The 54,577-nt window shown below is 66.9% G+C and carries 57 protein-coding genes (2 of these 57 running past the window's edge); 21 read left to right on the forward strand and 36 right to left on the reverse strand.

Annotated features, from left to right (window positions below):
• Positions 1-185 carry the 3' end of an arylamine N-acetyltransferase family protein gene (locus AC5P6E_RS02765; protein WP_019338949.1) on the forward strand. 655 nt of this gene lie to the left of the window's left edge, so the window shows 185 of its 840 coding nt (coding positions 656-840); its start codon lies off the left edge, out of view; its stop codon occupies positions 183-185.
• A 65-nt stretch (positions 186-250) separates the two neighbouring features.
• Here AC5P6E_RS02765 and AC5P6E_RS02770 read toward each other — a convergent pair whose 3' ends face one another.
• Genes AC5P6E_RS02770 through AC5P6E_RS02780 form a run of 3 tightly spaced genes read right to left on the reverse strand, consistent with a single transcriptional unit; the run spans position 251 to position 2,380 of the window.
• Positions 251-622 carry a VOC family protein gene (locus AC5P6E_RS02770; RefSeq protein WP_019338950.1) on the reverse strand — a complete coding sequence of 124 codons (372 nt, stop codon included), beginning with the start codon at positions 620-622 and terminating at the stop codon, positions 251-253.
• A gap of 22 nt (positions 623-644) precedes the next feature.
• A complete protein-coding gene (locus AC5P6E_RS02775; protein ID WP_029550907.1) occupies positions 645-1,283 on the reverse strand; it encodes a response regulator transcription factor in 639 nt (212 codons plus the stop codon).
• Entirely contained in the window at positions 1,280-2,380 is a 1,101-nt protein-coding gene (locus AC5P6E_RS02780; RefSeq protein WP_019338952.1) for a sensor histidine kinase, read from the reverse strand. Before AC5P6E_RS02780 ends, AC5P6E_RS02775 begins: the two co-directional genes overlap by 4 nt.
• Positions 2,381-2,536: 156 nt before the next feature.
• Here AC5P6E_RS02780 and AC5P6E_RS02785 point away from each other — a divergent pair, with 156 nt between their 5' ends.
• The 3 genes from AC5P6E_RS02785 (at position 2,537) to AC5P6E_RS02795 (ending at position 5,287) form a co-directional block, all read left to right on the forward strand.
• Positions 2,537-2,959 carry a DUF2141 domain-containing protein gene (locus AC5P6E_RS02785; protein ID WP_019338953.1) on the forward strand — a complete coding sequence of 141 codons (423 nt, stop codon included), beginning with the start codon at positions 2,537-2,539 and terminating at the stop codon, positions 2,957-2,959.
• A gap of 25 nt (positions 2,960-2,984) precedes the next feature.
• Entirely contained in the window at positions 2,985-4,508 is a 1,524-nt protein-coding gene (locus AC5P6E_RS02790) for a carotenoid oxygenase family protein (RefSeq protein WP_019338954.1), read from the forward strand.
• A gap of 62 nt (positions 4,509-4,570) precedes the next feature.
• A complete protein-coding gene (locus AC5P6E_RS02795; RefSeq protein WP_019338955.1) occupies positions 4,571-5,287 on the forward strand; it encodes an ABC transporter substrate-binding protein in 717 nt (238 codons plus the stop codon).
• A gap of 91 nt (positions 5,288-5,378) precedes the next feature.
• Here the strand turns inward: AC5P6E_RS02795 and AC5P6E_RS02800 are convergent, their stop codons facing one another.
• Positions 5,379-6,278 carry a LysR substrate-binding domain-containing protein gene (locus tag AC5P6E_RS02800; RefSeq protein ID WP_010481100.1) on the reverse strand — a complete coding sequence of 300 codons (900 nt, stop codon included), beginning with the start codon at positions 6,276-6,278 and terminating at the stop codon, positions 5,379-5,381.
• 98 nt (positions 6,279-6,376) lie between these two features.
• On the opposite strand from AC5P6E_RS02800, the gene AC5P6E_RS02805 reads away from it, so the two are divergent.
• Positions 6,377-6,520, forward strand: coding sequence for a hypothetical protein (locus tag AC5P6E_RS02805; RefSeq protein ID WP_010481098.1), 144 nt, complete (start codon positions 6,377-6,379; stop codon positions 6,518-6,520).
• Between the two features lie 7 nt (positions 6,521-6,527).
• On the opposite strand, the gene AC5P6E_RS02810 is transcribed toward AC5P6E_RS02805, so the two are convergent.
• On the reverse strand, positions 6,528-7,094 hold the full coding sequence (locus AC5P6E_RS02810) for a GIY-YIG nuclease family protein (RefSeq protein ID WP_019338956.1): 567 nt from the start codon (positions 7,092-7,094) through the stop codon (positions 6,528-6,530).
• 42 nt (positions 7,095-7,136) lie between these two features.
• On the reverse strand, positions 7,137-8,690 hold the full coding sequence (locus AC5P6E_RS02815; RefSeq protein WP_495230680.1) for an alkaline phosphatase: 1,554 nt from the start codon (positions 8,688-8,690) through the stop codon (positions 7,137-7,139).
• Positions 8,691-8,811: 121 nt separating this feature from the next.
• Here AC5P6E_RS02815 and AC5P6E_RS02820 point away from each other — a divergent pair, with 121 nt between their 5' ends.
• On the forward strand, positions 8,812-9,606 hold the full coding sequence (locus AC5P6E_RS02820) for a serine hydrolase (RefSeq protein WP_197579665.1): 795 nt from the start codon (positions 8,812-8,814) through the stop codon (positions 9,604-9,606).
• Positions 9,607-9,619: 13 nt separating this feature from the next.
• Here AC5P6E_RS02820 and AC5P6E_RS02825 read toward each other — a convergent pair whose 3' ends face one another.
• The gene (locus tag AC5P6E_RS02825) at positions 9,620-10,213 is read right to left on the reverse strand and encodes a TetR/AcrR family transcriptional regulator (protein WP_029379726.1); all 594 of its coding nucleotides are present in this window, start codon (positions 10,211-10,213) and stop codon (positions 9,620-9,622) included.
• 16 nt (positions 10,214-10,229) lie between these two features.
• Positions 10,230-10,823: an NAD(P)H-dependent oxidoreductase gene (locus tag AC5P6E_RS02830; protein WP_495230681.1), complete on the reverse strand. Its 594-nt coding sequence runs from the start codon at positions 10,821-10,823 to the stop codon at positions 10,230-10,232.
• Positions 10,824-10,950: 127 nt separating this feature from the next.
• Between AC5P6E_RS02830 and AC5P6E_RS02835 the strand changes: the two genes are divergently transcribed.
• Positions 10,951-11,484 (forward strand): hypothetical protein, encoded by a 534-nt coding sequence (locus AC5P6E_RS02835; RefSeq protein WP_049480688.1) that lies wholly within the window; start codon positions 10,951-10,953, stop codon positions 11,482-11,484.
• 69 nt (positions 11,485-11,553) lie between these two features.
• Here AC5P6E_RS02835 and AC5P6E_RS02840 read toward each other — a convergent pair whose 3' ends face one another.
• The gene (locus tag AC5P6E_RS02840; RefSeq protein WP_495230682.1) at positions 11,554-12,381 is read right to left on the reverse strand and encodes an isocitrate lyase/PEP mutase family protein; all 828 of its coding nucleotides are present in this window, start codon (positions 12,379-12,381) and stop codon (positions 11,554-11,556) included.
• 168 nt (positions 12,382-12,549) lie between these two features.
• Between AC5P6E_RS02840 and AC5P6E_RS02845 the strand changes: the two genes are divergently transcribed.
• From AC5P6E_RS02845 to accC, 5 genes are all read left to right on the forward strand, one after another.
• A complete protein-coding gene (locus AC5P6E_RS02845; protein WP_019338961.1) occupies positions 12,550-13,278 on the forward strand; it encodes a DOPA 4,5-dioxygenase family protein in 729 nt (242 codons plus the stop codon).
• Between the two features lie 358 nt (positions 13,279-13,636).
• The gene (gene aroQ / locus AC5P6E_RS02850) at positions 13,637-14,086 is read left to right on the forward strand and encodes a type II 3-dehydroquinate dehydratase (protein WP_019338962.1); all 450 of its coding nucleotides are present in this window, start codon (positions 13,637-13,639) and stop codon (positions 14,084-14,086) included.
• On the forward strand, positions 14,083-14,508 hold the full coding sequence (locus AC5P6E_RS02855) for a lysozyme inhibitor LprI family protein (protein WP_010481081.1): 426 nt from the start codon (positions 14,083-14,085) through the stop codon (positions 14,506-14,508). Before aroQ ends, AC5P6E_RS02855 begins: the two co-directional genes overlap by 4 nt.
• A 53-nt stretch (positions 14,509-14,561) precedes the next feature.
• Positions 14,562-15,041 (forward strand): acetyl-CoA carboxylase biotin carboxyl carrier protein, encoded by a 480-nt coding sequence (accB, locus tag AC5P6E_RS02860; RefSeq protein ID WP_010481080.1) that lies wholly within the window; start codon positions 14,562-14,564, stop codon positions 15,039-15,041.
• A gap of 10 nt (positions 15,042-15,051) precedes the next feature.
• On the forward strand, positions 15,052-16,419 hold the full coding sequence (gene accC / locus AC5P6E_RS02865) for an acetyl-CoA carboxylase biotin carboxylase subunit (protein ID WP_010481079.1): 1,368 nt from the start codon (positions 15,052-15,054) through the stop codon (positions 16,417-16,419).
• A 141-nt stretch (positions 16,420-16,560) separates the two neighbouring features.
• Here the strand turns inward: accC and AC5P6E_RS02870 are convergent, their stop codons facing one another.
• The gene (locus tag AC5P6E_RS02870) at positions 16,561-16,935 is read right to left on the reverse strand and encodes a hypothetical protein (RefSeq protein ID WP_010481078.1); all 375 of its coding nucleotides are present in this window, start codon (positions 16,933-16,935) and stop codon (positions 16,561-16,563) included.
• Positions 16,932-17,897 carry a hypothetical protein gene (locus AC5P6E_RS02875; RefSeq protein ID WP_010481077.1) on the reverse strand — a complete coding sequence of 322 codons (966 nt, stop codon included), beginning with the start codon at positions 17,895-17,897 and terminating at the stop codon, positions 16,932-16,934. Before AC5P6E_RS02875 ends, AC5P6E_RS02870 begins: the two co-directional genes overlap by 4 nt.
• 163 nt (positions 17,898-18,060) lie before the next feature.
• Between AC5P6E_RS02875 and prmA the strand changes: the two genes are divergently transcribed.
• The 3 genes from prmA to fis all read left to right on the forward strand — a co-directional run bounded on the left by prmA (position 18,061) and on the right by fis (position 20,183).
• Complete coding sequence (gene prmA, locus AC5P6E_RS02880) at positions 18,061-18,981, forward strand: 50S ribosomal protein L11 methyltransferase (protein ID WP_019338963.1); 921 nt, start codon at positions 18,061-18,063, stop codon at positions 18,979-18,981.
• 42 nt (positions 18,982-19,023) lie between these two features.
• Positions 19,024-19,794, forward strand: a complete 771-nt coding sequence (locus AC5P6E_RS02885) for a DUF3426 domain-containing protein (RefSeq protein ID WP_019338964.1) — start codon at positions 19,024-19,026, stop codon at positions 19,792-19,794.
• A gap of 113 nt (positions 19,795-19,907) precedes the next feature.
• The gene (gene fis / locus AC5P6E_RS02890) at positions 19,908-20,183 is read left to right on the forward strand and encodes a DNA-binding transcriptional regulator Fis (protein ID WP_005419706.1); all 276 of its coding nucleotides are present in this window, start codon (positions 19,908-19,910) and stop codon (positions 20,181-20,183) included.
• Between the two features lie 93 nt (positions 20,184-20,276).
• Here the strand turns inward: fis and AC5P6E_RS02895 are convergent, their stop codons facing one another.
• From AC5P6E_RS02895 to AC5P6E_RS02920, 6 genes are read right to left on the reverse strand one after another with little or no spacing between them, the layout of a single operon-like run.
• Complete coding sequence (locus AC5P6E_RS02895; protein ID WP_010481069.1) at positions 20,277-21,272, reverse strand: phosphatidate cytidylyltransferase; 996 nt, start codon at positions 21,270-21,272, stop codon at positions 20,277-20,279.
• Entirely contained in the window at positions 21,269-21,898 is a 630-nt protein-coding gene (locus AC5P6E_RS02900) for a lysophospholipid acyltransferase family protein (RefSeq protein ID WP_010481067.1), read from the reverse strand. Before AC5P6E_RS02900 ends, AC5P6E_RS02895 begins: the two co-directional genes overlap by 4 nt.
• A 13-nt stretch (positions 21,899-21,911) precedes the next feature.
• Positions 21,912-22,349, reverse strand: a complete 438-nt coding sequence (locus tag AC5P6E_RS02905; protein WP_010481064.1) for a hypothetical protein — start codon at positions 22,347-22,349, stop codon at positions 21,912-21,914.
• Positions 22,346-23,674 carry a phosphatase PAP2/dual specificity phosphatase family protein gene (locus AC5P6E_RS02910; protein ID WP_019338965.1) on the reverse strand — a complete coding sequence of 443 codons (1,329 nt, stop codon included), beginning with the start codon at positions 23,672-23,674 and terminating at the stop codon, positions 22,346-22,348. The genes AC5P6E_RS02905 and AC5P6E_RS02910 overlap by 4 nt, the downstream gene beginning before the upstream one ends.
• Positions 23,674-25,425 carry a bifunctional alpha/beta hydrolase/class I SAM-dependent methyltransferase gene (locus tag AC5P6E_RS02915; RefSeq protein WP_019338966.1) on the reverse strand — a complete coding sequence of 584 codons (1,752 nt, stop codon included), beginning with the start codon at positions 25,423-25,425 and terminating at the stop codon, positions 23,674-23,676. Before AC5P6E_RS02915 ends, AC5P6E_RS02910 begins: the two co-directional genes overlap by 1 nt.
• 34 nt (positions 25,426-25,459) lie before the next feature.
• Positions 25,460-26,077 (reverse strand): CDP-alcohol phosphatidyltransferase family protein, encoded by a 618-nt coding sequence (locus AC5P6E_RS02920; protein WP_019338967.1) that lies wholly within the window; start codon positions 26,075-26,077, stop codon positions 25,460-25,462.
• Between the two features lie 223 nt (positions 26,078-26,300).
• Here AC5P6E_RS02920 and purH point away from each other — a divergent pair, with 223 nt between their 5' ends.
• Genes purH through purD form a run of 3 tightly spaced genes read left to right on the forward strand, consistent with a single transcriptional unit; the run spans position 26,301 to position 30,121 of the window.
• Positions 26,301-27,884 (forward strand): bifunctional phosphoribosylaminoimidazolecarboxamide formyltransferase/IMP cyclohydrolase, encoded by a 1,584-nt coding sequence (gene purH, locus AC5P6E_RS02925; protein ID WP_049452987.1) that lies wholly within the window; start codon positions 26,301-26,303, stop codon positions 27,882-27,884.
• 16 nt (positions 27,885-27,900) lie between these two features.
• Positions 27,901-28,779 carry a hypothetical protein gene (locus AC5P6E_RS02930; protein ID WP_423158856.1) on the forward strand — a complete coding sequence of 293 codons (879 nt, stop codon included), beginning with the start codon at positions 27,901-27,903 and terminating at the stop codon, positions 28,777-28,779.
• Between the two features lie 58 nt (positions 28,780-28,837).
• Entirely contained in the window at positions 28,838-30,121 is a 1,284-nt protein-coding gene (gene purD / locus AC5P6E_RS02935) for a phosphoribosylamine--glycine ligase (RefSeq protein WP_019660833.1), read from the forward strand.
• Between the two features lie 149 nt (positions 30,122-30,270).
• Here purD and AC5P6E_RS02940 read toward each other — a convergent pair whose 3' ends face one another.
• The 8 genes from AC5P6E_RS02940 to rhlB form a co-directional block, all read right to left on the reverse strand.
• A complete protein-coding gene (locus AC5P6E_RS02940; protein WP_019660834.1) occupies positions 30,271-30,753 on the reverse strand; it encodes a DUF2247 family protein in 483 nt (160 codons plus the stop codon).
• Between the two features lie 8 nt (positions 30,754-30,761).
• Positions 30,762-31,733 carry an RHS repeat domain-containing protein gene (locus AC5P6E_RS02945; RefSeq protein ID WP_239519187.1) on the reverse strand — a complete coding sequence of 324 codons (972 nt, stop codon included), beginning with the start codon at positions 31,731-31,733 and terminating at the stop codon, positions 30,762-30,764.
• Positions 31,734-32,081: 348 nt separating this feature from the next.
• Positions 32,082-32,957, reverse strand: a complete 876-nt coding sequence (gene rpoH / locus AC5P6E_RS02950; protein ID WP_006473441.1) for an RNA polymerase sigma factor RpoH — start codon at positions 32,955-32,957, stop codon at positions 32,082-32,084.
• A gap of 278 nt (positions 32,958-33,235) precedes the next feature.
• Positions 33,236-33,949 carry a uracil-DNA glycosylase gene (gene ung, locus AC5P6E_RS02955; protein ID WP_241883685.1) on the reverse strand — a complete coding sequence of 238 codons (714 nt, stop codon included), beginning with the start codon at positions 33,947-33,949 and terminating at the stop codon, positions 33,236-33,238.
• Positions 33,946-34,788: a response regulator gene (locus tag AC5P6E_RS02960; RefSeq protein WP_019338974.1), complete on the reverse strand. Its 843-nt coding sequence runs from the start codon at positions 34,786-34,788 to the stop codon at positions 33,946-33,948. The genes ung and AC5P6E_RS02960 overlap by 4 nt, the downstream gene beginning before the upstream one ends.
• 7 nt (positions 34,789-34,795) lie before the next feature.
• Positions 34,796-35,743 carry a permease-like cell division protein FtsX gene (ftsX, locus tag AC5P6E_RS02965; protein WP_495230683.1) on the reverse strand — a complete coding sequence of 316 codons (948 nt, stop codon included), beginning with the start codon at positions 35,741-35,743 and terminating at the stop codon, positions 34,796-34,798.
• A gap of 3 nt (positions 35,744-35,746) precedes the next feature.
• Complete coding sequence (gene ftsE, locus AC5P6E_RS02970) at positions 35,747-36,433, reverse strand: cell division ATP-binding protein FtsE (RefSeq protein ID WP_111112972.1); 687 nt, start codon at positions 36,431-36,433, stop codon at positions 35,747-35,749.
• A gap of 169 nt (positions 36,434-36,602) precedes the next feature.
• Positions 36,603-38,324 (reverse strand): ATP-dependent RNA helicase RhlB, encoded by a 1,722-nt coding sequence (gene rhlB / locus AC5P6E_RS02975; protein WP_010481045.1) that lies wholly within the window; start codon positions 38,322-38,324, stop codon positions 36,603-36,605.
• 510 nt (positions 38,325-38,834) lie between these two features.
• Here rhlB and trxA point away from each other — a divergent pair.
• The 3 genes from trxA (at position 38,835) to AC5P6E_RS02990 (ending at position 42,918) form a co-directional block, all read left to right on the forward strand.
• Positions 38,835-39,164 (forward strand): thioredoxin, encoded by a 330-nt coding sequence (gene trxA / locus AC5P6E_RS02980; protein ID WP_019336721.1) that lies wholly within the window; start codon positions 38,835-38,837, stop codon positions 39,162-39,164.
• A gap of 229 nt (positions 39,165-39,393) precedes the next feature.
• A complete protein-coding gene (rho, locus tag AC5P6E_RS02985; RefSeq protein WP_029379723.1) occupies positions 39,394-41,136 on the forward strand; it encodes a transcription termination factor Rho in 1,743 nt (580 codons plus the stop codon).
• A 207-nt stretch (positions 41,137-41,343) separates the two neighbouring features.
• Positions 41,344-42,918: a sensor domain-containing diguanylate cyclase gene (locus tag AC5P6E_RS02990; protein ID WP_227199674.1), complete on the forward strand. Its 1,575-nt coding sequence runs from the start codon at positions 41,344-41,346 to the stop codon at positions 42,916-42,918.
• 34 nt (positions 42,919-42,952) lie between these two features.
• On the opposite strand, the gene AC5P6E_RS02995 is transcribed toward AC5P6E_RS02990, so the two are convergent.
• The 11 genes from AC5P6E_RS02995 to AC5P6E_RS03045 all read right to left on the reverse strand — a co-directional run.
• Positions 42,953-43,843 (reverse strand): energy transducer TonB, encoded by an 891-nt coding sequence (locus AC5P6E_RS02995; RefSeq protein ID WP_495230684.1) that lies wholly within the window; start codon positions 43,841-43,843, stop codon positions 42,953-42,955.
• Between the two features lie 61 nt (positions 43,844-43,904).
• Positions 43,905-45,635, reverse strand: coding sequence for a bifunctional isocitrate dehydrogenase kinase/phosphatase (gene aceK, locus AC5P6E_RS03000; protein WP_395136223.1), 1,731 nt, complete (start codon positions 45,633-45,635; stop codon positions 43,905-43,907).
• A 165-nt stretch (positions 45,636-45,800) separates the two neighbouring features.
• Positions 45,801-46,160 carry a hypothetical protein gene (locus AC5P6E_RS03005; protein WP_043397376.1) on the reverse strand — a complete coding sequence of 120 codons (360 nt, stop codon included), beginning with the start codon at positions 46,158-46,160 and terminating at the stop codon, positions 45,801-45,803.
• 53 nt (positions 46,161-46,213) lie between these two features.
• Positions 46,214-46,630 (reverse strand): roadblock/LC7 domain-containing protein, encoded by a 417-nt coding sequence (locus AC5P6E_RS03010; RefSeq protein WP_057502417.1) that lies wholly within the window; start codon positions 46,628-46,630, stop codon positions 46,214-46,216.
• Positions 46,623-47,171, reverse strand: coding sequence for a GTP-binding protein (locus tag AC5P6E_RS03015; RefSeq protein ID WP_010481027.1), 549 nt, complete (start codon positions 47,169-47,171; stop codon positions 46,623-46,625). The genes AC5P6E_RS03010 and AC5P6E_RS03015 overlap by 8 nt, the downstream gene beginning before the upstream one ends.
• Positions 47,164-48,129 (reverse strand): hypothetical protein, encoded by a 966-nt coding sequence (locus tag AC5P6E_RS03020; protein ID WP_159360643.1) that lies wholly within the window; start codon positions 48,127-48,129, stop codon positions 47,164-47,166. The genes AC5P6E_RS03015 and AC5P6E_RS03020 overlap by 8 nt, the downstream gene beginning before the upstream one ends.
• A 278-nt stretch (positions 48,130-48,407) precedes the next feature.
• The gene (locus AC5P6E_RS03025; protein WP_241873587.1) at positions 48,408-50,630 is read right to left on the reverse strand and encodes an NADP-dependent isocitrate dehydrogenase; all 2,223 of its coding nucleotides are present in this window, start codon (positions 50,628-50,630) and stop codon (positions 48,408-48,410) included.
• 894 nt (positions 50,631-51,524) lie between these two features.
• On the reverse strand, positions 51,525-52,037 hold the full coding sequence (locus AC5P6E_RS03030) for a hypothetical protein (RefSeq protein WP_019336714.1): 513 nt from the start codon (positions 52,035-52,037) through the stop codon (positions 51,525-51,527).
• Between the two features lie 42 nt (positions 52,038-52,079).
• Positions 52,080-52,373 (reverse strand): LysM peptidoglycan-binding domain-containing protein, encoded by a 294-nt coding sequence (locus tag AC5P6E_RS03035; protein ID WP_005419771.1) that lies wholly within the window; start codon positions 52,371-52,373, stop codon positions 52,080-52,082.
• Positions 52,374-52,585: 212 nt separating this feature from the next.
• A complete protein-coding gene (queF, locus tag AC5P6E_RS03040) occupies positions 52,586-53,404 on the reverse strand; it encodes an NADPH-dependent 7-cyano-7-deazaguanine reductase QueF (RefSeq protein ID WP_010481022.1) in 819 nt (272 codons plus the stop codon).
• Positions 53,405-53,919: 515 nt separating this feature from the next.
• Positions 53,920-54,577, reverse strand: partial view of a M20 family metallopeptidase gene (locus AC5P6E_RS03045; protein WP_495230685.1) — the 3' end only. Its footprint extends 662 nt past the window's final position; 658 of the gene's 1,320 nt are visible here — the last part of the coding sequence; its start codon lies off the right edge, out of view; its stop codon occupies positions 53,920-53,922.

Raw genomic sequence — 54,577 nt, forward strand, 5'->3', positions numbered from 1 at the left:
CCATCGGCAGCGGCAACTACACCGAGTACCGCCCCGGGCAGGCGCCGGACAAGCGCCCGCTGCATGATGTGGGTGATGTGCGTGACGTGCTGCAGCAGCGCTTCGGCATGCAGCTGCCGGACGACCCGCGACTGGACCCGGCCATCAATGACTGGCTGCAGCGCTCGCGCGCCGCGACCTTGTAGGGCCGAGCCCATGCTCGGCTGAGCTGGAGCGGCTGGGCCAACAGCAGCCGAGCGTGGGCTCGGCTCTACAGAGCTGCGCGCGCCTGCAGCGCAATGCGGTTGCCTTCGCTGTCGCGGATCTCGGCCACACGCCAGTCACCCGCGTCGGCCGGGCCGAAGCGCAGCTCAGCTCCCGATTGCAGTGCACGGTCGAGGCTCGCATCCAGGTCATCGACGCCGATGTAGATGCGGGCGCCCTGCTCGGAGGGCCGGTAGTCCGCGCCGTGCACCAGCGCAATGCTGGCACCGGCGGCGTCATCGGAGAACGGCAGGTAGGCCATCCGGCAGTCGTGCAGCACGATAGGTTCGTCCACCGCGACCTGCAGCCACCGCTGGTAGAACGTGATGGCCCGGTCCAGGTCACTGGCCGGGATTTCCACATGCAGGATCGGGTTCACTGGCACGCCTTGCTCGGTCCACTCAGATGATGCGCAGGGTAATCGCCTTCAGCACTGCACGGGTGCGATCGCGGGTGCCCAGCTTGTCGAGTATGGCCGACACGTAGTTCTTCACCGTGCCTTCGGCCAGGAACAGGCTGCGCGCGATTTCCTTGTTGCTGTATCCACCAGCCAGCAGGCGCAGGATCGCCACTTCGCGTTCCCCGAAGGTATCGGTGGGCGGTGCTTCGTCGTGGAAGCGGTAACGGGCGCGTACCGGCTCGGTGCTGACCGGCAACAGCAGGGTTTCACCCGCGGCGACGCGCTCGATCGCTTCGCGCAGGTCTGCGGGCACGGCGTCCTTGAGCAGGAAGCCCTGTGCGCCGGCCTCGCTGGCACGCAGCAGCAGATCACTTTCATCGAAGGTGGTCAGCAGCAGGCACGGCGTGGCATCACCGCGCGCGCGCAGCTGGCGCAGTGCCTCGATGCCGTCCATCCCGGGCATGCGGATGTCACTGAGCACCACATCCACGCGCTGGGCAGCCAACGCGTCCAGCAGCGCCTGGCCCTCTTCGGCCTCCAGCACCACGTCTACCCCCAGGCCCTGCAGCAGCGCACGCAGACCCGCACGCACCAGCGCCTGGTCATCGGCCAGGGCAACGCGGATCGCGGCGCCACTCATGCCGGCAACCATGCGGTCAGGTGCATGCCGCCCTGTGCGGTTCGCGCCAGCTCCAAACGCCCCTGTACGGCCGCCAGGCGCTCGCGCATGCCGGCGATGCCATTGCCCTCGCGGATGCGTTCGGCGCGCTGGCCGTCATCGCGGATATCGATACGCAACCGGGAATCCTCTTCACTGATCGTCAGCCAGACGGTGTCTGCATTGCCGTGGCGGGCGGCGTTGGTCAGGGCTTCCTGCACCAGCCGCAGCACGGTCTCGGCCATCAACGGGTCAGCCACGCGCACCCCGTCGCCGATCTGCAGCTGCAGCTTTGGTCGTGGGAAGGGTGCGGCCAGCGCATGCAGTGCGGTGGCCAGATCGAGGCCGCGATCATCGCGCATCGATTGCACCACCTGGCGGATGTCGGCCAGCAACTCGCCGGACAACCGTTCCACCAGCACCAGTCCCTCGCGGCCGGCCAGTGCTGGGTCAGCGGCCAGGGCGCGCAGGTTGAGCCGCATCGCGGTGAGCTTGTGCCCAGCCACATCGTGCAGTTCACGCGCCAGGCGCAGGCGCTCGGCATCGCGTGCGCTGTCGGCCAGCAGCGCGCGGGTAGCCAGCAGGTCGGCGTTGACCCGGGCCAGGTCATCGCGGGCCAGCGCCGTGCTGCGGGCATAGTGGGCGGTCAGTGCGGCGAAGGCCTGGAAGCCGCCATAGAGCAGCACGACCAGCAGCGGCTGGCTGAAGCCGCTGTGGCGCAGCGCGGCATACACCGCCAGGTTGGCCAGCAGCGCAACGCCCAGCACGAAGCCCGGCGGCCAGTGCTCGGCCAGCTGTGCGACCAGCACCACCAGCAGCACCGGAGCAGTTCCGGTACGTGGCTGCAGCGCAACCAGCGCAACCGCCAGCAGCGCCTGCAACACCGCAGCGACGGCGCGCACGCGGGATGGCATCGACGCCCAGCCGTGCACCACGAACAGCAACAGGAACACGGCAAGCAGCAGCAGGCTCAGCCCGGCACCGTTGCGCTGTACAGCGAACGACAGGCCCACCGCCAGCACGGTAACCAGGCCGGCAAGGCTGAGAGGACGCAAGAGATGGCGGAACAGGCTGGGCATGGCCAGATGCTGACCGCCGCACACGCCGGCGGCAATGGGTCCGGCGCAGAAAGTGACTTCTGGCACGTCGAATCGATGACCACTGGCCCTGAACCCCGTGCACCGCGCCACGCAGACTGGCGCCACACCGCCACACACACTTCCGGAGCCACTGCCATGATCCGCACCGCCCTGCTCAGCACCGCCCTGACTGCACTGGCCCTGGCCGCCAGTGCCCACGCCGCCGACCTGGCCGTGACCGTGCACGACGTCCACGCGCAGAGCGGCACCCTGCGTGTTGCGCTGGTCGACAGCGCTGCCGCCTGGGACGGCAAGACCAAGCCCGTGCAGGCCCAGCAGGCGGCGCCCAGCGGCGACAGCGCTCACTTCACGTTCAAGGGTATACCGGCCGGCAGCTATGCCGTGCTGCTCACCCACGACGAGAACGACAACGGCAAGCTCGACACCAACCTGGTCGGCATGCCGGTGGAAGGCTACGGCTTCAGCAACAACCCGCAGGTGATGCGCAAGCCGACCTTCGACGAAGCACGCGTCAACGTGCCAGCCGCTGGCGCCGCCATCGACATCACCCTGCGCTGATTCCGCATCCAGACCCGAGGCCACCATGGACCGTCGCCGCTTCCTTCGTACCTTGCTCAGCAGCAGTGCCTGCCTGGCCCTGGGCGCCACCGCGCTGCGCAGCGCTCCCGCCTTCGCCGGCGACCCGGCGCGGTTCGCGCAGGGTATGCAGGAACACCCCTGGCTGCTCGGCTGGCGCAGCGTCGGCAGCGAAAGCCTCGGCCCGGCCACCGTGCCGCTGCAGGGAAAGCTGCCGTCAGGCCTGGCCGGTACGCTGTACCGCAACGGCCCGGCGTGGACCGAGCGCGATGGCTTCCGCTACGACCACTGGTTCGACGGCGACGGCATGGTGCATGGCTGGCGTTTCAATGGTGATGGCAGCCTGACCCATCACGGGCGCATGGTCGCCACGCCGAAATTCACCCGTGAACAGAAGGCCGGCCGCTTCCAGTATCCGGCTGCCGGCACCAGCGTTCCCGGTGCGCTGGCGGTACGCAACAACGATGATGCCAACGTGGCCAACACCTCGGTGACGATGATCAATGGCCGCCTGTTCGCGCTGTGCGAATCCGGTTCTGCGTTCGAAGTGGCCCCCGATTCGCTGCAGACGCTCGGCCCGGTCACCTGGCGCCCGGACCTGGCCGCGCTGCCGTTCTCGGCGCACCCGCTGACCGATCGCGACGGCAGCCTCTGGAACTTCGGCTCGATCAGCCTGATGGGGGGCCATGGCCTGCTGGTCTGGCACATCGGTGCGGACGGCCAGCTGCGCAGCGCCAATGTGATCGAAACACCCGAGCATGGCTACCTGCATGCCTTCGCGATGACCGACCAGCACCTGGTGTTCGTGATGATGCCGTTCGATTTCACCGGCGCAGGTGGCAGCTTCTTCGAGCGCATGCAGTTCGCACCGCAGCGTCCTGTGCGTATCGCGGTGGTCGCCAAGGATGCGCCGGACAAGGCGCAATGGTTCGAGGCCCCGTTCGCGGCGATCTATCACTTCGGCGACGCGTTCACCCGCGATGGCGGCATCGTGCTGCGCGCAGTACGCCATGACGACATCAACGAGGCGCGCTCGCCGATGAAGGAAGCGATGGCCGGTGACGGTGCACATGCGGCCAACAGTGGCGCCAGCCTGGTCGAGCTGCATCTGGACCTGCGTCGTGGACAGGCCCGCTGGGAGACGTTGGGCATCAGCGCGGTGGAGTTCCCGTTGTTCGACCCGCGCTCGACGAACACACGTGGCGCACGGCTGTATGCGCCGACCATCGACGGCCCGACCACCGCACCGTACTTCAACGCCGTGGCTGCGTTCGACATCGATCGCGGGCGCCGCCAGCGGTGGAACTACGGGCCGGACATCATGGCCGAAGAGCATGTGTTCGTACCGCGCCCGGGCAGCCGCGAAGCTGACGATGGCTGGCTGATCGGCACCCTGCTTGACCCGGTCAACAAGCGCAGTGGCCTGGCGGTGCTGGATGCGCGCCATGTGGATGACGGCCCGCTGGCACAGGCCTGGCTGCCGTATGCGGTGCCACTGGGCTTCCACGGCACTTTCGCCGCGCACGGCTGAGTCCACGCTACGCGGACACCGTTGTTGGCATGCTGGGTCTCCCCTGCCCCGTGGAGTCCTGCATGTCCTTGGCCGACCATCGAAGTACGCTGGCACCGCACGGTTTCCTGCGCGTGGCGATCAACCTGGGCAACCCGGTGCTGGCACAGGGCGATGCGCGCTCACCGCGCGGCCCCTCGCTGGAACTGGCTACCGCATTGGCGCAACGGATGGGGGTGCAGGCACGCTTCACCTGCCACGATGCCGCAGCCTCGGTGGTTGCCGCAGCGGGCGAAGACGGCTGGGACCTGGCTTTCCTGGCCATCGATCCGGCACGCACCGACCGCATCGCCTTCAGTGCCCCGTACGTGGAGATCGAAGGCACCTATCTGGTTCGCGAGGACAGCCCTGCGCAGCAGGTGGCCGACCTCGACCGCGAAGGGCTGCGCATCGCGGTGGGGCGTGGCGCGGCCTATGACCTGTTCCTGAGCCGTGAACTGCGCAACGCCACGATCGAGCGGGCGGAGACCTCGGCGGCGGCCATCACCCTGTTCGATCAGCAGCGTCTGGATGCCGCCGCCGGCGTGCGCCAGCCGCTGGTGGCCTGGGCACAGGCGCATCCCGGCCATCGCGTGCTGGCCGACCGTTTCACCGCGATCCAGCAGGCCGTGGCGGCGCCAGCGTCGCGCCCAGCCGAGGCACTGCAGACGCTGTTCGACGAGGTGGAAGCGATCAAGACCGGTCCCTTGCTGGGCGAAGCGTTCGCGCGTGCCGGGCAGGCAGTCACGCTGGTGCGGTGACTGTAGAGTCGGGCCATGCTCGACTGCTTCTTCGAAAGACCAGTCGAGCATGGTTCGACTCTACAGATGCAAGATCGAGCACCGCGCCACGCTACAGATGCGCGTCTGCCATGTGCCGCACGTGCTCGGCGGCCTGCGCGTGCAGCCAGTCGCGGAACGCGAGGAAGCCACGATGGCTGGCCGAGCGCTGCGGGTACACCAGCCAATGTGGCCAGTCGGTCTTCAGGCGCTGGCTGGACAGCGCGACCAACTGGCCCGAATCCAGCAGCAGCCGCGCCCGCGTCACCCGCCCGAGGGCCACGCCCACGCCATCCAGAGCGGCGCGATGGTGCGCCTCCGAATCATCCAGCACCGCCACGAAGCGCGACGGCGGGCTCTGCCCGCTCAACGCGAACCAGGCGCCCCATGCCCCGTCCGGATCACCCAGCAGCGGCCACTGGGTCAACGGCACACGGTCGACGCCTCCCATGCGTTCGATCAGCGCCGGGCTCGCCATTGGCAGCAGCCATTCGTCGAACAGCGGCTCCACCACCAGACCTGGCCATTGCCCGCTGCCCAGCCGCAGCGCGGCGTCGAACTGGCGCTGCCGCTCGAAATCAATCAGGCGTTCACTCGACTGCAGGTTGATCTCGATCTGTGGGTGCTCTGCCACGAAGTGACCCAGGCGCGGCACCAGCCAGGCCGACGCCATCGACGGTACTGCGCTGATCGTCAGCACGTGCTCGGCACGTGCGGCATAGGGCTGGAAGGCTTCGTTGATCGCATCCAGATGCGGACCCACCTGGTCGAGCAGGCGCTGGCCCTCCAGGGTGAGGGTGACACCACGCGGCTGGCGGATCAGCAGCGGCTGCCCGAGCCGTTCTTCCAGCTGCCGCATCTGATGGCTGAGCGCGCTGACGGTCAGGTTCATCGACGCCGCCGCGCGCGACAGGTTGCCGAGCCGGGCGGCGGCCACGAAACCCTGCAGGGCATGGAGCGGTGGGCGGGACATCAGGCTTGAATTCCTCTCAAGGCACGCTTGCGGAAATGTCGCTTTTTGCCCGCCCATGCTGCCCGTATCGTGCAATCCACTCAAGTGGAGGCACGCTCATGAACATCTTCGGCGGCTTGTTGTTCCTGCAGGGCCACGTGGCCAGCACCGAGCTGGCACGCCAGCTGGCCAGCCCTTCCACACCTGCCCCGCAGTGCGCGCAGCAACCGGCTGCGCCTGTTCAGCCGCCGAGAACCCGTTGAACGCTCCTCACCCTGCGTACCAGCGTTGGACGTGTTCAGGCAGCCACGGGATCGGATCGATATCCAATGCCCCACAACCGTCGAGGGTGTCACGCAGCGCGCGCTCGCCGGGGCCACTGGGCAGCCGCAGGCCTTCCTCCTCCGGAAGTTGCACCGCAGCCCAGTCGTGCAGCTGGTCCATGCGCAGGCACAGGGCGGCCCGCAGCCACGCCTTCAGTGGATAGCAGCGATAGCCTTGTTTGCCCAACGCGATAATTGCACGCGACAAGGCCTGGTTGGCACCACGTACCCATTCGGTGCGACCTCCAGCCTTGTCCTGGACCGTCATCGGCGCCGGCGCGCGGTGCGCCTTGAACGGCGAACGCAGCTGCAGCTCCAGATCTCGCGCATCGCGCTCGCTTTCCGCTTCCACCAGTGCACCGGCGTCGAGGTCGAAGAACTCGAACCAACGCCGGTGCAATGCGCTGATGCGTCCGAGCGGATCACGTGAGAAACCGATCTTCGCGTAGTCTTCCCACGCACAGGGGAAGACGTAGGCGAAGACACGACCGTCGATGCGGATATCCGACTGCATGTGCGCAGGCTGCCTCGACAACAGCCCGGGTGCAACCGGGCGTTACCGTGGACGCTGCAGCGCCTCCTGCACCGCCGCAGCCACGTCGGTGTTGTCGATGTAACTGCCGTCGTTCCAGCGCACGTGCTGACGGTAGCCGGCATCAACGCCGCGCACGCGCTTGCCCAGCAGTTCCGACCCCGCGCCCTTGGCCCACAATGGCACCAGTGCATTGGAATGGTTGCCGGTGGGACGGAAACTGATCCCGGGCATGCGGCCGCGGCCGTTGTTGCGTACCGGAGAGAAGGCAACGTTCTGTGCATCCGGGCCCATCGGCATGCTGTTGTCGTGGTCGGTGGTAACGATCAGCAGGTTGCGCTCCCAGCCACCGTTACGCTCGATCCAGTCGACCACCGCCGTCACCGCGTTATTGAACTCCATGGTCTCTTCGATCAACCGGCCATACTGCGGCTGATCGCTGCACTGGCCGTAATGCCATTCGGTGCCGCAGGCACTGGTGTGTGCGGCCCAGTCGGTGGCGCCACCTTCCACCATCAGGTACAGCCCCTTGGACGAGCGCTGCTGCAGGAACTGCAGCGCGCCGCGGGTCATGGTCGCCAGATCGGGCACGCTGTCGATCTTCCTCACTCCCGAAGGCGTGGCTGCATCCTTGCCCAGCACCTGCAGGCGGCGCGCCTGCTGCAGGGTGTTGGCCACGCGCGGTACACCGATCAGCGGCCTGTCGGCCGGCAACCGTCCCTGCGCCAGTGCGGCGAACGCTTCCTTGCTGCGGATCAGGCGCCACGGTCCCGCCGGATTGCCGGCGATGGTGCTGCCCGCTTCCAGCTGCTGCCAATCCTGCTGCGACACCCACTCCCATGGATTCGCGCAGCCCTCTGCGTTTGCGGCGTCCGTGCCTTTGTTGCAGGCGCGGCCGTCGACGCTGTAGCCCGGGCCTCCGGTGCCCATCACCAGGTCCATGTGGCCCTGCGCCAGCATCTGGTGCGCAATGGCGTGATAGCTGCTACGCGATTCGTTCTGCGCTGCGAATGCGGCCGGTGTGGCGTGCGCGAACGGTACCGAAGTCACTACACCGGTCGCCATGCCCAGGCGCTTGGCGCGCAGCGTATTGAACTCGACCGGCTGGCCATCGTTGTTGTAGTTGATGGCGTTGTTGTAGGTCTTGATGCCCGAGGACAACGCGGTGCCCGCCGCCGCACTGTCGGTAGCCACCGCGGCCAGGTACTGGTAGCCGGCAAACGGCAGGTCCTGCGCAGGAACCGGCGTGTCATCCCAGGCCTTGCCCGGGTCGTAGCCAAGCGTCTGTGCGTTGTCGCGGGTCGGCTGGCTGCTGGCGTTCAACGGGAAGGTGGTTACCGCCAGGCGCAGCGGGAAATCCGCATAGGGTGCGCCTTTGCGGCTGCCGTACTGCCAGTAGGCCGCCGCGTCCCAGGTACCCCAGCCGGCACCGTCGTTGATCATCACGATCACATTGAGCGGACCGGCTTCGGCGGAGGAAACAGCCTCGGTGCGCAGATTGGACTGGCAGCCGCCAAGTGCGGCCAGCGCGAGCAGCAACGAAGAATGAAGCCAGCGGCGTGGAATGCGTGCAGTCATCGGATGTCCCGTCGGGCCATCGGCGGCCCACACTGACGATACGTTATATCGTTGCAATATTTCAGCTTCGTGCAGCCGCCGCACACTATCCTCCAGAGTCCCCACTGCCATCGTCGTTTCCATGCCGTCTCCTGCTCCTGCGCGTGCACCGCTGTCGTCCATCACCCTCGATGCGGCAACCTTCGCAGTGATTCACCAGCACAACGCGGACATCGCCAGGCAACCGGCCTCGCTGACCAAGCTGATGACCGCCTACGCGGCTTACGAATGTGTCGAGGAGCGCGGGCGCTCGTGGGGCGACGAAGTCACCATCGCCGCCGACGACGTGCATGCGGTCGCCGACGATGAAACGCGCATGGGCCTGGTACCCGGCGAAACGGTCACCCTCGCGCGCCTGCTGGAAGGCTTGATGATCGTCTCCGGCAATGACGCGGCGCTGGCGGTCGCGCGCCACCTGGACGGATCGCAGCCTGCGTTCCTGGAGCGCATGAACCGGCACGCACGCCAGCTCGGCCTGCGCAGCACCTGGTTCGCCAGCGTCTCCGGCATCACCACGCCGCACCATGCGTCCAGCGCGCGCGACATGGCGGTGCTGGCCGCGTGCCTGTTGAACGATCATCCGCAGATCCTGGCGGTCACCGCGCAGCGCGCGTTCGCGCACGGCAGCTTCAGCCGCAACAACCAGAACGCCCTGCTTGGCGATGACGGCGTGGATGGCTTGAAGACCGGCTACACCCAGGCCGCAGGCTTCTGCCTGGCCGCCACCGCATGCCGGGTGGTACACGGGCGGGACGAGCCGATACGCCTGATCACCGTGGTATTGGGTTCTGAGAACCGCGACGCGCGCGACGCATGGGTGCGCGATCAGCTGGCGGCAGGATTCGCCACGCTGGCCGGCAGTACCGCCGGGGCCTGACCTTCGAAGCGGCTCAGCGACGCTTGACCGTCGCCACGATCAGCCGCTGCAGCTCGGCCTCGGCGTCGGTCTTGTCCAGCGCGCCCGCGGCCACACCCTCGGACAGGGTTTCAGCCGCACCCAGGATCGCCCAGCGTCCCGCCAGCGGCACCGAGCCGTCGCTGGCGAACGGGCCCAGCCAGGCGTCGCAGTTGTCGATGAAGTCCTGCTGGTAACGCCGCCGCACCTCGTGCAGTTCCGGCGCACCCACCAGCGCGGCGAGGATGCCCTGCACTTCACTGCCCTGGCTGAGGATGCAGTCGATGTAGCCGGAGGCGATGGCTGCCGCACGGTCGGCCAGCTGCGCCCGGGCGCGGCCGATACGCTCGTGGAAGACCACCGTCTGCCGCCCGTCATAGTCATCGTAGAGCGCGGCCAGCAGGCCGTTGCGGGTCACGAAGTGATCGTAGGCCACCGGCTTGGTCACGCCCGCCGCCTCGGCCAGCCGTCCCAGCGTCAACGCGTCGGTGCCTTCTTCGCCAACCAGCGCCCAGGCCACATCCAGCAACTGGCGGGCGCGTTGCTCGCGGGTCAATCGGCGGCGCGTGGGAGCGGCGTTGGCAGGCATCGGCGGAACAGGGTGATCAACTCATCGGAGTACCGATTTTACGGCCGATTTCCACGGCGGTCTGCAGATGCGCCTGCGCGGCACCGCTGTCGGCGTCGAGCAGCAGTTCGGACGACAGCACGCGCGCGCCACAGTAGTCGAAGATGCCCATGTCGATCTGGGTCTTCATCGCCGTGCCATAGCCGCGCCGTTCAATCATTTCCGCGCCCGCACCGCCAACGCCGACCAGATGCACGCGCAGGTGCTGCAGCTTCTTCTGCACCTTGCCATCGGCGCCGTCCTGGTACGCCCAGCCCTGGGTGAACACGCGATCGATCCATCCCTTCAGCAAGGCAGGGAACGACCACCAGTACAGCGGGTAGACCAGCACCAGCGTATCGATGGCATCCAGCCGCGCATGCTCGGCCGCCACATCGGACGGAACCGGGCCGGTCCCGCGGAACAGGGCCTGGTCCTCGCGGTTGAAGCGCGGATCGAAGCCTTCGGCGACGAGGTCTGCGTGGGTTACGGTGTTGCCGGCGGTGGCCCTGATGGCGTCGCCGATGCGCTGGGCGATGGCATGGGTGAGCGATCCGGTTTCCGGGTGGGTGGTGACGATGAGACTGTGCATGGGTGAATCTCCAGGAATCATTAACTACCAATGGTAAGTAATGATTCCCGGATCACCAGCGCCACCGATGGGACGCTGTTTTTGCGTTCACCGTATAGTGCGCCGCATCCCGTGGAGGTCCCCGACGATGCACCGACGCCTGCTTGCTCCCCTGCTGTTCCTGCTGCTGGCCACGATGGCGCCGACGGCCGTGGCCGGCGAGCTCACCCCATCCGAATCGGCCGCCCTGCGCCAGGACGTGCAGGGGATGCTGGCCGCGTTCGCCCGCGGCGATGCCGAGCTGATCATCGCCCGCACGCATCCCAGCCTGAAACGCCTGGCCGGCGGTGATGAGGTCTACGCCCGATCAACCCGCGACACGGTCAAGGCGCTGCACGAGGCCGGCGTCACCATCATCAGCGACGAAGCTGGGGTACCGACCCGTACCTATGCCGCCGGCGACGAGGAGGTCTGCTTCGTCCCGCGCTACTCGTTGCTGCGCGTACGTGAATCCCCGATCCGCAGCACCTCGTTCATGGTCGCCGTGCGCCGCGTCGGCGCCGCGCAATGGAGCTATCTGGATGGCGCCGGGTTGCTCGACAACCCTGAGCTGCTCTGGCAACTGCTGCCAGCGCTGGAGCCTGGCGTGACGCTGCCCAAGGGTGGAGTGGAAACGCTGTAGCGCGATTGCTGGGCGTCGGTACGCTCCGGCGCATCCATCTACGCATGGCATGGATCTACCGGGTGTCCGTTAGCGGAACAACGCGTTCAACGCGGTCCCGGAAGCCGCCTGCTGCAGCCCATCGAAACGCCCCTCCTGCACGATCGGCTGTGTCGCCTGTATCAGCCCACCCCATGCCGCACGCGCAAGCGCACCGCCCAGGCTGACCCGGCGAACACCAAGTGCTGCGATGTCCTGCAGGTTCAGCGGTGTCGGTCCACCAACCAGCAGGTTCACCGGTTTTGACCCTGCAGCGGCAACCACCGCGCTGATCTGCTCGCGCGTGCTGATGCCAGGCGCATACAGCACATCGGCGCCGGCCTCGGCATAGGCCCGCAGGCGCTGCAGGGTGTCCTGCAGATCCGGCACGCCGACGAAGAAGTTCTCCGCACGCCCGACCAGCAGCACGTCACCGCCTGCGCGGTCGATGGCTGCACGGGCAGCGCGCAGGCGCTCGACCGCCTGGTCGATCGAACGCAGCGGTGCATCGGCGACGCCGCTGGCATCCTCGATCGACAACGCCGCGATGCCGGTGTCGATCGCTGCAGCCACCGCCTCCTCCACCGCCTGCGGCGTGGCGCCGAAACCATCACCAAAGTCGGCATTCAACGGCAACGGGGTCGCCGCCGCCATCAGGCGCAGATGCGCCAGCGTGGCCGGCAACGAAACCGCGCCATCCGGCCGCCCTTCGCTCCAGGCGCAGCCGGCACTGGTGGTGGCCAACGCCAGGAAGCCTTGCCGCTGCAGGTAGCGCGCACTGCCCACGTCCCACGGGTTGGGCAGCACGAAGCACCCCTGCACGTGCAGTTGGCGGAAAGACGCGCGCTTGTGCTGTGTGTCGGCATCGGGCGAGGTCATGGCAGGGCTCCGGGGCGGCAGACCTGCACCCTAGCCCGCCGTGCGGTCGCGCTCAATGGCATCGAAGCCGGCCATGCATGAAGTGATGCCCCCTGCTTATTGGACGCCACCGGCAGCCCTGCCCGAGCGTAGGTGGTTGTCCACACCAGTGCCGCCACGGAGCCCTTCATGCAGCCTGACCCGCAGCCCCTCATCGACGCCGGCGATGATGACGCCCACTGGGCCGACCTGCTCTCGCCGGCACGGCGCCGCCTGATCGCTTCGGCGGGTCTGGCCGCCGGTGGCCTGGCCAGTGCGTCGACCGGCACCGCAGCACCGCGCGGCAACGACGCGGTGAATACCACCGAACCTGGCCGCCCCGGCTTCCGTGTCATCGTGCCGCCAGCGCCGGAAGGGCGCAGCCCCTGGGGCCAGGACACAGCCAGCGAACCGACCCTGCGCCCGGCCAGCGTGCGTCCCGGCGAAGCCACCCTGCCCGCGACCCCACGCGCCTACACCGACATCAAGAGCTATCACGCGCATATCTACTTCGACGAGGACAGCTTCGAGAAGGCTGCGCTGCTGCGGCGCTGGGCGGCCGAGCGCTTCCCGGTGGAGCTGGGCAACTGGAACCTGGAACCACGGGGACCACACGTCACCCCGTCGTTCTATTTCGGCTTCACCAACGACCTGCTGCCGGTGCTGGTGCCCTGGCTGCAGCTCAACAGCCTGGGCCTGACCATCCTGATCCACCCCAATACCGGTGATGGCCGTGCCGACCACCTGTATTACGCGTTGTGGGTGAACCGCGCGCAGCCGGTGAACGCCTACAACTGGCCGGCACCGAAGCCGGGGGAACGGGAGCCGCTGGAGGAGGTGTTCCCGAACGTGGTGCCGACGGTGCCGCTGGAGACCTGACCCGCCTTTCCGGTGGGTGCGTAGCTTGCTGCGCACCTTGGGACGCCCTTCGGTGGGTGCGTAGCTTGCTGCGCACCTTGAGCCCCCTCCGGTGGGTGCGTAGCTTGCTGCGCACCGAACTTCCTTCTTCCACGCGTGGCGCGGCTCCCCCGGCAAGGCTCTTGCCGCCATCGTCGCCCTACGTGCACGCATCCCCCGCCCGCACGGCGTTCAGCGCGCCTTGATCCGCCGCCCCGCGTAGGGCCGCAAGCGCTTCGGCAGATTTCAAACAAACGATTGAAACGCAGCAAACTTCGCCGAACTGGACAGCATCCGCCGGTTCCGCCAGACTGCCGCCCTTTCCCGTCTTCCGGATCCCATGGCGAAGCTGCTGGTCCTGCACGGCCCCAACCTCAACCTGCTCGGCACCCGCGAGCCGGAGGTCTACGGCCACACCACGCTGGCCGACATCGACCAGGCGCTGGCGGCCCAGGCCTCGGCCGCCGGGCACGCGATCGAGAGCCTGCAGTCCAATGCCGAGCACGTACTGGTGGACCGCGTGCAGGCCGCGCGCGACGACGGAACCGCTTTCATCCTGATCAACCCCGCCGCCTTCACCCATACCTCGGTGGCCCTGCGCGATGCGCTGGCGGCGGTGGCGGCGCCGTTCATCGAGATCCACCTGTCCAATCCGCATACCCGCGAACCGTTCCGCCAGCACAGCTACTTCAGTGACAAGGCCGTGGGCGTGGTCTGCGGCTTCGGCGCCGACAGCTACCGCTACGCGATGGACGCGGCGCTGCTGCGCGTGCAGGCGGCCCGCGCGTGAACGTGCTGCCGCGCGTGCTTGCCGGCGTTCTGGCGTGGGCCGGTCTCTGCGGCGCGGCCACGGCGTTCGACCGCAAGGACGAAGGCATCGACTGCGCACGTCCGACCTCCACGATGGAGAGCGACCTGTGCGCCTCGGACGTGGCCGCAGCCGCTGATGTCGAACTCAATGCGGTGTATGCACAAGCCCGGCGCCAGTTGCGCACACCCGCCAACGGTGGCGGCTGCAGCTATTGCGGCGATGCCGAGCAGCAGCTGGTCCTGGCCCAGCGTGCCTGGATGCAGCTGCGCGACCACGACTGCAACGCCGTCTATGCCCTCAATTCCGATGGCACGGCGCGCAACGGCGCACAGATGCGCTGCCTGATCACCCTCGCGCGCGACCGCACACGGCAGCTGCGCGAGTTCTACGAACTGCTTTGACCCGAGCGCGATGCGCTTCCCACCACACTGACATCAAGAGCAAAGAGGCCACCATGGATCTCCGCAAAATCAAGAAGCTGATCGACCTGCTGGAAGAGTCGAACCTGGCTGAAATCGAAATCAAGGAAGGCGAAGAGTCGGTGCGCCTGTCGCGCGCCCCGGTGGCCGGCTATGCCGCCCCGGTCGCCGCCCCGGTGTATGCCGCTCCGGCTGCTCCGGCGCCGCAGGCGATGCCGATGCAGTCGCCGACCGAAGCTTCCACCGGCGGCACCGCCAAGCCGGGCCCGGCACTGCCGGAAGGCCACGTGCTGCGCTCGCCGATGGTCGGCACCTTCTACGCCTCGTCCGCTCCGGACAAGCCGGCCTTTGTCACCGTGGGCCAGCAGGTCAAGGAAGGCGAGACCCTGGCCATCATCGAAGCGATGAAGATGTTCAACCCGATCGAAGCCGACAAGTCCGGCACCATCGTCGCCATCCTCGGCGAGAACGGCCAGCCGGTGGAATTCGACCAGCCGCTGTTCGTGATCGGCTGAGGGGCACGCCATGCTCGACAAAGTCGTCATCGCCAACCGAGGGGAAATCGCGCTGCGCATCCTGCGCGCGTGCCACACCCTCGGCATCCGCACGGTGGCCGTGCACTCCACGGTCGACCGCAACCTCAAGCACGTGGCCATGGCCGACGAGTCGGTCTGCATCGGCCCGGCGCCGTCGCCGCAGAGCTACCTCAACATCCCGGCACTGATCGCCGCAGCGGAAGTCACCGACGCCCAGGCCATCCACCCGGGCTACGGCTTCCTGTCGGAGAACGCCGACTTCGCCGAGCGGGTGGAAGAGTCCGGCTTCATCTTCATCGGCCCCAAGGCCGACACCATCCGCATGATGGGTGACAAGGTCGAAGCCATCCGCGCGATGAAGTCCGCCGGCGTGCCGTGCGTGCCCGGCTCGGGCGGCCCGCTGGGCGAGGACATCGTCGCCAACACCAAGATCGCCCGTGAGATCGGCTACCCGGTCATCATCAAGGCAGCCGGTGGCGGCGGTGGCCGCGGCATGCGCGTGGTGCACGCCGAAGCCTCGCTGAAGACCTCGATCGAAACCACCAAGAGCGAGGCCAAGGCCGCGTTCGGCAATGGCGAGGTCTACATGGAGAAGTTCCTGGAGAATCCGCGCCACGTGGAGATCCAGGTGCTGGCCGACGGCCAGGGCAACGCCATCCACCTGGGTGAGCGCGACTGCTCGATGCAGCGCCGCCACCAGAAGGTGGTGGAAGAAGCGCCGGCCCCGGGCATCACCGCCGAGCAGCGCGAGCAGATCGGCAAGGTGTGCGTGGAAGCCTGCATCCGCATTGGTTATCGCGGCGCCGGCACTTTCGAGTTCCTGTACGAGGACGGCCGCTTCTACTTCATCGAAATGAACACCCGCATCCAGGTGGAACATCCGGTCACCGAAATGGTCACCGGCATCGACCTGGTGGCCGAGCAGCTGAAGATCGCCGCCGGCCAGAAGCTGTCGATCAAGCAGAGTGACGTGGTGCTGACCGGCCATGCCATCGAATGCCGCATCAACGCCGAAGATGCAGAAACGTTCGTGCCGAGCCCGGGCACCATCACCGGCTTCCATCCGCCGGGAGGCCCCGGCGTGCGCGTGGACACCCACATCTACAGTGGCTACCGCGTGCCGTCGAACTACGACTCGATGATCGGCAAGCTGATCGTGCACGGCCCGGACCGCGAAACCGCCATTGCCCGCATGCGCGTGGCACTGAGCGAAATGGTGGTCGATGGCATCAAGACCAACGTCGCCCTGCAGCAGCGGATCATGCGCGACAAGGGCTTCCAGGCCGGTGGCCAGAACATCCACTACCTGGAAAAGCGTTTGGCCGAACGCAAGAACAAGCCGATCGCGCTGACCTGATCGGTGCCCGGTGCTGGACATGAAAAGGGCGGGGATATTCCCGCCCTTTTCGCGTTCTTGCGGTAGCGCCGGGCCATGCCCGGCGGCTTTCCATTGCGACCGTCCACCCGCCGGGCATGGCCCGGCGCTACCGGTGTGGCATCAGCGCTTGTCGGCCGCTTCGGCCGGAATCTGCGAGTTCGCCAGCGGACGCACGCCATTGGGCGAGGTCGGGTCGACGATCACCATGGTCTCGGTCGAACCATCCGGCCACACCACCTGGAAGGTGCTGCCCGCCGGCAGCGACGCGAACGGCATGCCGCTCTGCGCGCGATAGACCGCGGCCACCTGGCTGGCACCGGCACGGCGCACGTCTTCCTGCGCCTTCACCGTGGTCAGTTCCACCTTCGACAGATGCCGGTAGCGATCTTCATAGGTATCGATCATCAACAGGCCAACCGCGCCGGCCGAGTAGGCCACGAACAGGGCCACCCAGAACCAGAACTTGGCCCCGTGCAGGAATCGGCGGTAGTTCATTGCTCGTTCCTCTTTCCAACCAATCGCTTGATCCATTCCTTCATCTTCCCAGCGCCCTGCCGCGATACCGCAGCGTCATACACGAAATCCCGGAAATCCTGCGTACCATCCTGCGAACAGATCCCTCCGTTCGCACAAAAACTGTTGACCAGCACACTGTCTGCCCCACACGGCAGACCGAGTTCGCAGGCCGCAAGCCGCCAAGCGAGTTCACTGAGCTGCTCGCCCGCCACCAGGCCGTTGAGCGCACGGTCACCCGAGGCGCGCACGCCCATGCCCGGTGCGATCGCCATGAAGGCCTCCGGGTCGCGCGAGGTGCGCACCCGTTCAACCAGGTCACGGCGGTACTCGGGGCTGTCCTGCAGCGGCTCTCCCTCGGCGAACAACGCAGCCTCTGCAGCCAGATTGCCTTGTGCTGCCGCCTTGCGACGTTCGGACAGCACCAGGGCCGTGCCCAGCTTGTCGCCCGGCACGAAACCACCACAACGCTGCGCGACGCGTTCGCGCGCCTGCACCATCGCCGGCGCGGCGGTCAGGCCCAGCCCGGCCAGCACGTTGTTGTCCAGGCGGTAGCCACCCGGATCGACCGCGTACTGCGCGCAATAGTCATAGACACGGCTGAGCATCCAGCGCGCCTCGTGGTTGCCTTCGTCCGCCTGCACACGCAACCGCTGTGCATAGGCATACAGGTCGGTGGCGTCTTCGATATCGGCGCGGAGATCCAGGGGCAGCCCGGACGGCAATGCATTGCCACGCTCGAAGGGTGCCAGGCGGCGCGCGAGCGCCTCCGGCATCACCGGCAGCGGCGCCGCACTGTCAGTGGCTGCCACCCCACCTGCCAGATCCGCCGACGCCAGCGAAGAGGTCGCGGCATGGCCGCTGGCCCGATAACCGGCCACGCCCAGCACGGCCACGGCCGGCAGTACGAGCAACCAGGTTTTCAGGGTCGGAGCGAAGGCCATCGGCGGCGGTGAGCGATGCGGCGGACAGGAAAGCACGAAGTTTAGCAAGGCCCGACGGGCCTGTCTGAACGGGCTTCGTTCATCTCGGAGCGGCATCTCAGGCGATACGGAGACGCCCCGATGGTCTAGCATGGCCCCCTTTCCCGCGATTGCCCCCACCGCCATGCCGTTTCTGGAACTGACCCTGCGTTGCACCGAAGCTACCCAGCCCCGCTATGAGAATGCGCTGGAGGACGTCGGCGCACTGGCCGTCACGCTGCTTGATGCCGAGGCCGATACCAGCAACGAACAGGCCATCCTCGAGCCGGGCGTGGGCGAGACCCCGCTGTGGGACACGCTGGTGCTGAGCGCGCTGTTCCCCGCCGACAGCAACGCGCTGTTGCTGCTGGCCGCACTGGAATCCTTCGATCCGGAACTGGACTGGAGCAGCGGCAGCTTCCGCGCGGTCGAGGATGAAGACTGGGAACGCGCCTGGATCGACCAGTTCCAGCCGATGGACTTCGGCAGCCGTACCTGGATCGTGCCGTGGAACCATGAACTGCCCGATGCCGCACAGGCCGTCGATGCCGCCGTGGTGCGGCTGGACCCGGGCCTGGCGTTCGGTTCGGGCACCCACCCGACCACCGCACTGTGCCTGCGCTGGCTGGACCAGTTGGCAGGCGATGGCCTGCTGCAGGGCCAGCGCGTGCTCGACTTCGGTTGCGGCTCGGGCATCCTCGCACTGGCCGCGCTGAAGCTGGGCGCCGCTGAAGCCATCGGCGTGGACAACGATCCGCAGGCTCTGGTCGCCACCGCCGACAATGCCGAACGCAACGGCGAACAGGCCCGCATGCACGTGTACCTGCCGCAGGACGAACCGGTCGCGACCTATCCGATCGTGGTCGCCAACATCCTCGCCTCGGCGCTGGATGCGCTGGCCGAACTGCTGGCCGCGCGCGTCGCTGCCGGTGGCCGCATCGCCCTGTCCGGCATCCTGCATGGCCAGGAAGGTGAACTGCTGCAGCGCTATGCGGCCTGGTTCGACGATCTGCAGGCCACCCAGGATGGCGACTGGATGCGCATCACCGGCGTGCGCCGCGCCTGATCGTGGTTGAATGACCGCTGGATCCGAGCCCGCGCCCTGAGCATGTCCGAGCCGAACCCACCGCGCCGTCCCCTGGCCACCTTCCTGCGCACCGCGCCGGAAGGTGAGCCCGCGCCTGCGACCGATGCGCGCATGCAGGACGAAGCCGGGCACACAGCGCCTGTGGAGCAGATTCCCGTCGAGCCCATCGACCTGGCAGGCCCACCGGCGACAGAAAGGCGACACGACGATGACGTTGTCATCGTTGATGAAGCAGCGGCCATCGAACCGGCGCCGCTCGCGGTGCAGGCAGCAGCGGCCGCCAGTGATGCCCCCAGCTTCCTGGGCAGCACGCGCGCACGCACGCTGCCAGCACCCCGCTGGCACTGGCTGCTGGTCGCCGGGCTGGCATTGCTGCTGGTACTGCAGAGCGTGCTGGCCGACCGCGCGCGGTTGGCCGCCGACGCCGGCAACCGCGCGTGGCTGGGCACGCTGTGCGGCGTCCTGCACTGCAGCCTGCCGGCCTGGCACGAACCCACGGCGTTCACCATGACCAGCCGCGAGATCCGGCCGCTGCCCGGGCAGGCCGGTGTGCTGCAGGTGCAGGCCAGCATCCGCAACGACGCACGTTGGGCACAAGCGTGGCCAGACCTGCGCCTGTCACTGTCCGATGCCGATGGCCGGGTGATCGGCAGCGGCGTGTTCACGCCCGCGCAGTACCTGGGTGAGAACCCCGGCGCAGCCCTGCTGGAACCGGGCCAGAGCGCACGCGTCGCGTTCCGGGTACAGGAGCCCGCCGCATCCACCGTCGCATTCACCTTCGACTTCCTCTGACCGGGAGAGGCGACCAGCCGTGGCAGGCCGGGCACGCTCGCGCTAGACTGGCCGCCACCACCTCGTCCGGCCGCGCGCTCCGCGCGCACGGGCCAACCGAATCGGGAACCCCCTTGAACGCTGTCCTTTCTCGTCCTGACAACAGTCGTGGCGCTCCCCGGCCACCGCTGCGTGAACACGTCGCCCAGTCCGTGCGCCGCTACCTGCGTGACCTTGATGGCTGCGATGCGGACGATGTCTACGAGATCGTGCTGCGCGAGATGGAGATCCCGCTGTTCGTGGAAGTGCTCAACCACTGCGAAGGCAACCAGAGCCGCGCCGCGGCGATGCTGGGCATCCACCGTGCCACCCTGCGCAAGAAGCTGAAGGAATACGGCATCAGCGCGTAAGCGCAGCCCGCCGGGCATGGCCCGGCGCTACCGATGCCCGAACCACCCGGCTCCAGTAGATCCACGCCATGCGTGGGTGGACGCCCGGCGGAATCAGCCACCCCCGCCCGCCTTCCAGTAATACCGCACCACGTGGAAGAACACCGGCGCGGCGAAGCACACCGAATCCAGCCGGTCGAGCATGCCACCATGGCCCTCGATCATGTGGCCCCAGTCCTTGATGCCACGATCACGCTTGATCGCCGACATCACCAGGCCGCCCCAGAACCCCATCAGGTTGATCAGCAGCGACAGGCCGAACGCCTGCAGCGGCGTGAACGGGGTGATCCACCACAGCGCCGCACCCAGCGCGCTGGCACTCAGCACGCCGCCCACGAAGCCCTCCACCGTCTTCGACGGCGACAGCTTCGGCGCGATCAGGTGCTTGCCCAGCAGCTTGCCCCAGATGTACTGCAGCACGTCCGAGGACTGCACCACGATCACCAGGAAGGCGAACAGCAACACGTTGCGCGACGGATCATGGCCGGGCACGTGCAGGTTCAGCAGCAGCGGCACATGCGAGATGCAGAACACGCAGATCATCAGCCCCCACTGGACCTTCGCGGTCCGCTCCAGGTAATGCGTGGTATCGCCACCGATGGTCGACAGGATCGGCAGGAACAGGAACGCATAGACCGGAATCAGCAGCGTGTACATGCCGTACCAGTCGATCCACACCAGGTAGTACTGCCACGGCAGGACGATGTAGAACGCGGCCAGCAGCGCGTAGTAGTCGCCCGAGCGGGTCGGCGCCAGGGTGATGAACTCGCGCAACGCGAACAGGGAGATGATCGCGAACAGCACGATCACCCCGGCACGTCCAAAGAACAGCGCCAGCCCGACCACGATCGCCATCACCCACCAGGCGCGGATGCGTGACACCAGGTTGGCGATGACTGCACTGGGCTGGCCGCGCTGGCGCCAGCGCAGGGTCTCGGCCACCAGCGTGGCCAGTACCAGCACCGCGCCGACACCAGCAAACAGCAGGCCGGTCTGCTGGCCGACACTCTGCGTTGCCAGATCGCCAGATACATCCAACACGAAACTCATGCACGACCTCCATTCGGCGCCAGGTCCAGCAGCGCCTGCCGGCTGCGGGCCAAGAAGGCGGCCTTGTCCTCGTCGGCCTGCAGTCGCAACGGCGTACCGAAGGTAGCCGTGCACAACAAGGGCAGCGGCAGGAAGCGGCCCTTGGGCATCACCCGCTTCAGGTTGTCGATCCACACCGGCACGAACTCCAGTTCCGGCCGCTGCCGCGCCAGATGGTAGATGCCGCTCTTGAACGGCAGCAGCGGCTCGTCGCCGACATTGCGCGTGCCTTCCGGGAACAGGATCAGCGAACAGCCTTCATCGACCGCTTCGCGCAGCACCTGCAACGGGTCCTGCTGGCGATGCCCGGCCTCGCGCTCGACCAGCACGCCGTTGAACACCGCGTCGATCAGGTAGCGGCGCAGGCCGTCGCGCTGCCAGTACTCCGCCGCCGCCACCGGACGCACCTGGCGGCGCAGGGCCAGTGGCATCGACGACCAGATCAGCACGAAGTCACCGTGGCTGGCGTGGTTGCCGTAGTAGACGCGGTGCTCGCTGGACGGCGCGCAGCCGATCCACAGCGCGCGCGCGCCGGTCACCACATGGATCGCGCCACTGCAGGCGCGGGCAATCAGTTCGGCGAACATCCATCCCTCCCGTTCACGTCTGCGGCCACAGCACGGCCAGCAGCACCAGCACCAGCTGCACCGCCGTCAGCAGGTACTGACGCAGCAGCAGGCGGCGCATGCCGGCCCATCGCAGATCCCATCCCCGCGACGGTTCCGCGCCCGGTGTGCGGCGCAGGCCACTGTCATGCAGCAGCCGGTCGATGCGTTGCGCCGCGGCCTCATCATTCAAGCCTTCATCGCGCAACAGCTGCAGCAGGCTGGCATCGAGTGCCACCCGCCACGCGTGATAGGCCTGGGCGACGCCTGCGACCACGCTGAGCAGCATCAGTCCGGCGGCAAGCATCGCCAGCCCGGGCTCGATGCCGAGCAGCAGCAACGCCACCAGCAGCAGCCCCAGCGACAGGCCTGCCGGCCAACGCCCCTGCCGCAGCAGCAGCTGCATGGTCGAAATATCAGGCGTGGTGCTCATGCAGGGTCTCCGGCGGCAACGGTGATCGCACGCAGGTGCGCCTTGCCCAGCACGATGCCCGGACGCGCGGCACGCACGATCGCCACCGCCGCATCGGCACCCGCCGCACGACCGCTGTGCAGCAGCCAGGTCGCCACGCTGGCCGCACTGCGCGAGTAACCCAGCGCGCAGCACACCAGCACCGGCCCGTGCGTGCGAAGGCGCTCGATGGCCTCGGCTGCCTCGCGCAGCTGCTCCGGTTCTGGCACCACCAGGTCCAGCATCGGCACACCGGCGTACGCCGCACCCGGCGCGCAGCAGGACAGCTCGGCACAGGCATCGACCACGCCCACCAAAGGTGTCGGCAATGCCGTGCAGGGAATCCGGCCCAGCCACACGCCGTCCAGCACCGGCAACGGCTGCGGCACGCGTCGCGTCCACAACCGCGAATTGATCCAGGCCGCGCCCAGGTACGGCGCCAGCAGCCAGCGTGCCGCCATGGTCAGGCGACCATCGGCACGCTTCTGGAACACCGCCGTACCCAGCCCGGCATAGGCCAGCGCCACCAGCAGCAACGACACCCCCGGCCACAGCAGCCACAACGCCGCGCCACGCAGAAGCACCACCGGCACCAGCAATACGGCGGCCGCCAGCAGGTACAGCGCGGCCAATCGCCAACGTTTGGCATCACCCGCAGTACGCCAGGCGCGCAGCGGCGGCGTGCCCTGCTCCGGCCACAGCCATACGCACAGCCAGCCGGCCAGCAGCCCGGTCGGGATGTCGATGAAATGGTGCTGGAACGTGGTCAGCACCGAGACACCGATCAGCAGTGCCCACACATGCAGCACCCAACGCCACACGCCGTGCAGGTACTGCGCGAACTTCACCCACAGCACGATCAGCAGCACGATGTGCAGCGATGGCGCCTGGTTGAACGGCTTGTCGAAGCCCAGCAGCACATCGAACAGCCAACCGAACACGCCGCCGATCTCCGGCCGCTCGAAACTGAAGCGCAGCGGCCACAGCAGGAAGCAAGTGACCGCGATCAGCTGTGCACTGAACAGCCGCAGCGCATGCCGGTCCAGTTCCAGACGTTGCCGGCACAGGAAGAAGGAGACCGCGTAGAACAGGTCGATCGACCAGTACGGCACGATCGTCCACGGCACGAAGGGAATGCGCGTCTCCCAGGCGAACGCCATCACCGGCAGTTCGGGATGGCGACCAGCCATCCAGTTGGCGAAGCTGTAGCTGGCGAAGAAGAACGGACCCAGCAGAGCCAGCCACAGCAGGGCGCGCCGCCAGGGGCGCCCTTCCGCGGCCAGTGGGGTTGCGGCCAGCGTCGCCATCACGCGGTCCGGCGCGCCAGCGACACGGTGAAGATGCCGAAGTCATCGATGCGCTGCGCCACCTTCTCGAACCCGGCCAGGCGCACCAGCTCATCCATCTCCTGCTGGGTACGGCGGCGCATCACCCACGCGGCGCCGCCTCGATGGCTGGTCAGCGCGCGGGCGATGAATTCCAGCTGCGGGTGCCAGGGCTGGCCGGTGTAGGCCAGGTAGCCGCCCACCGGTACGGTTGCGGCGATGCCCTGCAGCGAGCGCAGCACGGCGTCGTTGTCGGGGAATAGTTCGTACAGGCCCGATACCACCGCCAGCGTAGGCGCCGGGTCCACCGCTGCCAGTTGCGCCGGATCGAACGCATCGCCCTGCTCGAAGTGGGCGATGTCGGCTGCACCGAGGCGCTCGATCAAGGCCTGGCCCTGGGTCACGTTCAGATCGCTGAAATCACGCAGCACGATGCGGTCGGCGCGCTGTTCGCCCTGGCCCAGCGCTTCCAGCACATAGCGGCCATGGCCGGCGGCCACGTCCAGCACGCGCACCGGCGTGCCCCGCCCGCGCAGTCGCTGCGCAGCATCGCGCAGCAGTTCCTGCAGGTGCTGGCCGCGCACACGGATGCCGCGCCAGCCGATTGCATCCAGATAGTTGCGGTCGACCATGCGGCCCAGCGGGCCCTTGCCACGCGCTTGGTCGCGATAGATGTAGTCCAGCGTGCTGCCGGAATCGAAACCGGTCTGCAGGCCCAGCGCGATGCCTTCGGACAACGTGCCACCGAAACGCAGGCCGCCACGCACCACGCGCCAGCGCAGGTCGGCCAGGCTGTTGCGTTCCGGTGGCCAGGCCAGGATCTCCGATTCCTCGAAGGTCGGACCACGCCGGTGTGCGTCACGACGCGACAACTCGCGCAGGGGTTCGGCGAAGCGCGTCTGGATGAAACTGCGGATGCGCGCCAGTGCCGGCGCGCGATCACGTTCGCCCAGCGTGTCGTGGAAGAAGCCCGGCAGGTGCACGCGCTCCTTGATCGGGCTGGACAGGCGCTCGTAGAAGCGGTCCTGCGGGCCACGATGCACGACGAAGTCCGAGCCGGACACCAACAGCTGCACCGGCACGCTGATCGCCTGCGCATCGGCGACGATGCGGTCGGCCGCTTCGTACAGGCCCAGCAGCACGCGCACCGAGATCGGGCGGGTGATCAGCGGATCGGTACGATAGCTTTCCACCCGTGCCGGGTCGTGGGTCAGCCACTGCGGCTTGACGTAGCTGTTGACGAAGAAATTGCCGCGCAGCTTCTGCATCAGCGCCAACCCAGCGCGTGCGAACGGCACGTACAGCTTCACCTTGAAGGCGGGCGAAGCCATCACCAGCGCACGCAGGCGCGGCGCGTAATCGTGCACCCAGGTCGCGGCGACCACCGCCCCCACGCTCTGCGCGATCACCACGATGTCTTCCACCGCGATACCGTGCTCGGCGCCGATGTGGGCAATGAAGCTGTCCAGGTCACGCACCAGCGCCGGGAAGCCCGGTGCATCGCCACGTGCGCCCGGCGAACGGCCATTGCCGCGCGCATCCCAGGCGAAGAAGGCGGTGTCGGGCAGGTCCAGCTCATCGACCAGGTGGGTGACCCGGCCGGAGTGCTCGTGGCCGCGGTGCAGCAGCACGATGGCCTTGGTGGCCGGGGTTGCGGTGGTGCCCGCCCAGTACCGGTAGAACAGCGGTACCTGGTCGAAGCTGTGGAATTCCCGTTCCTGCGCCTGACGCATGCAATCTCCTGATTGTCTTTTTGTATCTGCTTGATTAATTCGGCGAAACCGCCGCTTCCCGCAGTCCGCGACGGACGCGGTTGATCATCGTCAGCACGCACAACACTGCCATGGCTGCAGCCACGCCGCTGACCGTCAGTGCACCGCCCCAGCCGAAGGCCAGCAGCAAGCCCAGCGCACCGATCACGAAGGCGCGGTCGCTCTTGCCCATCGGGCCGTCATAGCGGCGGCTGGCACCGACCATCAGCCCCAGCACGCCGGCGTACTCGCTCAGCGCCGCCGTCCAGGCCAGCAGCCACAGCGCCTCCGGGCGCACGCCGGGTACGCTGAGCAGGCTCAGGTACAGCGCCGCATCGGCGATCACATCGCACACTTCGTTCAGATAGGCGCCCAGCCGCGATTGCTGGCCGAATTCGCGCGCCAGCATGCCGTCCACCGCGTTGAGCGCCATGCGCAGCAGCATCCACAACGGCAGCAGCAGATACAGCAGAGGCTGGGCAGGCGCGCAGCACCACACGGCCGCGGCCACCAGCAGCGAGACCACGGCAGCGGCCACGGTCACCGTATTGGCAGTGATCCCCATGCGGAACAGACCGCGTACGGCTGGACGCAACAGGTCCTGGAAACGTCCCTTCAATGCATAGATCGACATGATCCGTACCCGCTGATCCTTGGCAGTGCGGGCACAGCCTACCCCATCGTTGGCAGATTCCGACAACCCGGCTCTGGTCCGCAGCCCAGACTCCGGATCGGGCCGGATCGGTGTGCCCGACCCGGCCTTACGCCGATTGCCGCGGCAAATTACCCCTTCCGGCGCCCGCCACGGGCCCCCACCGCCTACAATATCGGCCCCGCTCCGCTGCCGATTCTGTCCCATGACTGCTGATCTGTTGCCCGTCCGCCGGGCCCTCCTCTCCGTTTCCGACAAGACCGGTCTGGTCGAGCTGGCCACTGCGCTGGCGGCACGCGGCGTGGAGCTGCTGTCCACCGGCGGCACCGCCAAGGCGATCCGCGATGCGGGCCTGGCCGTGAAGGACGTGGCCGAGGTCACCGGTTTCCCGGAAATGATGGACGGCCGCGTCAAGACCCTGCACCCGATGGTGCACGGTGGCCTGCTGGGCCGTTCGGGCCTGGATGATGCGGTGATGGCCGAGCATGGCATCGGCGCCATCGACCTGCTGGTGCTGAACCTGTATCCGTTCGAATCGGTCACCGCCAAGGCCGACTGCACCCTGGCCGACGCGGTCGAGAACATCGACATCGGCGGCCCGGCCATGCTGCGCTCGGCGGCCAAGAACTTCGCCCGCGTGGCGGTGGCCACCGATCCGTCGCAGTACGCCGAACTGCTGGCCTCGCTGGCGGCCAACGACGGCCAGCTGTCGGCCGCCACCCGCTTCGCGTTCTCGGTGGCCGCGTTCAACCGCGTCGCCCAGTACGACGCGGCGATCAGCAACTACCTGTCGGCGGTCACCGCCACCGACGCCGCCGTGCCGGCCCGTGCCGAGTACCCGGCGCAGATGAACTCCACCTTCGTGAAGGTGATGGACCTGCGCTACGGCGAGAACCCGCACCAGAGCGGCGCGTTCTACCGCGACCTGTACCCGGTGCCGGGCACCCTGGCCACGTTCCAGCAGCTGCAGGGCAAGGAACTGAGTTACAACAACCTGGCCGATGCCGATGCGGCGTGGGAGTGCGTGCGCCAGTTCGACGCGCCGGCCTGCGTCATCGTCAAGCACGCCAACCCGTGCGGCGTGGCCGTCGGTGCCGGCAACGGCGATGCCTACGAGCTGGCCTACGCCACCGACCCGACCAGCGCCTTCGGCGGCATCATCGCCTTCAACACGCCGCTGGACGCTGCCACCGCCAAGGTCATCCTGGACCGCCAGTTCGTGGAAGTGCTGATCGCCCCGGATTACGAGCCGGCCGCGCTGGAATACGCGCAGAAGAAGGCCAACGTGCGCGTGCTGCGCATCCCGCACGGCGACGGCCTGAACAACTTCGACAGCAAGCGCGTCGGCTCGGGCCTCCTGCTGCAGTCCTCGGACAACCGCGGCATGACCCGCGACGAACTGAAGGTGGTCAGCAAGCTGGCACCGACCGACAAGCAGTTCACCGACCTGCTGTTCGCCTGGAAGGTGGCCAAGTTCGTGAAGTCCAACGCGATCGTCTACGCCAAGGACAACCGCACCATCGGTGTCGGCGCCGGCCAGATGAGCCGCGTGTACTCGGCGCGCATCGCCGGCATCAAGGCCGCCGATGCAAACCTGGTGGTCGAGGGTTCGGTGATGGCTTCCGATGCGTTCTTCCCGTTCCGCGACGGCATCGATGCCGCTGCTGCCGCCGGCATCAAGGCGGTCATCCAGCCGGGCGGTTCGATGCGCGATGCCGAAGTGATCGCCGCCGCCGACGAACACGGCCTGGCCATGGTGTTCACCGGCGTGCGCCACTTCCGCCACTGATACTGGAGCGACACGGATGTCCGCAGTCTCACTGAAATCGCTGGCCTTGCTCGCCCTCGCAGGCGCGGCCGCGCTGGCCGGCTGCAAGCCTGCGGCCGCCCCGGTGCCTGCGTCGTCGCCGCAGGCCGCCACGTCGGCCCCTGCCGAGCCGACGGCGCACGTGAGCCGCACCGCGCGACTGCAGGCCTTCCTGGTCCAGCGCTACGGCAAGAACGCCAGGCTCTCCGGTGAATGGCACGGCAGCTGGAACGACGACGGCGAAACCCGCCCGATGGACTGGCACGTCTGCGCCGAGCAACCGGTGGTGAGCGGTGACAGCTGGCAGCAGTTGCTGGCGGTCTGCGGTGCTTTGTCCGAAGGCGCGCACATCGACGCAGGCATGATCGACTTCTTCGTGCTGCATCCGAAGGGCGAGGGCTTCGACGTGACCAGTGAACTGACTGGCGAACGCTTTGGCAGCGGCGGCCAACCCGGCACCGCCAGCATCATCCGCGCGGGCAGCGACTTCTATGGTTTCCGCGTCGAGGACGGCTGGTTCGGGCAGGGCTTCTCGCTGCTCTCGCAGTCGCTGATCCTGCCAGGCCCGAACGGCCTGGTGTCCAGTGGCAGCGTGCGCAGCCATATCGACAATGACGCCCAGTACGAGTGCGACAACATGGGGGCCAGCAGCGACCCGGAGACTGTCGAGGACTGCCGTACCCGTCGCTTCAGCATCGATTTCGCCCTGCGTTTCGACGACAGCGATCGCAGCGCGCGCATCTGGCCGCTGCTGATCGAGGAAACCGGCACCACCTGTGGTGGCAAGCAGGTCCGGCAGGAACACCGCTTTACCCTGGACCCGAAGACCTGGGCCTATTCCTTCCCCGAATCACTGCGACGCGAAGGCTGCGAGTGAGCCACGCGCGCCGCCGGGGATATCGATCTTCCCTTCCCACGCAATCTGGAATCTCGTGATGAACGTACTTGTCATCGGCTCTGGCGGCCGCGAACACGCCCTGGCATGGAAGCTGGCCCAGTCCTCCCGTGTCACCGAAGTGATCGTGGCGCCCGGCAACGCCGGCACCGCCAGCGAAGACAAGTGCCGCAACGTGGCGGTGAAAGTGACCGACATCGACGGCCTGCTGGCGCTGGCCCAGGCCGAAGGCGTGGCGCTGACCGTGGTCGGCCCGGAAGTACCGCTGGTGGCCGGCGTGGTCGACCGCTTCCGCGCCGCCGGCCTGCGCATCTTCGGGCCGACTGCCGCCGCCGCGCAGCTGGAAGGCAGCAAGGCCTACGCCAAGGACTTCCTGGCCCGCCACAACATCCCCACCGCGTTCTATGCCGTGCACACCGAGGTGGATGCCGCCCTGGCCTACATCCGCGAGAAGGGCGCGCCGATCGTGGTCAAGGCCGATGGTCTGGCTGCCGGCAAGGGCGTGATCGTGGCGATGACCCTGGCCGAAGCCGAAGATGCCGTGCGTGACATGCTGTCGGGCAACGCGTTCGGCGATGCCGGTGCGCGCGTGGTGATCGAAGAGTTCCTCGATGGTGAGGAAGCCAGCTTCATTTCGATGGTGGACGGCGTGCATGCGCTGCCGATGGCCACCTCGCAGGACCACAAGCGCGTCGGCGACGGCGACACCGGCCCGAACACCGGTGGCATGGGCGCCTATTCGCCCGCGCCGGTAGTGACGCCGGAGGTGCATGCACGCGTGATGCGCGAGGTGGTGAACCCGACCGTGCAGGGCATGATCGCCGACGGTATCCCGTTCACCGGTTTCCTCTACGCAGGCCTGATGATCGATGCCAGCGGCGCGCCGAAGGTGATCGAGTTCAACGTACGTTTCGGCGACCCGGAAACCCAGCCGGTGATGCTGCGCCTGCAGTCGGACCTGGTGGAGCTGGTGGAAGCGGCGATCGATGGTCGCCTGGACCAGGTCGACGCGCAGTGGGATCCGCGCCCGTCACTGGGCGTGGTGCTGGCGGCCAAGCCATATCCGGAAGCGCCCATCACCGGTGACGTGATCTCCGGCCTGGATGAGGTGCCGGCAACGGCCAAGGTGTTCCATGCAGGCACGACGCTGGACGCGCAGGGCCAGGTGCTCAGCGCCGGCGGCCGCGTGCTGTGCGTGGCTGCACTGGGTGGCAGCGTGCGCGACGCTCAGGCGAACGCCTATGCAGGCGTGGCGAAGGTGAGCTGGGCCAATGAGTTCCATCGCACCGACATCGGCTGGCGCGCGATCGCACGCGAGGGGTGAGACCTGGTAGATCCACTACACAGCTTCCTGCATGGAACCAGATCACGGATTCTGGGAGTCTTCACCGTCCTCGGCATGGAAGCCGGGACGGTGCGCTTCGGGAAGAAGCGACGCACGTCAAGCGAAGGAAATTACGCTGAGTGAATCTGCTACTTCGCCGAGTCAAGATAACGCTTCCAGTTCTCGAAGAGCCGCGCAACATTCTGCTCATGTGAGTGCGCAGCCGGATCATACCCATCAGAAGCTGGCATGTACCTGACAAAGCTCTCCAGAGACTCCGGGTAATCAAAATCAGCGTAGATCCTCTCAACCTCTCCGAGCGGATCAGCAATCTCATCGCGCTTAGCGTAAGCGTCCGCGAGAAATGCAACCAGCCATCTTCTGAAAATCTCATCCTCGTTTGAGTTCTTGTCGAATGCCGCCAACTGCGCAGCTACGCTATTACGCTCATCGGGAAAAGCCCCTTCAAGTCTTTCAATCAAGGAGTTCAGATTGAACTTCTCTTCCAGTCCCTTCTGCTCCGACGCGCAGTGCTTCGCAACCTCAAAGTCAATCAGATGGCGCCCCAGTGCCCACGCCACCTCGGTCTGACTCCAGGGCCCATAGGGTTGAATACAGTCATACGTTCTCATGTAGACACTCACTTCTTGTTTGGTATTCCGTTCATGCTGCCACCTTCCACAAATCTTTGATGGGTCAAGTCGCCAGCCTTGTCGACTATGTATTCAAACCGACCAGCCTTTCCATTGAGTTCACCGGGTAGCTGAGTCAGAGTGCGAACCACGCCGTCGCCTCCTGTCAATGGAGTATGAACACCTGCTTCTGCAGCGGTCTCTCGCATAAAGGTCGCTGAATTGTGCCCAGCGTCCGCTTTGAGTGCACTTCCAACAGGCCGGGAATTCAAAAGTGCCCGACCTTCTGCACTCAGAGCTTTGGATGCCGCAACACCTGCTCCACCGGCACCTGTAACTCCTGCGATATCAGCAGCGATACTGGTAGCTGCCGATACGACACTTGGATTGGCCATCGCAACCATGCCAGCTTCGATCAGCACTGGGGCAGCCATTGCCGCTGTAACGGCGATTGCGGCCGGTCTCATCGGCTCGTATACGGCGCCATTTCCGGCAGCAATATCTCTCCGATGCTGCTCAACGAATCGCTCTGCGGCCTGCCTTCCATCCGCATCGACGAACCTGTACGGATTCCCGTTCGCGTACCGATACCGATTGAACTGCTCAACTGGCATTTGGTGAGCGGTGACTGGGTCTACCGACAGAAACACGCCCAATTGTGGATCCATGTAGCGCTGTTGCATGTAGCTCAGCCCTGTAGCCGAGTCGCTCACATGTCCGGCGTACCCAGGTCCATCCGTGACCTGACCGCCTACCACGGCCCCGTAGGGCTCGTAGTCATATCGCTTGATGACGTTGCCGTTGGCATCGCTTTCCGCCACAACCGAGCCGAGGGCATCAGTGTGAATGTATGTGATCGTTGTCTGGGCGATTGCGGATGGTGACAGGCCAAGGCCCATTAGCAGCACGCAGCACAGCCAGACGCCTATGGCACCCAGCTTGCGAGTTCGATCTTCAAATCCCCCGAGGCGGGTCGACACACCGCCTGCAGTTCCCCCGAACCTGCGCATCATTCCAATCCATGAAGGAGCCTTGAAGCAAGGCTTGGCATTCATAGCACAGGAAGGCAGTCATCGGAGTCCAACTCCAGGACTGAGGCCAGAGGGACCATTCTGAATTGGACCAGGCCCTTGGCTATAAACCTCTCGAGGGATTGAACGGCTATCGGAAGCGCATGACTGCCCGCCATGGGCTGGTACTACTGAAGCAGCCGATCAGCGGCCCGCATTACCAACAGCCATGCCGGTCAAACGAAAAGCCCCGACCAACGCCGGGGCTTTTCATCAGAACGGGGGCCGGAAACAGGAACCGAACCAAAGATCTATGCCTTACGCGGTGAACAGCGCCTTCATCTTCTTCAGCGCGTTCGCTTCCACCTGGCGGATACGCTCGGCCGACACGCCGTACTCGTCGGCCAGCTCCTGCAGCGTCACCTTGCTGTCGGCATCCAGCCAGCGGCGGCGGATGATGTCGCGCGAACGGGCATCCAGCTCGGCCAGGCCTTCGCGCAGCAGCTGCATCTGGTTGTCTTCGCTGTCGGCACGCTCATAGGCCATCGACGGATCTTCGTCGTTGGCAACCAGGAACGCGGCCGGCGACGGCGGCGCATGTTCGTTGTCCTCGTCGGTGGGCGCATCGAAACCGATATCGCGACCGGACAGGCGCGATTCCATTTCCATGACCTCACGCTCGGACACGTTCAGGTCCTTGGCCACTGCGCTGACTTCCGCCGCGTTCATCCAGCCCAGGCGCGTCTTCGATTTGCGCAGGTTGAAGAACAGCTTGCGCTGCGCCTTGGTGGTAGCGACCTTGACGATGCGCCAGTTCTTCAGGATGAACTCGTGCATCTCGGCACGGATCCAGTGCACGGCGAAGGACACCAGGCGCACGCCCATGTCCGGGTCGAAGCGCTTGACCGCCTTCATCAGGCCGATGTTGCCTTCCTGGATCAGGTCGCCCAGTGCAAGACCGTAGCCGTTGTAGCCGCGGGCCACGTGCACCACGAAGCGCAGATGCGAATGCACCAGCTCGCGGGCGGCGTCCAGATCGTTGCCGTCGCGGAAGCGACGGGCCAGGTCCTGTTCGTCATCGACCGACAGCACCGGGATCTGGTGCACGGCACCGATGTAGGCGTCCAGCGAACCGAGCGCACTGGGAATCGGGAGATTGTTTGCCACAAGGGCAGTAGAGGTGTTCTGGCTCATAGGCACCCATCTTAGCAGTCCGGGATTTGGACTGCTAAAGGAGGAAAAAGTTCCAGCATCCTATTGATGCAACACTGGTCCCAAACAGAGCCCTACCGTAGCGCGATTTGATGACAGTGGCGAGCGCGCTTTTCGGGATTCACAATCCCTTGGAATTCAAGCAATTACTTGCCGGAAACCGGCCGATTCCGGTCAAGCGGAGCTGAACAGGCCGTCCCGGACGCCCATTCAGGGCCGGAAACGTTGCCCGGCGTTCAGCCCCGGACCGGCACCGCCGCTCAGAGCGCCGAACGCGGTGGCAGCGACCAGTCGATCGGAGCCTGGCCGCGGCGCTGCAGGTACTCGTTGGCCATCGAGAAATGGCGGCACCCCAGGAATCCACGGTGGGCCGACAACGGCGACGGGTGCGGCGACTTAAGCACGCGATGGCGACGGGTATCGATGACCTTGCCCTTCTTCTGCGCGTACGCGCCCCAGAGCATGAACACCAGACCGTCGCGTTCGCGGTTGAGCACATCCACCACGTGGTCGGTGAAGCCTTCCCAGCCTCGCCCCTGGTGCGCGCCGGCCTTGCCCTCTTCCACCGTCAACACGGCGTTGAGCAACAGCACGCCGCGCTGCGCCCACGGAATCAGGCAGCCGTGGTCCGGACGCGGGATACCCAGATCGCTCTCGATCTCCTTGTAGATGTTCAGCAGCGACGGCGGCACCGGTACGCCCGGCTGCACCGAGAAGCTCAGGCCATGGGCCTGGCCTCGGCCGTGGTACGGGTCCTGGCCGAGGATGACCACCTTTACCTGCTCGAACGGCGTGGCGTCGAACGCAGCAAAGATCTGCGGGCCAGGCGGGAACACTGCCGCACCAGCGGCCTTGCGCTGGCGCAGGAAGGCGGACAGCTCGCGCATCTGCGGCTGCATCAGGTAATCGCCGACATGCTGCTTCCAGCTCGGTTCCAGCTGGATCGTCGGGGTGCCGGCTACTTCGTCCATCATCGAATCAGGGGTCCATCGTTCAATCGGGCCAGGCGCAGCTGGAACAGTACCTTGGTGACCAGCAGCCGTTCTTCAATCGGCTTGAGCACCAGGTCGTTGGCGCCGGACTGCAGCAGCCCGGTCTGGTTGTGCGGATTGCCATCGCCGGTCATCACCAGCACCGGCAGGCGGCGCTTGCCGTAACCGAAGTCCACGCGCACGCGCTGCACCACGTCGCGGCCGCTCAGCTCGCCCTTCAGGGTGACGTCGGTCAGCACCAAGTCGATGCGATGGCGGCTGCGGCCCAGCGACTCGGCGGTGAGCAGGGTGAACGCCTCTTCGGCGCTGACCACGTGCAGCACGTTCAACTGCTGGCGCTCGAGCATGCGCTTGGTGGCCTCGGCCACCACGCGGCTGTCCTCGATATAGAGGATGGTGGCGCCGGGAATGGTCTGCGGCTGCACATAGCCACGGACGAAGGTCGCCAGTGCCTCGTGGCCCAGCGCCTTGTCGAAATAGTCGGTGACGTACTCGGTGAAGCGGCGCTGCTCCAGGTGTTGCTGGGCATCGCCGGAGACCACGATCACCGGCACATAGGCCTGGCCCGCCGCTTCGCGCACCATCCGCGCCAGCGCCAGGCCGTCGCCATCGCGCAGGGTCAGCGAGGTCGTCACCAGGTCGACCGGGCCCTGCGCCAGCGCCTGCTGCGCGTCTTCGATGCTGTCGCAGCCGATCACCTCCACGCCAGGCAGGTCACGCTGCAGGACGTCGGCGATCAGCTTGCGGACCAGCTTCGACCCGTCGACCACCATCACCCGCGTCGCGGGCCCTTCAAGGTGCTTCAGCGCTTGCGGTTGCATGCCGGTCTCAGGTGTCGGTCGGGCGGGTCTGGCGCAGGAAATGGCCGGTCACCAGCCACGCGCCCAGCCAACCCAGCAGCAGCGTGCCGAGCAGGACCAGGCTGCCATGCAGCAGGTCCAGGCCATGCAGCACGAACGGGCTGCCGTAGCTGCGCGAGAGTTCGGCCAGCGGCACGCGCAGGGCGGCGCCGGCCGCAGCAATCAGGGCCAGCGCCACCGCGCCGGCACCCAGTCCATACCACGCGCCCAGGTACAGGAACGGGCGGCGAATGAAGCCATCACTGGCGCCGAGCAGCTGCAGCACGCCGATCTCTTCGCGACGCGCCTGGATATCCAGGCGCACGGTGTTGCCGACCACCAGCGCGGCGCCCACGCCGAGCAGTACCGACAGCACCTGCACCAGCCGTGCGCCGAACGCCAGCCAGGCATCCAGACGCTGGCGCCACAGTGCATCGTGCTGCACCAGGTCGGCCTCGGGCAGGCTTTCCAGCGCGCGCGCCAGGCGTGCGTCGTCCTTGCCCTGGCCCGGGGTGATCACCAGCAGCGACGGCAGCGGGTTGTCGTTGAGTGCGTCAATCGCCTCGCCGAGGCCGGCGTCGCGCAGTTCCTGCAGGCCCTGCTCGGGCGTGCGCACGTTCACTTCGGCCACGTCATCGCGGTCGCGCAGCTGGCCAGCCAGGCGCAGCGCGCCGGGGCCATCGACGTTGCCCTTCAGGAACACGTTGATGTCGCGCGACTGCTGCACGCTGCCGGCGAACTGCTTGAGGTTGTCCAGCGCGATCGACAGGCCCAGCGGCAGGGCCAGCGCCAGCGCCATGACCATCACCGTCAGCAGGGTCGCCCACGGCTTGCGGAAGGCACGGCCGAGGCTGAACACCACGCTGTGCGCGTGGTGCTGGAACCAGACGCCCACGCGCGAGGGGGCGGCGGCTTCGCTGTTTTCGTTCTTCGCCATGCGTTACTCCGCCAGGTCCTGCGGCGAGATGTCATCCACCAGCCGGCCATGGTCGAGGATCAGCACGCGCTTGCGCATGCGGCGCAGCAGCGGCAGGTCGTGGCTGACCACCAGCACGCTGGTGCCACGCGAGGGCAGCTCGGCGAACAGGGCCATGATCTCCGCCGCCAGGGTCGGGTCGAGGTTGCCGGTCGGCTCGTCGGCCACCAGCAGCTTGGGTTCGCCGACGATGGCGCGGGCGATGCCGACGCGCTGCTGCTCGCCGGCCGACAGCTGCGACGGCAGTGCCTTCTCGCGATGGCCCAGGCCCATCCGCTCCAGCACCGAACGCACGCGCTTGCCGATGTCGCCACGACGGGTGCCGCGCAGGATCAGCGGCAGCGCCACGTTCTCGGCGATCGAGCGGTCCATCAGCAGCCGATGGTCCTGGTAGACCGCGCCGACCGCACGCCGATGGCGCGGAATGTCGCCGCCGCGCACCTTCAGCAGGTTGCGCTCGTCGAACACCACCGCACCGCGGCTGGGCCGCTCGTCCAGGTGGATCAACTTGAGCAGGGTGCTTTTGCCCGCACCGGAATGGCCGGTGACGAACAGCATCTCGCCCGGCGCGACCTCGAAGCTGACATCGGTCAGTGCCTCGTGGCCACCGGCGTACTGTTTGCTGACATTGTCGAAGCGCAGGACACTCATGCCCCGATTATGCAGGACCGGCGCGACGGCGTGGAGATGGTGGCGCGATTGGTGATAGCCGCGGGAGCAGCCGAGCGTAGGCTCGGCTCTACAGGGCGGCATGGGGGCTGTAGAGCCGAGCCCATGCTCGGCTCAGTGCGGACCAAGGTCCGCACCCACCACCGGCGGCTTAGTTGCCCGACAGCATCCGGCGGATCTTGCGGCCAATGCGGGTCAGGAACGAATCACCGGTATCAGCGGCGGTACGCACCGGCTTGGCCACCACCTGCACCGGGGTGACCGGGCTGGCGCCATTGCCGGCAGCGCTCTGCACGCCCTCGGCACCTTCGACCGGACGGCCGTGGCGACGACGACGGCGCTTGCGCGGCTTGTGCTCGCCGTCCACCGCACCTTCCGGTGCGCCTTCGGCGCGCGGCGGGCGCGGCGGACGCGGGGCCTGGGCAACGGCGCCTTCGGCACCGGCGGCCGGGGCGGCAGCGCCCTGTTCGCCCTCCACGCGCGGCTTGCGCGGGCCACGCGAACGGCGCTCGCCGCTGCGCTCACCGTCGCGACCACCACGGCCACCACCGCCTGAACGGCCGCCACTACGGCCACCGCCCCGACGCTCTTCCTCGGCGGCGCGGGCTTCGCGCGCTTCGCGGAAGATCTGGCCGACGCTTTCGTTGTCCTCGCCTTCCTCGCCTGCTGCGGGGGCCGGGCGTTCCGGGCGCGGCAGCGGGGTCAACAGTTCCTTGGTCACCGGCTCGGACGGAATCTTCTGCTCGATATAGGCCTCGATGTCCGGCAGGCCCATTGCATAGCGCTCACAGGCGAAGCTGATCGCGTCTCCCTCTTCACCCAGGCGCGCGGTACGACCGATGCGGTGCACGTAGTCTTCGGCATCGAACGGCAGGTCGTAGTTGTAGACGTACTTGATGCCGTCGATGTGCAGGCCGCGCGCAGCCACGTCGGTGGCCACCAGGATTTCCAGCTGGCCCTTCTGGAAGCGGTTGAGCAGGCTCTCACGCTTCTTCTGCGGCACGTCGCCGGACAGCACGCCCACGCGGTAGCCGGCCTTTTCCAGCGAACGCGCCACACGCTCGACGAACACCTTGGTGTTGACGAAGACCATGGTGCGCGCGCCTTCGCTGCGCGACAGCAGGCCCAGCAGCAGTGGGATCTTCTCGTCGTCGGCCGGGAAGTAGATGCGCTGGCGCACGCGCGCGGCGGTGATGGTCTCGGCTTCGACCACCAGCTTCTGCGGCTCGTTCATGTGCTCGTAGGCCAGCTCCAGCACGCGATGGCTGAGGGTGGCACTGAACAGCAGGGTCTGGCGGGTGGTGCGCTCGGGCATGCGGCGCAGCAGGAAGCGGATGTCCTTGATGAAGCCCAGGTCGAACATGCGGTCGGCTTCGTCCAGCACGCAGATCTCGCAGGCGTGCAGCGACACCACCTTGTGCTGTTTCACGTAGTCGATCAGGCGGCCCGGGGTGGCGATGATCACGTCCACGCCCTGCTGCAGCAGTTCGCGCTGCTTGTCGTAATCCACGCCGCCGTAGACCAGCGCGAAACGCAGGCCCAGATCGGAACCGAACTTGACCGCATCCTTGTGGATCTGGATGGCCAGTTCGCGGGTCGGGGCGAGGATCAGCGCGCGCGGATCTTCCGGCTTGCGGTCGGCCAGGGCCGGACGCGTCAGCAGGCGGTTCACGACAGCGACCAGGAAGGCCAGGGTCTTGCCGGTGCCGGTCTGAGCCTGGCCGGCAACATCACCACCGGGCAGCGCGACGGGCAGGGTCAGCGCCTGGATCGGGGTGCAACGGGTGAATCCGGCTCCTTCAAGACCGGCCTGCAGGGCCGGGTGCAGCTCGAAGGAGGAAAAGGTCAAATCGGTCAGCGGTTTGTCGCTCATGAGTCCGTCTTGGTATGGCCGCCGGCCCGTGGGGCGGCTGGCACTTCAGCGTCTAGGGGCACCGTCGCAAACTGCGGCCCCTGCGGCGGGTTGGCAGGCTGGGACCACCCGGTCCGTGCGCCGCACAATGCCCCAGTTTAACGCACTCGGGCCAGCAAACCGGAATGACCTGTCTCATAAAGTCAAGAGACGGCGCCCTTCACCCAGCCACACCGGACTTGAACGGCCCTGCCAGGCCCGCTGGTGTCGCCCACTGCCAGCCCCATGTACAGGAAGACAGTGAAATCCGACACATACCAGGCATCGAAGCGATCACGATACGCTGGGTTCCAGCCGGCGCCTGTCCCTGCCCTGCGATAGGGGTACACTGCCGGCCGTGAGCGTCCAGGCATCCCGCCGAACGCACCGCGGCAGTGCGCCGCGAGGCAACGACGAGGGTCGCGCCACCGGGCATGGCCCAGTTCACCCACCTCCGGCATGGCCGGGTGCAATCCAAGACGAGAAACCAAGATGAGCGACAAGGTTGTACATGTCGGCGACGCCGACTTTGATAGTGCAGTGCTGAATTCCAAGGAACCGGTGCTGGTCGATTTCTGGGCCGAGTGGTGTGGCCCGTGCAAGATGATCGCCCCGGCGCTGGACGAGCTGGCCGATGCCTACCAGGGCCGCGTCAAGATCGCCAAGGTCAACGTCGACCACAACCGTGCGCTGGCCGCCAAGTACCACGTGCGTTCGATTCCGTACCTGGTCGTGTTCAAGGACGGCGAGAAGGTTGGCGAGCAGATCGGTGCGGTGGGCAAGGCCCAGCTGGCCGGCCTGCTGGACAAGGCCCTGGCCTGATTCCTGCTGTTCTCCGGCAGCCGCCGACCGCGGCTGCCGGCGGGCGCCACGCGCCCATGATGAATGCTGTTCCCGGCAGCCCTTGCACGGCGCCGCAGGCCGATGATAGTGTCGGCATATCCGGCCGCGTTCGCGTGCCGCACCCTCTGGACGCAGTTTCCTCCAGACCCATTCCCAACGTTCGCCGCCCCAGCCGGGCGCTCGCACCTTCAAGCGAGGAATAACGCTCTTGTCCGATAACACTTCCGAAACCGGCAGCGCCGATGCGCCCGCCGAAAAGCGCGTGCGCAAGCCCCGCGTGAGCAAGGCCGCCGCCCCGGCAGCCGCCGAAACCAGCGCCGCTCCGGCGCAGCCGACCCTGCCGCTGGCCGCCGCGCCCGAGGCACCGGCTGCTGCCCCCGCACCGAGCGCGCCCGCCGCCGAGGCCCCTGCCAGCAGTGGCGGCGGCGAAGGCGGTGAGGGTCGCGAATCCGGCCAGCCGCGCCAGCAGAACCACCAGGGGGGCGGCCAGAACCAGGGCCAGAACCCGTACAACCAGAACGGCCAGCAGGGCCAGGGGCAAGGCCAGGGCAACCGCCGCGACCGCTTCCGCAACCGCCGCGACCGTGACCGCAACAACCGCTTCCGCGACGATGGCCTGCCCAACGACGGCGGCGAGCAGCAGCCGTTCGTGCCGCGCCCGCACGCCAACGTGCCCGAGGGCTTCCCGGTCTACTCGCTGAGCGACCTCAAGCGCATGCCGGCACAGAAGCTGCTGGAAATCGCCGAGCAGCTGCAGATCTCCGAAGGCGTGGCCCGCGCCCGCAAGCAGGATGTGATCTTCGCCCTGCTGAAGGTGCTGACCCGCCACGGTGACGGCGTCGCCGCCGACGGCGTGCTGGAAATCCTGCCGGACGGCTTCGGCTTCCTGCGCGCGGCCGAAGCCAGCTACCTGGCCGGCCCGGACGACACCTACATCTCGCCCAGCCAGATCCGCCGCTTCAACCTGCGCACCGGCGACCACATCTCCGGCCGCATCCGCTTCCCGAAGGACGGCGAGCGCTACTTCGCGCTGAACATCGTCGACACCATCAACGGTGAGCCGATCGAAGCGTCGAAGAACAAGGTGCTGTTCGAGAACCTGACCGCCCTGTTCCCGCGCCGCCGCTTCACCCTGGAGCGTGGCAACGGTTCGTCGGAAGACATCACCGGCCGCATCCTCGACCTGATGGCCCCGCAGGGCAAGGGCCAGCGCTCGCTCATCGTGTCGCAGCCGAAGGCCGGCAAGACCATGATGATGCAGCAGGTCGCTACTGCCATCACCACCAACCACCCGGACGTGCACCTGATCGTGCTGCTGATCGACGAGCGTCCGGAAGAAGTGACCGAAATGCAGCGCACCGTGCGCGGCGAGGTCATCAGCTCGACCTTCGACGAGCCGGCCGCGCGCCACGTGCAGGTGGCCGAAATGGTCATCGAGCGCGCCAAGCGCCTGGTCGAGCACAAGAAGGACGTGGTGATCCTGCTCGACTCGATCACCCGCCTGGCCCGTGCCTACAACAACGTGGTGCCGAGCTCGGGCAAGGTGCTGACCGGTGGCGTGGACGCCAACGCCCTGCACCGCCCGAAGCGCTTCTTCGGTGCCGCGCGTAACGTGGAAGAAGGCGGCAGCCTGACCATCATCGCCACCGCGCTGGTCGACACCGGCTCGAAGATGGACGAGGTGATCTACGAAGAGTTCAAGGGCACCGGCAACAGCGAAGTGCACCTGAGCCGCCGTATCGCTGAAAAGCGCGTGTTCCCGGCCATCGACATCAACCGTTCGGGCACCCGCCGCGAAGACCTGCTGATCGAGCCGGAACTGCTGCAGAAGATCTGGATCCTGCGCAAGCTGCTGCATCCGATGGATGAAATGGCCGCGATGGAGTTCCTGCTCGACAAGATGAAGAACACCAAGTCCAACGACGAGTTCTTCGGTTCGATGAAGCGCTGATCCACGGCGCTGCATCGGAAGAAACCTGCCGCTCGCTGCGGCAGGTTTTTTTTTGCCTGCAGGGCGACGCACTTCACTTCGCCGCCGCCCACTTTTGGCGATAATCCGCCGGCCCCTGCCCGGCCCTGACGGCCTGGCCACCGATTCCCGCTGTCGCCCCTTCCGGAGAACCGGTCGGGTCCAGCCTCCTGCCGGATCCGTCGACGCATGCGAACGCTGTCTCCCCGCCTCAACCTGGGCAAGCTGATCCTCGCCCTGGCCCTGCTCAGTGCCATCATCGCCCTGGCCAACACCCTGCTGGCCAGCTACCGGGTGCAGCGCGACCAGCTGGTCGGCAACACCCTGGAAGCCAACCGCGTCTATGCCACCAAGCTGGCCGAGACCACCCAGAACTTCCTGCTGGCTGCGCAGCAGCAGCTGGCCTATGCCGCGACCCGCCTGGGCGAGCACGACCTCGATCCGAAGCAGGCCCAGGATGAAGCCAGCCGCCTGCAACTACAGTCCAGCAGCTTCAACTCCTCGCTGGTGGTGGACGCCGACGGCCTGGTGATCGCCACCTCGCCGCAGACCCTGCAGCTGCAGGGTGAGGTGCTGCACAGTGTCGGCAACAACGCGGCGCTGGCGGCGCGCCAGCCGATGATCAGCGATCCCTACCAGTCGGCCACGGGCAAGCTGCTGGTGTCGCTGTCGCACCCGATCTTCGACCGCCAGGGTCGCTATCGCGGCTATGTAAGCGGCACCCTCTACCTGCGCCAGCGCAGCGCACTGCACACGCTGCTGGGCAAGCACTACTACCGCGACGGTTCCTACCTGTACGTGGTGGACCGCAATGGCCGCCTGCTGTACCACGCCGATGGCAAGCGGGTGGGTGACTACGTGGTCGGCAACCCGGCGGTGAAGGCCGTGGTGCGCGGGGAGCGTGGCGCACAGCAGGTACGCAACAACCGTGGTGTGTCGATGCTGGCCGGCTATGCGCCGGTGGCGGCCACTGGCTGGGGCATCATTGCCCAGCGCCCGACCGAGGCCACCCTGCAGCCGCTGTCACGGTTGATGACCGCAGTGATCTGGAATGCGATTCCGCTCGGCCTGCTGTCGCTGCTGGTCACCTGGTGGTTCGCGCGCCGCATTTCGATGCCGCTGTGGCAGCTGGCGCGCAATGTGCAGGGCGGCGAGGACACCGGCAATGCGATCAACCATGTCAGCGGCATCCGCGCCTGGTACTTCGAGGTCGCCCAGCTCAAGCAGGCCGTGCTGCACAGCTTCAATGCCCTGCAGGATCGTATCGGCACGCTCAACCGTGCCAGCCGCACCGACCCGCTGACCGGCCTGCTCAACCGCCGCGGGCTGCAGCAGGCGCTGGACGCGCTGCAGGTGCAGGGCATTCCGTTTGCGATCCTGGCGCTGGACATCGATCGCTTCAAGTCGATCAACGACAGTTACGGGCATGACGTCGGCGACAACGCCATCGTCCACATCGCCGACCAGATGCGCCGCTACTCGCGCGACAGCGACTTCCTCTGCCGCGCTGGTGGCGAGGAATTCCTGCTGCTGCTGCCGGGCATCAGTACTGAATCGGCCCGTCAGGCCGGTGAACGCCTGCGCCAGCACATCGCCGACCATCCGTTCGAACCGGTCGGCACCATCACCGTATCGCTGGGCGTGGCCCACTTCCCCAGCTTCCATGTCGACGCCGAGCAGGCCTTGCGGCTGGCCGACAAGGCGCTGTACATGGCCAAGGAACAGGGCCGCAACCGGGTGGTGGTCTACCCGTACGCCGACTGACGCGGAGCCGGGCTGCCCGGCTCCGCAGCGGGTCTCAGCTCTGTTGCAGCGGGGTCAGCAGGCGCAGCCCGCGCTTGGCGGCGTCCACCATGTAGACGCCGCCTTCCGGCAGCAGATCGCTGCCGGCCTGCTCGACCGGGTCGGCCTCGTGCCACGGCACGCTCTGCCGCGGCCCCGGAATGAAAGCGCGCCAGCGACCATAGCGTTCCGCCTCTGCATTGGGATCATGGTTCAGGGCGAAGTTCACCGGGATGCGAACCGTCCAGCTGTCCCGGGTGCTGTCCTCGCCGGTGGTCGGTGGCTTGAAGGTCCAGGTGCGGGCGGTGCTGACGCTGGCTCTGGCCAGGATGTCGCGCATCTTGGCCAGGGTCCGCTCGGACGCGACCACAGCCATGTTCACCTGCTCGGCGGCCACGTCGGCCACTGTTCCGTCACGCGCCACCTTGACCAGCAGCAGCACCTCACCCTGGCCACCGTTGCGGTAGGCCGCCTCCGGGTAGCGCGGCGGTGTCATGTGCAGCGGGGTCACCGAACCAGTAGCCTTCGGATCGTACTCGCTGAAGTCGACACTGGTCATGCTGATTTCATAACCGCCGTCGGCCGCAGCCTTGCCGCGCAGGCGAACGCGCAAAGGGGCCCGCGTGGCCACCGCCTGGCCATCACGCAGCGTGGGCTCGAAGCGCCAGCCACCGATGGTGCCTTCGACGAAGGAGGCGATGCTAGGGGCGACCATGGCTTTCTGGTCCAGCACCAGCGAACTGACCGCGCCCTCCGGCGTGACCTCGATATGACCGGACAGCACCATGCTCATTTCCGCAGTCGCACGTACAGCGCGTGCGGTCTGCGCAGTGGCGTCACCTGCAAGCAGGGGGGCGCCGGCACCGACGGCCAGCGCGAGGGCGAGAAGCAGTGGAGAACGCATCATTGCCGGATCCTTGGTGATGAACAGCGAGCGTACCTCAGTCCCAATACCCATGACAGCCGGCTCAGGCCAGCCGGTGTGCACCCGCATAGGGCGGCGTATCCGGATAGTCCCCTCGTGCGAAGCGTTCCTGCAGGCCCTGCCACCAGCCCGGGTCGAACAGGTGCCGGTAGTGCTCGCGCACGGCTGCCAGCTCCGTAGCCGGCAGGCCCATGAACGGACCGAAGCGCTCGGGAAACACATCGCGCGGGCCAACATGGAACCAGGGCTCGTCGGCCATGGCCTCCTCCGGCGTACGCGGCTGCGGCCACGCACGGAACACGCAGTCGCTGACCAGGCACAGCTCATCATAGTCGTAGAACACGGCCCGGCCGTGCCGTGATACACCGAAGTTCTTCGGCAGCATGTCACCGGGGAAGATGTTGTTGCGCGCCATGTCGGTAATCGCCTGCGCGTAGTCGAGCACCGCTGCACGTACCGCCTCCCCGCCCTGCTCGCGCAGGTACAGGTTCAATGGACGGAAACGGCGCTGCACGTAGCACAGTGCGATCTCCACCTCATCGCCATCAACGCGTACGCTCTGCGCGCACTGCTGCAGCAGTTCGTCCAGCAGGGCCGGCGCGAAACGCGCGCGCGGAAAGCGCAGGTGACGATAGGGCTGCGCATCGAGCAGGCGGCCGACACGATCGAGATTGAACACCAGCGCGTACTTCTCTTCCACCTGCTGCCGCGACATCGCCTTGGGCCACGCGAAACGGTCGCGGATCAGCTTGAACACCAGCGGATAGCTGGGCAGGGTGAACACCGCCATGACCATGCCCGGCGTGCCTTCGGCATGCACCAGCCGCTCCTGCGGGTGCTCGTTGAAGTGGCGGAAGAACGTGCGGTAGCGCTCGGTCTTGCCCTGCTTGGCACGTCCCAGCACCGTGTAGATCTCATCGATGGGCTTGCCCGGCAGCAGGCTGCGCAGGAACACCACGGCATCGCCCACCGTACCCAGATCGGCCTGGAAGTAGCTGCGCGACACGCCAAACAGATGGGCAACATCACGGCGCCGGGTCAGCACCGCATCGGCACGCAGGCCGCGCGCGTCGTTGACCAGCGCAATCACGCAGGGCGAGAAGCGGTGCTCGCCGAACACGCGGCCGACCAGGTAGGCGCGGCGCTCGCGGTAGAACACGGTGTCGAGTAGTTCGATGCTGCGTACCGGCGTGTCACCCCAGTGGGCCAGATCATCCTGCAGGCGCACGGCGATGGCCGCCGCGCAGCGCAGCTGGTGCGCGTACGGAATGTCGAAACGATAGTCGGCCAACACGCGTTGCAGGGCCTCCACCGGCCGCGTCGGCGAGACGGCATAGGTATGCCGCGCGACGGGATGGGTGATCGCATCGGACGGCTCGACGTCGAAAGCAATGAATTCCAGCGCCGGGTCCACGCCGCGGGTAGCGAACAGGCGCCGCGACAGCGTGTTGTAGAAGGTCTTGTACAGCTCGGCGTCGATCAGGCCCTGCAACAGCGCGCTGTAGCCAGCGTGCACCTGCAGCCACAGCGCGCGCTCGCCGATCGCGTCACCGGCGAGGCGGCGCAACGCATCCATCTGCTCGGCGATGCACAGGTCGTAGAGGGCGATGCGCTCAACCGCATCCTGTCGCGCACCGGCCCAGTCGCGCTGCTCGAAGCGCTGCCGCGCCCGCGCGGTGATCGCCGCGAAGCGGGCATGGTACTGCTCGAAACCATCGCGGATGGCACCGGCGATACGCGGCGCCAGCTCGGTAGCGATGTCAGGCTTGGACATGCATGGCTCACCCGGGAAGACCGGCTTTACCATACGCTGGCGTGGGGTTGCTTGTGTAGAGCCGAGCCCATGCTCGGCTGATCCAGGCAGAAGCAGCCGAGCATGGCTCGGCTCTACAGTTGCAAAGAGCAGTCGGGCGGGCTCGACTCTACCGAAGCCAATGGCTCAGATCGCCAGTTCGGACTCCACGTCCTGCACCTTGCGCCGGGCCAGCGCCAGGTTGGACTTGGTACGGTCCAGCACGATGTAGAAGAACAAGCCCTTCTTCTTCGCCACCGGGCGCATGATGTGGTACGCCTTGCCCAGCGAGATCAGAATGTCCTCGATGCTGTCGTTGAGGTTCAGCGACGCGGCGGTCTTCATCTTGGCGCGGATCACTTCGGTGTTGCCGGCGGCGGCCACTTCCATGTCCATGCCGGCACCGGCCTCGCCCAGCAGCATGCCGCTTTCGTAGTCGACCAGCGCCACTGCCTGCGCGCCGTCGATGCCCATCAGTGCGTTCAACGATTCATTCAATCCAGCCACGTCGCACCCCTTGTCGATGTTGGTTCGAGCCCCTCGTTCCCCTGCGGCCGGGCTCACGATCCGCCGAGTTCGGCCAGGATCGCCTGGCCACATTCCCTGCTCTGCCACAGCACCTGGCCGATCACGCTGCGCTGGTCGCAGGCCGCCATCAGCAGCAGCGGTGCACGTCCCTCGGCCTGGATCGCCAGCATCAGCACCTTGCCGCCGGCCGCCTCCAGCATCAGCGTCTGCAGATCCCCCAGCAGCAGTTCGCGCCCGACCGCCGCGGCCAGCGCCAGCATCGCGCTGGTCATTGCCGCCAGCCGTTCGCCGCGCCCTTCGGCACCAGCGCTGACCAGGGCAAAGCCATCGACACTGGCCAGCACTACCGTGCGCACGCCTTCCACCCGCTGCTGCAGGTCCTGCAGCAGCGGCTGCAGGCGCGCACGCTGGCCGGCATCGGGCAGCACCGCCATCTGCCCGTCAGCCATGCGCGGCCACCAGTGCGTGCGCTTCCATTTCGCTCATCAGTACATCCATCAGCAGCAATCCCTGTTCGCGGTCGCGGGCATCCACCGCCAGCAAAGGCAGCGGTTGATCATCCAGGCTGGCGCGTGCAGCCCAGTCGTCCAGCGCAGCGTGCGGCGCCTGGTCGAGATGGGTGACCGCCACCACCAGCGCCAATGACGCTGCGAACGGCTGCAGCACCTGCAGGTAGTCCTCCAGCTCGCCGGCCAACCCGGCACGGCGCGCGTCCAGCAGCAGCACCGCGCCACGTGCTCCCTGCAGCAGGATCGGCCACAGGAAATCGAAGCGCTGCTGGCCGGGCGTTCCATAGAGACGCAGGCGCTCGCCGTTGGGCAGGTCGATGTCTGCGTAGTCCAGCGCGACGGTGGTGGAGGCCTTGTCGGCGCCGAGGCGATCACTGTTGGCCACATCGGTGTCGATCACCGCACCGGCCGCGATGCTGCGCACGAGTGTCGACTTGCCGCTGCCCATGCCACCGAGCACGACCACCTTGTGCTCACGCATTGCGCTCGCTCCCGCGCAGGTGCCGCCACAGGCGGGCAAGCAGGCCGTGGTCGGTGCCATTGCCGCGTAGCGCCGTCATCGGTGCCGCCGGGGCGCTCTGCAACTGCGCGTAACCGCAGAGATAGGCGGCATGGATGAAATCGCGCACCGCGGCAGCCGGCAACTCGAGCAGCATCGCGCATTCTTCAACCGTGCACGCGCGCTTGAGCAGCAGCGAACACAGGCGGAAGCCATCGTGGTCGTGACCCAGCACGCGGAAATCCGGCCAGCGCAGCAGCTTCACCGAGGCGCCACGCAGGCGTTCGTCCAGTGCCTGCCAGTGGCGACTGCGTTGCGCCCATTGCCATAGCAGCGGCCGCAGCGGCTGGCGCGGCCGCTCACCGGCCAGGGCCTGCAGGCGAGCCGGCGTGAGCGCATCCAGCTGCAGGCGTTCGAAGGCATCGGCCAAACGCTCCACCAGCGCGCTCGCCGGCTCCTGCAGCAGCACGGCCTGATCATGCTCAAGGTCCATCAGCAGGACGGGGTCACCCGCGTCACTCAGCAGTGCCTGCCCCTGGCGCAGGGGCAGCCGCTCGCGCAGCAGGCGGGTGATGGCGTGTGCACCATCGGCAAGACGGATCGGTGCGGGTGCGTGCATGGCCAGGGGCTCCACTGCCAACTGCATCCCGCGCAGGGCGCGGCCGATGGCACCGTCATCAAGTATATCCTGATGGCCATCGCCGTCGCGCAGCTGGCCCCCCAGATCCTCGATCCAGCACTGCAGTCGCGGGCGTTGCTGGCGCATGCGCAGGGCCGCGTTGCGCAGCGCCGGTGTATCGCGGATGACCAGCAGATCGCAATCGTCCAGATCCTGGCTGCGGCGGATCTGGCCGTCCGGCAGCGCCGATGCCACGCGCAGCCGCTGCAGCAGGGCCTGCTCGCCCTGGATGTCGGTTCCCACTACCAGCACGCGTGCCATCCGTGTTCCCCGTGCGGCCACCTCCCCGGTGGCCTCGCGTCGCCAAGGCTAGGACATCGCCAGCGGCAGCCGTCGTGATCGACTGCTCAGATCGGAAGCGGTTGCAGACGGTGTCCGATCGGTTCTGCGACAGCCATCGCGGGCAAGTTTCATGCCGCTTTGACGGCATTCCGACAGCCAACGGATGTCACGGTTCTGGACGCGGGTCGAATGGGGCCGCCCAAAAAGAAACCCGCGCCGAAGCGCGGGTTCCGGGGTCACGACCGAACGGCGACGGATCAGCCGCGCAGCTGCTCCAGCGCGGCGTTGAAGGTCGCGCTCGGGCGCATCGCCTTGCTGGCCTTGGCCACGTCCGGGCGGTAGTAGCCGCCGATGTCCACGGCCTTGCCCTGCACCGCGATCAGCTCTTCAACGATTTTCTGCTCGTTGTCGGTCAGTGCCTTGGCCAGCGGAGCGAAGCGCGCCTTCAGTGCAGCATCTTCGTCCTGCGCGGCCAGGGCCTGGGCCCAGTACAGCGCGATGTAGAAGTGGCTGCCACGGTTGTCGATGCCACCCAGCTTGCGCGACGGCGACTTGTCGTTGTCCAGGAACTGGCCGTTGGCTTCGTCCAGGGCCTTGGCCAGCACACGGGCGGCAGCGTTGTCGTAGCGGTTGCCCAGGTGTTCCAGCGAGGCGGCCAGGGCCAGGAACTCACCCAGCGAATCCCAGCGCAGGTAGTCCTCTTCGACGAACTGCTGCACGTGCTTCGGCGCCGAACCACCGGCACCGGTCTCGAACAGGCCACCACCGGCCATCAGCGGCACGATCGACAGCATCTTGGCGCTGGTGCCCAGCTCCATGATCGGGAACAGGTCGGTGAGGTAGTCGCGCAGCACGTTGCCGGTCACCGAGATGGTGTCCTCGCCCTTGCGGATGCGGTCCAGCGAGAACGCGGTGGCTTCCACCGGCGGCAGGATGCGGATGTCCAGGCCGTTGGTGTCGTGGTCCTTCAGATACTGCTCGACCTTGGCGATGACCTGCGCGTCGTGGGCGCGGGCGGCATCCAGCCAGAACACGGCCGGGGTGCTGCTCAGGCGGGCGCGCTCGACGGCCAGCTTGACCCAGTCCTGGATCGGCGCGTCCTTGGTCTGGCACATGCGCCAGATGTCACCGGCTTCCACAGCGTGCTCGAACACCACGGTGCCAGCGTCGTCGGTGACCTTGACCACGCCATCGGCGGCGATCTGGAAGGTCTTGTCGTGCGAGCCGTACTCTTCGGCTTTCTGCGCCATCAGGCCGACGTTCGGCACCGAGCCCATGGTGGCCGGGTCGAAGGCCCCGTGCGCCTTGCAGTCGTCGATGACGGCCTGGTACACGCCGGCATAGCAGCGGTCCGGAATGACGGCCTTGGTGTCCTGCAACTTGCCTTCGGCGTTCCACATCTTGCCGGAGTCGCGGATCATCGCCGGCATCGAGGCGTCGACGATGACGTCGCTCGGCACGTGCAGGTTGGTGATGCCCTTGTCCGAGTTGACCATGGCCACGCCCGGGCGCTGCGCGTACTCGGCAGCCAGGTCGGCTTCGATCGCAGCACGGGTGGCTTCCGGCAGAGAAGGCAGGCGCGCAGCCAGGTCACCGATGCCGTTGTTGGCATCGAAACCGGCCTGCTTCAGCACGTCGGCATGCTTGGCCAGCACGTCCTTGTAGAACTCGTTGACCGCCACGCCGAACATGATCGGGTCGGAGACCTTCATCATGGTCGCCTTCAGGTGCAGCGAGAACAGCACGCCCTGGGCCTTGGCATCGGCGATCTGCTCAGCGATGAACGCGGCCAGCGCCTTGCGGCTCATCACCGCAGCATCAACGATCTCGCCGGCCTTGACCGCGGTCTTTTCCTTCAGCACGACGGTGCTGCCGTCCTTGCCGTGGAAGGTGATCTTCAGCGCACCGGCGTTGGCCAGGGTGGCCGACTTCTCGCTGCCGTAGAAATCACCGGCGGCCATGTGCGCGACGTGCGACTTCGAATCCGACGCCCAGGCGCCCATGCGGTGCGGGTGCTTTCGCGCGTAGTTCTTCACAGACAGCGGTGCGCGGCGGTCGGAGTTGCCTTCGCGCAGCACCGGATTCACCGCACTGCCCTTGACCTTGTCGTAGCGCGCCTTGTAGTCGCGCTGCTGGTCGTCGGCCGGGGTTTCCGGGTAATCCGGCAGCGGGTAACCCTGGTCCTGCAGTTCCTTGATGGCCGCCTTCAGCTGCGGCACCGAGGCGGAGATGTTCGGCAGCTTGATGATGTTGGCGTCCGGGGTGGTCGCCAGCTGGCCCAGCTCGGCCAGGTCGTCGCTGACCTTCTGCGCGTCACTGAGCAGTTCCGGGAACTGCGACAGGATGCGGCCGGACAGCGAGATGTCACGGGTTTCCACCACGATGCCTGCGGTGGCGGTGTAGGCGCCGACGATCGGCAGCAGCGACTGGGTGGCCAGGAACGGGGCTTCGTCGGTCAGCGTGTAGAGGATCTTGGACATGGGGGACTTGGACTCTGTAGCAATGCTCAGGGGAAGGCCGGCGCCAGCGCCGGGCCACGTGCAACCGTGTCGCTTTCCCCCGTCGCCGTCAGGGTGGGCGCGCGGCGGGGAAACCCCTGCATTGTCGCGTTTTCAGCCGCGCGGGGCAAAGCCGCGCCATACGCACTGGTACTGGACGGCTGTGTTTCGTCGTTGGCTCGCTTCCGGTCTGGAAGCTGAGGCTTGATGGCTAATTCGACTTCCCGCTCGTGGAGGCACGCATGACCCACTCCGACAATCGCTGCCCCCACTCGGCACGCCTCGGACAGGTCAACGTCTGTGCGCGCCTGCTTTGCTGGAAGTTGCAGACACGGAATCCCCCAACGACGGCGGCCAGGCTGGCGAGTTCATCAGCCGTCGCTGCAGAACCTCGGATGTGCAGCGAACCGGCGCCAGATGATCCGGGTCGAACGTAGACGTCGTACCGGGTGGAAGGTCCTTCCGCCCTTGCATACCCCGACACGACATATCCGCCATCCGTGAAGCGCAGATCCGGCGTGCTTCCTGGCACAGGCTTTTCGGGGGCATCGCCTTCGTAGATCAAGGCGACTTCCCTACCATCACGCCTGATGCGGTGCAGACCAAAGTCAACAGGTGCCTCGTAGGTCACGGACATGCCTGTCGGCACGCGCAGACAGGCGCCGTATAGGAAGTGGTCGCAACTGTAGCTCCAGAGATTCGCAGGTCCCATTGCGAGTGTGAGCGCAATCCAGCTGAGCATCCTGTCCCCCGACCTGTCCGTGTTCCGTTCAGCGTATCCCGCTAGCCCCCCAAAGCGGCCATCGCCCAATAAAAAAGGACGCAGCCTCGCGGCTGCGTCCATCGTGAGCCCTGCCGGGAGAGAGTCGGCAGGACTTACTTGACCTCGAACTCCTGCGGCGTTCCGGCCGCCTTGCCATCGACGGTGACCTCGGCGCGGTACTTGCCGGCCGGCCAGCCCTTTGCATTCTTGAACGTGACGTTGGTGGTTTCCGCACCGCTGGTGTTCAGGGTGGCGTTCTGTTCGCCGGCCACCTGGCCGTCCTGGTAGGTCAGCTTCGCGCCAACGGTGACGTTGTTGGCGGCACCGTCGGTCTTGACCGAAACGATGATGTCGTCCTTCGGTGCGAACAACGCCGTGGTCGCAACCGACTTGTCGGCGGCTGCGGTCTTGCCGACGGTGACCGCCGAGACGCTCACTGCAGCAGCTTCGGCCATCGGCGGCGGCGCGCCGGTCATCGGTGCGGGTGCTGCCGGTTCGGCCGGAGCGGTCGCTGCCGGAGCGGCATTGTTGTCGGTCGACTCTTCTTTCTTCTTGCAACCGACCAAGGCGACGCTGCCCAGCAGGGCGGCGATCAGGGCGGTCTGGAGCGGGGTGGTCTTGATCATTCGGGGTTCCTCCCAGGGATTGTCGGACGACGTTCGGCCGGCTTACTTCGGCGGCAATTTCAGGGTCTGGCCCGGGAAGATCTTGTCCGGGTCATCAAGCACATCGCGGTTGGCTTCGAAGATCTTCTTCCAGGCATTGGCGTCGCCCAGATGCTGCTTGGCGATCTTCGACAGCGAGTCACCCTTCTGCACGGTATAGGTGCCGCCGCTGACAACGTCTGCGGTGCTGTCCACCGAGGCGCTGACGCCGGAGAAGTCCGCCTTCGGCACCTGCTCGGCGGTACTGTCGACGCTGCCACTGACGCCGGAGAAATCGGCTTTCTTCTCGGTACTCATCCACAACTCCCGTCTGCATGACTACGTGGTTCGCACGGTGCCATGGAGGTTGTTAAATGGGGATGGTGCAGATGTGAAGCCGCCCCCGGGGGCGGCTGAACAATCGGGAGAGAAGGTGTCCGGTCGTGCCGGCCGCTGGCCGGCTTGCCCTGGACACCGGTTCCACGTGGTTGCCGACCAGCGGCCGGCACGACCGGTAACCGCCTGCTGGGTTACTGCCGCAGTTCGCGGTAGGTCGCAGCCGGGGCGGCGATGCCGGGACTGGCGCGCCAGGGATTGATGTCCAGGCCACCACGGCGGGTATAGCGGGCCTCCACTTCCAGCCACTGCGGCTGGCAGCGCGAAGTCACCTCGCTGAAGATCCGCTCAACGCACTGCTCGTGGAACTCGGCGTGCTCGCGGTAGCTGACCAGATAGCGCAGCAGGCCGGCACGGTCGATCTTCGGCCCGCGGTAACGCAGGCTGACCGTGGCCCAGTCCGGCTGGCCGGTGACCGGGCAGTTGGACTTCAGCAGCGACGAGACCAGGGTCTCTTCCACCACCTCGCCCGCATCGGCGGCAAGGAAGTCCGCCTGCGGCGGACCGTAGCAGTCGATCTCCACGTCCAGCCCGTCGATGGATTCACCGAGCGGCGTCTCACGCAGGCCCGGCAGGCCGAACTCGACCTGGACCGGCGCACCGGCGCAGGCCGACAGGTCGGCCACCAGGCGCTCGCGCAGTGCCTCGGCGCTGTCGATGCGGGTGCTGTTGAGGGAGTTGAGGTACAGCTTGAACGACTTCGATTCGATCAACCGCGGCGAAGTGCATGGCACCTGCACGGTGGCGACGGCGACTTGCGGCTTGCCACGCGGGTCGAGCCAGCTCAGCTCGAAGGCGTGCCAGCGGTCGTGGCCGACGAACGGCAGCGCGGCATCGTCGAGGCCGATCTCGGCGCGGGCGCCGCTGCGCGGGATGGGAAACAGCAGGCCGGGATCGTACTGCGACGGGTAACTGACCTCGCGACCGAGGCTGGAATCCTGTGGGGTGTTCATGGGGGTCATTGTATCGCGCGGAGGGCGGGCCTTCGGGCGGGCCGGCCAACGGCGGAGCCCCTCCGTGGTGGTTCAGGGCAGGATCTCGGGGTCGGCCGGGGGGGTGGGGTGGCTGGGGGCCGCTGCAAGTACGTCCATGTAAGCTCGGTCGCCCCCAGCCAACCCACCCTCCCGGCCACGGACAGTTTCCTGCGCCACCACGGGAAGGATCAGAAAAATCAAAATCAAAAGCCGATCCTTCAGACGTTCATGACGTCCGCCGTGTCGACCAAGGTCGACACCTACCAAAGCAGGATGTCGTTCCGACAGCCGCGGGAAACTGTCGAAGGCGGGGTGGGTCCGGTGGCAGGGGCGTGAGCGCCATGGATGGCGCGACCGAGGCTACAGGGACGTACTTGCGCCGTCCCCTGCCACCGGACCCACCCCGCCATCCCACGGATAGCCAGCTTTTGCCGTTGCTCCGGCTGTTGCCGTTGCCTCGGCGGGTGCAGGGCTGCAAGCCCTGCCGGTAACCCTCACCCCGCCGGGGTGCCGGCACCGTGCAGGTAATCCAGGCTCACCTGCAGCAACGCGCGCAATCCCACATCCAGCGCCTTCTCATCCAGCAGGAACTTCGGCGAATGATTGGCCGGTGCCGTCGCCGGGTCGATGCCCACGCTGGTGGAACCCACGAAGAAGAACATGCCCGGCACTTCCTTCGCGTACAGCGAGAAATCCTCCGCACCCATCTGCAGCGGCGGCTCGTACACGTTGTCCTTGCCCACCACCGCCTGCAGGCTCGGCAGCATCTTCGCGGTCAGTGCCGGGTCGTTCACCGTGGCCGGGTTGCCATCGGCCTCGTAGATCTCGGTCACCGCCTTGGCGCCATGCGCGGCGGCGGTGTGCTCGGCCACGTTGCGCAGGTCGGCAAAGATCTGCTGGCGCATGCCTTCGTCGAAGGTGCGGATGGTGCCAACCATCTCCACTTCATCGGGAATGATGTTGTAGCGGATGCCGCCGTTGATCGCGCCGAAGGTCAGCACGGCAGGCTGCTTGGACAGGTTGGCGCGGCGGCTGACGATGGTCTGCGCGGTCCCCACCAGGTCGGCGGTGGCGACGATCGGATCAACCCCGTTCCACGGCGCCGAGCCGTGCGTCTGGCGGCCGATCACCTTGATGCCGAAACGGTCCGAG

It is taken from the genome of Stenotrophomonas sp. YJH_SMC_16 (assembly GCF_059367875.1).

What these genes read in the sequence shown, in the direction of transcription:
- AC5P6E_RS03015 (WP_010481027.1), bottom strand. Translation starts at nt 47,171, where the DNA reads ATGCGTGAGCACAAGGTGGTCGTGCTCGGTGGCATGGGCAGCGGCAAG.
- AC5P6E_RS02805 (WP_010481098.1), top strand. Translation starts at nt 6,377, where the DNA reads ATGAACATCTTCGGCGGCTTGTTGTTCCTGCAGGGCCACGTGGCCAGC.
- AC5P6E_RS02920 (WP_019338967.1), bottom strand. Translation starts at nt 26,077, where the DNA reads ATGTCGATCTATGCATTGAAGGGACGTTTCCAGGACCTGTTGCGTCCA.
- AC5P6E_RS03030 (WP_019336714.1), bottom strand. Translation starts at nt 52,037, where the DNA reads ATGATCAAGACCACCCCGCTCCAGACCGCCCTGATCGCCGCCCTGCTG.
- AC5P6E_RS02900 (WP_010481067.1), bottom strand. Translation starts at nt 21,898, where the DNA reads ATGTTCGCCGAACTGATTGCCCGCGCCTGCAGTGGCGCGATCCATGTG.
- prmA (WP_019338963.1), top strand. Translation starts at nt 18,061, where the DNA reads ATGCCGTTTCTGGAACTGACCCTGCGTTGCACCGAAGCTACCCAGCCC.
- AC5P6E_RS02795 (WP_019338955.1), top strand. Translation starts at nt 4,571, where the DNA reads ATGTCCTTGGCCGACCATCGAAGTACGCTGGCACCGCACGGTTTCCTG.
- AC5P6E_RS02790 (WP_019338954.1), top strand. Translation starts at nt 2,985, where the DNA reads ATGGACCGTCGCCGCTTCCTTCGTACCTTGCTCAGCAGCAGTGCCTGC.
- AC5P6E_RS03020 (WP_159360643.1), bottom strand. Translation starts at nt 48,129, where the DNA reads ATGGCACGCGTGCTGGTAGTGGGAACCGACATCCAGGGCGAGCAGGCC.
- AC5P6E_RS02960 (WP_019338974.1), bottom strand. Translation starts at nt 34,788, where the DNA reads ATGCAACCGCAAGCGCTGAAGCACCTTGAAGGGCCCGCGACGCGGGTG.
- AC5P6E_RS02775 (WP_029550907.1), bottom strand. Translation starts at nt 1,283, where the DNA reads ATGAGTGGCGCCGCGATCCGCGTTGCCCTGGCCGATGACCAGGCGCTG.
- ung (WP_241883685.1), bottom strand. Translation starts at nt 33,949, where the DNA reads ATGATGGACGAAGTAGCCGGCACCCCGACGATCCAGCTGGAACCGAGC.
- ftsX (WP_495230683.1), bottom strand. Translation starts at nt 35,743, where the DNA reads ATGGCGAAGAACGAAAACAGCGAAGCCGCCGCCCCCTCGCGCGTGGGC.
- AC5P6E_RS02875 (WP_010481077.1), bottom strand. Translation starts at nt 17,897, where the DNA reads ATGGCCTTCGCTCCGACCCTGAAAACCTGGTTGCTCGTACTGCCGGCC.
- AC5P6E_RS02905 (WP_010481064.1), bottom strand. Translation starts at nt 22,349, where the DNA reads ATGAGCACCACGCCTGATATTTCGACCATGCAGCTGCTGCTGCGGCAG.
- AC5P6E_RS02800 (WP_010481100.1), bottom strand. Translation starts at nt 6,278, where the DNA reads ATGTCCCGCCCACCGCTCCATGCCCTGCAGGGTTTCGTGGCCGCCGCC.
- AC5P6E_RS02820 (WP_197579665.1), top strand. Translation starts at nt 8,812, where the DNA reads ATGCCGTCTCCTGCTCCTGCGCGTGCACCGCTGTCGTCCATCACCCTC.
- AC5P6E_RS02830 (WP_495230681.1), bottom strand. Translation starts at nt 10,823, where the DNA reads ATGCACAGTCTCATCGTCACCACCCACCCGGAAACCGGATCGCTCACC.
- AC5P6E_RS02895 (WP_010481069.1), bottom strand. Translation starts at nt 21,272, where the DNA reads ATGAGTTTCGTGTTGGATGTATCTGGCGATCTGGCAACGCAGAGTGTC.
- accC (WP_010481079.1), top strand. Translation starts at nt 15,052, where the DNA reads ATGCTCGACAAAGTCGTCATCGCCAACCGAGGGGAAATCGCGCTGCGC.
- AC5P6E_RS02885 (WP_019338964.1), top strand. Translation starts at nt 19,024, where the DNA reads ATGTCCGAGCCGAACCCACCGCGCCGTCCCCTGGCCACCTTCCTGCGC.
- accB (WP_010481080.1), top strand. Translation starts at nt 14,562, where the DNA reads ATGGATCTCCGCAAAATCAAGAAGCTGATCGACCTGCTGGAAGAGTCG.
- rhlB (WP_010481045.1), bottom strand. Translation starts at nt 38,324, where the DNA reads ATGAGCGACAAACCGCTGACCGATTTGACCTTTTCCTCCTTCGAGCTG.
- AC5P6E_RS02780 (WP_019338952.1), bottom strand. Translation starts at nt 2,380, where the DNA reads ATGCCCAGCCTGTTCCGCCATCTCTTGCGTCCTCTCAGCCTTGCCGGC.
- AC5P6E_RS02870 (WP_010481078.1), bottom strand. Translation starts at nt 16,935, where the DNA reads ATGAACTACCGCCGATTCCTGCACGGGGCCAAGTTCTGGTTCTGGGTG.
- AC5P6E_RS02915 (WP_019338966.1), bottom strand. Translation starts at nt 25,425, where the DNA reads ATGCGTCAGGCGCAGGAACGGGAATTCCACAGCTTCGACCAGGTACCG.
- trxA (WP_019336721.1), top strand. Translation starts at nt 38,835, where the DNA reads ATGAGCGACAAGGTTGTACATGTCGGCGACGCCGACTTTGATAGTGCA.
- AC5P6E_RS02810 (WP_019338956.1), bottom strand. Translation starts at nt 7,094, where the DNA reads ATGCAGTCGGATATCCGCATCGACGGTCGTGTCTTCGCCTACGTCTTC.
- ftsE (WP_111112972.1), bottom strand. Translation starts at nt 36,433, where the DNA reads ATGAGTGTCCTGCGCTTCGACAATGTCAGCAAACAGTACGCCGGTGGC.
- AC5P6E_RS03035 (WP_005419771.1), bottom strand. Translation starts at nt 52,373, where the DNA reads ATGAGTACCGAGAAGAAAGCCGATTTCTCCGGCGTCAGTGGCAGCGTC.
- AC5P6E_RS03010 (WP_057502417.1), bottom strand. Translation starts at nt 46,630, where the DNA reads ATGGCTGACGGGCAGATGGCGGTGCTGCCCGATGCCGGCCAGCGTGCG.
- AC5P6E_RS02930 (WP_423158856.1), top strand. Translation starts at nt 27,901, where the DNA reads ATGTCCGCAGTCTCACTGAAATCGCTGGCCTTGCTCGCCCTCGCAGGC.
- aceK (WP_395136223.1), bottom strand. Translation starts at nt 45,635, where the DNA reads ATGTCCAAGCCTGACATCGCTACCGAGCTGGCGCCGCGTATCGCCGGT.
- purH (WP_049452987.1), top strand. Translation starts at nt 26,301, where the DNA reads ATGACTGCTGATCTGTTGCCCGTCCGCCGGGCCCTCCTCTCCGTTTCC.
- AC5P6E_RS02910 (WP_019338965.1), bottom strand. Translation starts at nt 23,674, where the DNA reads ATGGCGACGCTGGCCGCAACCCCACTGGCCGCGGAAGGGCGCCCCTGG.
- rpoH (WP_006473441.1), bottom strand. Translation starts at nt 32,957, where the DNA reads ATGAGCCAGAACACCTCTACTGCCCTTGTGGCAAACAATCTCCCGATT.
- AC5P6E_RS02940 (WP_019660834.1), bottom strand. Translation starts at nt 30,753, where the DNA reads ATGAGAACGTATGACTGTATTCAACCCTATGGGCCCTGGAGTCAGACC.
- purD (WP_019660833.1), top strand. Translation starts at nt 28,838, where the DNA reads ATGAACGTACTTGTCATCGGCTCTGGCGGCCGCGAACACGCCCTGGCA.
- AC5P6E_RS03025 (WP_241873587.1), bottom strand. Translation starts at nt 50,630, where the DNA reads ATGTCCAAGATCCTCTACACGCTGACCGACGAAGCCCCGTTCCTGGCC.
- AC5P6E_RS02815 (WP_495230680.1), bottom strand. Translation starts at nt 8,690, where the DNA reads ATGACTGCACGCATTCCACGCCGCTGGCTTCATTCTTCGTTGCTGCTC.
- AC5P6E_RS02785 (WP_019338953.1), top strand. Translation starts at nt 2,537, where the DNA reads ATGATCCGCACCGCCCTGCTCAGCACCGCCCTGACTGCACTGGCCCTG.
- queF (WP_010481022.1), bottom strand. Translation starts at nt 53,404, where the DNA reads ATGAACACCCCACAGGATTCCAGCCTCGGTCGCGAGGTCAGTTACCCG.
- AC5P6E_RS02995 (WP_495230684.1), bottom strand. Translation starts at nt 43,843, where the DNA reads ATGATGCGTTCTCCACTGCTTCTCGCCCTCGCGCTGGCCGTCGGTGCC.
- AC5P6E_RS02845 (WP_019338961.1), top strand. Translation starts at nt 12,550, where the DNA reads ATGCAGCCTGACCCGCAGCCCCTCATCGACGCCGGCGATGATGACGCC.
- AC5P6E_RS02825 (WP_029379726.1), bottom strand. Translation starts at nt 10,213, where the DNA reads ATGCCTGCCAACGCCGCTCCCACGCGCCGCCGATTGACCCGCGAGCAA.
- AC5P6E_RS02835 (WP_049480688.1), top strand. Translation starts at nt 10,951, where the DNA reads ATGCACCGACGCCTGCTTGCTCCCCTGCTGTTCCTGCTGCTGGCCACG.
- AC5P6E_RS02990 (WP_227199674.1), top strand. Translation starts at nt 41,344, where the DNA reads ATGCGAACGCTGTCTCCCCGCCTCAACCTGGGCAAGCTGATCCTCGCC.
- AC5P6E_RS02840 (WP_495230682.1), bottom strand. Translation starts at nt 12,381, where the DNA reads ATGACCTCGCCCGATGCCGACACACAGCACAAGCGCGCGTCTTTCCGC.
- aroQ (WP_019338962.1), top strand. Translation starts at nt 13,637, where the DNA reads ATGGCGAAGCTGCTGGTCCTGCACGGCCCCAACCTCAACCTGCTCGGC.